Here is a 51,701-nt window from a genome sequence, read left to right on the forward strand (position 1 = left end):
TCATGGCGATGGGGAAACGCCCGGTTACATTCCGAACCCGGAAGCTAAGCCTTTCAGCGCCGATGGTACTGCAGGGGGGACCCTGTGGGAGAGTAGGACGCCGCCGAACATTTTTTGGGCCGTTGGCTCCAGCAGATTTGATCTGTTGGAGCCAACGGTCATTTTTGCGTTGACGATAAGATGGCCGAATGCGGTACGACTTGGTCATCTTCGACAACGACGGCGTGCTCGTGGACAGCGAGCCGATCTCGAACCGGATTCTCGCCGGCTACCTCACCGAACTCGGGCACCCGACGACGTACGAGGAATCCATCCGCGACTACATGGGCGCCGCCATGCACCGCGTCCACGACCTCGTACGCGAGCGGTGGGGCAAGGAACTGCCCGACGGGTTCGACGACGTCTTCCACGCCAGGGTCTTCGCCGCGTTCGAGGCGCGGTTGCGGCCGGTGGACGGTGTGGCGCAGGTGCTGGAGAAGCTGCGGGCGGACGCGGTGCCGTACTGCGTGGCGTCGTCGGGGTCGCACGAGCGGATCAGGACGGCCCTGCGCACCACGCGGCTGGCGCGGTGGATCGATCCGGCGCACGTCTTCAGCGCCGACGACGTGGGCCGGGGCAAGCCGGCGCCCGACCTGTTCCTGCACGCGGCCCGCACGATGGGGGTGCCGGCCGGCCGGTGCGCGGTGGTCGAGGACAGTCCGCTCGGCGTCGAGGCGGCGGTGGCGGCCGGGATGGACGTGTACGGGTTCGCCGCGATGACGCCGCGCGAGAAGCTGGGCGGGGCCACCGCGTTGTTCACCGACCCTGCCGAACTCCTCGACCTGCTGGGCTGATCGGCCTACGCTCCCCCGCATGAGCGGCGTTGACGTACGGCTGCGGCGCGGGCGGGGCTCGCTGGCGGTGGGGTTCTTCGTGCAGGGCGCGGTCTTCGCGTTGCTGGTGACCAGGATTCCGGGGTTGCAGGAGCGGTACGCGATCTCCGACGCGTGGCTGCCGGTGTTCCTGGCGGCGGTGCCGGTGCTGGCGGGCGTGGGGAGCGTGACGACGGAGCACGTCGTGCGCCGGGTGCGGCCGACGGTGGTGCTGCGCTGCGTGCAGCCGGTGGTGTGCCTGGCGCTGCTGGCGGCCGGTTCCGGCACGGCGGTGTGGCAGCTGGCCGCGGCGCTGGGGGTGTTCGGGCTGACGGTGGGCGCGTTGGACGCGTCGATGAACATGCTGGGGGTGAGCCTTCAGCGCACGTACGGGCGCAGCATCATGCTGGGGTTCCACGCGGCGTACAGCCTGGGCGGGATCGCGGGGGCGTCGCTGGCGTGGGTGGGGGCGCACTGGCGGCTGCCGTTGCCGGAGCTGTACGGGCCGGTGGTGGTCGTGCTGATCCCGCTGGCGGTCGTGGCCGGCCGGTGGTTCGTGGACGCGGCGCCCGGCGCGGTGCCGCAGGGGGCCGGGGAGCCGGCGGGCGGTGCGGGGCGCGGGTTCCGGCTGCTGGTGCCGTTGTGCGTGGTGATGGCGTGCGCGTACATCGGGGACTCGACGGTGTCCAACTGGAGTGCGAAGTATCTGCAGGACGTGCTGCACAGCTCGGATCAGCTGTCGACGGTGCCGTACAACGTGTACATGGTCACGACGCTGCTGGGGCGTGCGGTGGGGGACGCGGGGGTGCGGCGGTTCGGGGCGGTGGCGGTGATCCGGGTGGGGGCGGTGCTGGCGGCGCTGGGGTTCGCGGTGGTGGCCGGCGCGCCGGACGCGGGGGTGGGGATGCTGGGGTTCACGGTGCTGGGGTTCGGGCTGTGCGTGATCGTGCCGCAGACGTTCGCTGCGGCCGGCCGGCTGTTCCCCGGCGCGTCGGACGCGGCGATCGCCCGGCTGAACGTCTTCAACTACGTGGGGTTCCTGGTGGGATCGCCGCTGGTGGGGGCGCTGGGCGACGCATGGAGCTACCGCGGCGCGATGCTGGTGCCGATGGTGCTGGTCGCGGTGACGCTGGTGTACGCCGGGTCCTTCCGCGGCAAAACGGACGGGTACGGTGTCGGGCATGAGCGGCCGCGGACAGTTGATGTGGGATGAGGCGGTGACGGGCTACGACTTCGGGCCCGGGCATCCGATGGACCCGGTGCGCCTGGCGCTGACGATGGCGCTGGTGAGGTCGTTCGGCCTGGACCGGGCGCCGGGGCTGTCGGTGGTGGCGGCGCCGGCCGCCGGGGAGTCCACGCTGCGGCTGGTGCACCGGCCGGACTACGTGGACGTGGTGCGGCGGGTGTCGGCCGATCCGCTGAGCGCCGACGGCTCCTACGGGCTCGGCACCGAGGACGATCCGGCGTTCGCCGGGATGCACGAGGTCTCGGCGCTGATCGCCGGGCAGTCGGTGGGGGCCGCCGAGGCGGTGTGGCAGGGCGTGGCCGACCACGCGGTGAACTTCGCCGGCGGCCTGCACCACGCGATGCCGGGTTCGGCGTCCGGGTTCTGCGTCTACAACGACCCGGCGCTGGCGATCGCGCGGCTGCTGGAGCTGGGCGCGGAGCGGGTGGTGTACGTGGATGTGGACGTGCATCACGGCGACGGGGTGCAGACGGCGTTCTGGGACGACCCGCGGGTGCTGACGATCTCGCTGCACGAGCATCCGCGCACGCTGTTCCCGCAGACCGGCTGGCCGGCCGAGTGCGGTGGCGACGGCGCGCAGGGCACGGCGGTCAACATCGCGGTGCCGGCCGGGACCGGGGACGCCGGGTGGCTGCGGGCGTTCCACGCGGTGGTGCCGGAGCTGGTGGCGGCGTTCCGGCCGCAGGTGCTGGTCAGCCAGCACGGCGCCGACTCGCACCTGGCCGACCCGCTGGCCCACCTGGCGGTGACGGTGGACGCGCAGCGGGCGGTGGCCGAGGCGTGCCACGAGCTCGCGCACGCGTACGCCGGCGGCCGGTGGGTGGCGCTGGGCGGCGGCGGGTACGCGGTGGTCGACGTGGTGCCGCGGACCTGGACGCACCTGGTGGCGCTGGTCGCGGGCGCGCCGGTGCCGCCGGAGGCGGAGACGCCGGCCGAGTGGCGTGCGGAGGTGTCGCGGCGCACCGGGGAGCGCGCGCCGGAGCGCATGACGGACGGGACCACGCCGAGCTGGCGGCCGTTCGACGACGGGTACGACCCGGCGGACCGGCTGGACCAGGCGGTGCTCGCCACCCGCAAGGCGGTCTTCCCGTCGCACGGGCTGCTGCCGTAGCCGGGCCCGCGGGTCGCCTGCGGAGTCCGGCCGGCGCCGGTGGCGGGACCGGTCGGACGAACGCGGGGCATATCAGCACGGGGTCGTATCAACGACTGCCACCTGACGGTTCGTTAGTGGGTACGGTTTGTCGCTGGTGTGGGCGGACTTCGCGAAGACCAGGACATTTCGTGGCCGACCTGGGTCATCATCCGTACATGGTGAGTGTCGGTGCGCTGCGTGCCCATCTGCTGGCGGCGCGGCTGGCTGGGCCGGTGGGAACGCCGCGGGAGGAGAGTCTGCGCAGCTACCGGCTGTTCGCGGAGGGGGATCAGCGGTTCCTGATCGGGCTCGACCCGAAGGGCAGCTGGACGCCGGGCGAGTTGCTGGGGCTGATGGCGGACCGCTGCGGGGTGTCGCCGGACCCGGGGTACCGGTCGGGGCCGGACGAGATCGATCCGGATCTGACGCTGGCCGGGCTGGACGCGTTCGCGGACCGGATCGCCACCGCCGCGCGCGACCGGGCGCCGGTGCTGCTGGGGACCGGGCATCCGGAGCGGCTCCTGGGGTTCTACGCCGTTTTGGCCGGGGCGCTGTCGGCGGCGGGCTGTCGGGTTCTCACCCCCGCGTATGGTCGATCTATCGACATCTCGACCCGGTTCGGACTACGCACCCACCTGCTGGACTACGTGCACGGCGTCGCCGTACTGCGGCCCCAGGGAGCCGAAGCGGGCGGCGGCGAGGCCGGTGTGCACAGCCATTCCCCGCTGCCGGTGCGGATGGCGCTGGCGGCGGCCGCGGCCGGTGGCGGTCCGCTGCCGGGGCTGGTGGTGGGCGACCACGGCTGGGTCTGCGGCGCAGGTCAGCTCGGGTACGAGGCGATCGGCCTGGGGGACGTCAACGACCCGGCGCCGTTCGTCGGGGAGGCCGAGGGACGGGTGGCGGTCACGGTGCCCGTCGATGACGCGGCGCGGTCCGACTACTACGGTCCGTTGACCCGTTACGTCCTCGACCGGGCCCACCTGTCGCGGTGAGCGGCGCCGTGGTGCGGTCCGGTCGCCGGTGGGGGCTCCTCTTCCCCACTCGCCTCATCCGCACCTAACCTGGACGTAGCGCGTGGCCGCTGGAGCGCCGCCGGAGGGGAAGCCGGTGGCCGCCACGGGCGGAAGGATCAGGGTGTTGTCATGTCAACAGACGAGAACGCGCTCGGCCAGATCCAGTTCCTGACCGTCGCCGAGGTGGCGACGGTGATGAGAGTGTCCAAGATGACCGTGTACCGCCTGGTGCACAGTGGTCATCTGCCGGCGATCCGGGTGGGACGGTCCTTCCGGGTTCCTCAGCAGGCGGTCCAGGACTACCTGCGGGATTCCTATGTCAGCATGGGCGAATCGGCCTGACCTGCCGGTTCGGTCCACAGGCCGCAACGGTCGGCCTCGTCGGGTACCGCTGCCGCACCCCGGATTACGCCTGCCGGGAGCGGACGGGTAGTCTTGCCCGACGTAGGTCGTGTGGGCTCGGACGCCCCGCACCGAGTGATCCCAATCGTGAGCGAGGGTAGTCGTGGGCTCTGTCATCAAGAAGCGCCGCAAGCGCATGGCCAAGAAGAAGCACCGCAAGCTCCTCAAGCGCACGCGCGTGCAGCGTCGTAACAAGAAGTAGGCGAGTTCGTTCGCTTCGCTGCCCCCGGGCTCCGCGGTACGTCGCGGTCCGGGGGCAGTGGCATGTCCGGACCCGCCGTTTGCCGCGCTGCGCTGGCGCGGTGCCGGACCGCCGAACCGATACGGTGGCCGCAAAGCCGTCGCGAGGGAAGGCCTCGAACGTGGGCAACGTCGTGCTCGTCACGGGAGTGGCCAGGCCGCTCGCCGGCCGGTTCGTCCGGAGGCTGTTGCGGGACCCGGGCGTCGACCGGGTCATCGGGGTCGACGCGGTACCGCCTCAACAGGCCCTGGACGACGCGGAGTTCGTGCGCGCCGACATCCGGCACCCGGTGATCGCCAAGGTGCTGGCCCAGCACCACGTCGACACCGTGGTCCACATGGACGTCAACCCCACGCCGCCCGGCCGCACGCGGGGTGGACGCTCGGCGGTCAAGGAGACCAACGTCATCGGCACCATGCAGCTGCTGGGCGCCTGCCAGAAGGCGCCCTCGGTGCGGCGGCTGGTGGTGAAGTCCACGACCAACGTCTACGGTTCGGCGCCGCGCGACCCGGCCGTGCTGCGGGAGAACTCCCAGCCGAAGTCGCTGCCGGGCGGCGGCTTCGCCAAGGACGCCGCCGAGGTCGAGGGATACGTGCGCGGGTTCGCCCGGCGCCGCCCGGACGTCGCGGTGGCGGTGCTGCGGTTCGCCAACATCCTCGGCCCCAACGTCGAGTCGCCGCTGTCGGCGTACTTCGACATGCCGGTGCTGCCCACCGTCCTCGGCTACGACCCGCGGTTGCAGTTCGTGCACGAGGACGACGTGGTCGAGGTGCTGCGGATCGCCGCGCGCGAGCCGGCCCGCGGCACGCTGAACGCCGGGACGTTCAACGTGGCCGGCGACGGCGTGCTGCTGCTGTCCCAGGCGGCCCGGCGGCTGGGCCGGCCGATGATCCCGGTCCTGCTGCCCACCGTGACCTGGATGGGGTCGGCGCTGCGCCGGGTGGGCCTGTCGGACTTCTCGCCGGAGCAGATCCGGCTGCTGACGCACGGCAGGGTGGTGGACACCGGGCAGATGCGCGAGACACTGGGATTCAGCCCGTCGTACACGACCGCCGAGACCTTCCAGGCGTTCGCCGCCGGGCGGGGCCCCGGTGTGCTGGCGCCGGAGCGGCTGTCCCGGGCGGTCGACCGGGTCGCGGCGGCGCTGCCGGTGCCGAAGGACGCGTGACGCCGTGCCCCCGGGGCCGTCACAACCCGCAACCAGTTCCACGGGAAGGAACCGCACCATGGCGGACGCCAAGGTCATCCCGCTGCGCAAGCCGTCCGCCGCCGGGGCATCCGGCGGCGAGGGCTCCGGTGAACCCGGCGGCCCGGCCGACCGCGGCGCGCTCGCCGCGGTCCGCGCCGCCGGCCTGCCCGGCGGCCACCCCGGCGCCCCCGGTCCGGCAGGCGCCGCCCAGGACACCGCGGACGGCCCGCCGGACGCCGAGGGCGACAGCGTCGGCGCCGACCGGCCCGGCCCCGACCTCGGCGAGGACGGCGTCGACGCCGGCAGCGACACCGACGGAGACCACGACGGCGACGGCGGGGACCCGGCGCACCCGGGCGGTGCCGGGCGGAGCGCGGCGCGGGCCGGTGGCTGGGAGCGGCGGGTGGCCGGCGGGCTGGCCTTCCTGCGGCGGCGGCTCACCGGCGAGTACGAGGTCGACGACTTCGGCTACGACGAGGACCTCACCGAGCACCTGCTGATGTCGCTGGTGCGGCCGCTGTACGACAAGTACTTCCGGGTCGAGGTCAAGGGCATCGAGAACATCCCGTCCGACGGCGGCGCGCTGGTGGTCGTCAACCACTCGGGCACCCTGCCGCTGGACGCGCTGATGACCCAGGTGGCGATCCACGACCACCACCCGGCCGGCCGGCACCTGCGGCTGCTCGCCGCCGACCTGGTGTTCATGCTCCCGGTGATCAACGAGCTGGCCCGCAAGGCCGGCCACACCCTGGCCTGCTCCGAGGACGCCCAGCTGCTGCTGGAGCGCGGCGAGATCGTCGGGGTGATGCCGGAGGGCTTCAAGGGGCTCGGCAAGCCGTTCTCCGACCGGTACAAGCTCCAGCGGTTCGGCCGCGGCGGCTTCGTGGCGACCGCGCTGCGCACCGGGGCGCCGATCGTGCCGTGCTCGATCGTCGGTGCCGAGGAGATCTACCCGATGGTCGGCAACGCGAAGACGGTGGCCCGGCTGCTGGGCTTCCCGTACTTCCCGGTGACCCCGACGTTCCCGTGGCTGGGGCCGCTGGGCATGGTGCCGCTGCCCACCAAGTGGACCATCCAGTTCGGCGAGCCCATCCCCACCGACGGCTACCCGCCGGAGGCGGCGGACGACCCGATGCTGGTGTTCAACCTGACCGACCAGGTGCGCGAGACGATCCAGCACACGCTCTACAAACTGCTGGTCCAGCGCCGTTCGGTCTTCTTCTGACCCCCGCGTCCGCCGCGCGACGCCGTCGGCGCCCGGCCCCCGCGCGGGGACCGGGCGCCGACGGGTGCGGGCGGGCGGCTACTTGGTGTCGTCGCCGCTGAGCCCCAGCCCCGGCAGCAGACCGGGCAGCAACGGGGGCAGGGTGACCCCGGACTGGCCCTTGCCGTCGCCCGCGGTGCCGCCGGTGCCCGGCGTACCGCTCTGCTCCGCGCCGGCCGACGGGGTGCCGCCGACCGGTTGCGGGTCCAGCAGACCCGAGCCGCCGATCAGGCCCTGCCCGGAGCTGGTGGGCGCCGAAGGACCCGAACTGTGCGACGCTGTCGGCCCGTTGGACTCGGGGGCCGCCGTGCCGGACGGGGACTGCGACCCGTGCGTCGCGTCGGCGCCCGGCAGACCGGACGGCGACCCGGTGCGGCCGTGCTGCGCGGGGGGGACCGGCAGTACGCCCTTCAGCGGAGCGACGTCACGCTCTATGGCGTCGAAGACCGAGCTGACCTGGTTGCCCACCCCGCGCAGCTGGTGCGGCAGCTGGGCGCGCAACTGCGCCCATTGCAGCCGCTGTTGCTGCGAGAACGAGTTGAGCGCCTCGATCGGGGCGAGCGAACCGTCCTGCCGGTAGACCGCGCTGAGCAGCTGATGGCCCTCGGCCACCTCGTTGTGCATGCCGAGCAGCGCGCCGCGCACCTCGTCGAGCGAGTCGGCGTCCAGCGGGCCGGACCTGCGGCGGTCCATCAGCCGGCGTGCCTCCTGCATGCGGATCGTCGCCATGTCCAGCAGCAGCTTGCCGCGGTCGGCGTTGTCCCCGGCCATGCCCAGCCGCACGTCCTCCATCCCGCGCTTCAGCCCGTACAGCGTGTCGCCGGGCAGCGCGTTGGTGCTGGCCGCCGCGACACCGCTGAACGCCCCGGCCGCCACGCCGACCGTCAGGCCGCCCGCCGCGAGCCGCCGCGACCAGCCGCCGCGGGGGCGCAGCCGCCGCAGGCCGCCGCCCACCCGGTGCGTCCCGGCGGCCGACCGCTGCTCCGGAACCCGGGTCGCCGGTTCCATCGTGCCGTCGGCCAGCGCGGCTTCCATCGCCGCGATCAACCGTGCCCGGTGGACCGTCCTCACCTCGGGGTCCAGGACGGGCTTCGGCAGCCCGCCGAGCGTGTCCGCCAGCGCCAGCAGCCGCCCCTGGCCGGGGTCGGCGTGCCGGTCCGCGGGTTCCTCGACCTGCTCCAGCGCGCCCTCCGGCCGGGCGTCCGCCGACCGCGTGCCCGCTGATTCCAGGGCCTGGGCGAAGGCGTTCGCCCGCCGGTGCGCCGTTGCGTGTCCGATCACGGGCGGCACCTCCTCTCGTCATCACCATCGACTCCCCCGGGTTTCCGAAGGGTTGCGCAGTGCGGGCCACGCCACTCGATCGGGTGGTTGCCGAGCGAGCGGAGCGGCCGCCTGCGACCAAACGTGCGACCGTGGGGGGTCCGCACCCCATGCAACGAGCGGTGCGGCGCCCGGGTTACGCGACCGGGAGGAGGTGACCGGACGGCCCGGTGCGACGGGGTGCGGTGCGGGTGGGACGACGGGCCGGCGCGGGGGCCGCGACAGCCGTCAGCGGGCGTCTTCCGGCAGCAGCCGCGCGAGGGTGCGCACCGCGCGGTACTGGAGCGTTTTGATCGCGCCCTCGTTCTTGCTCATGATCCGCGCGGTCTCGGCGACCGACAGCCCCTGGAGGAACCGCAGCCGCACGCACTCCTGCTGCTGCGGGTTGAGCCGGCCGACGGCGTGGAGCAGCGCGTCGTTGGACAGCTGTTCCAGGACCGAGTCCTCCGGGCTGCGCGCCACCTCGTTGGCGTCGAGCATCTCGCCGGTGGTGACCTCCAGCCGGAAGCGGCTGGACTTGAAGTGGTCGGCCACCAGGTTGCGGGCGATGGTCACCAGCCAGGCGCCGAAGTCGCGCCCCTGATAGGTGAACGTGCCGATCCGGCGCAGCGCCCGCAGGAAGGTCTCGCTGGTGAGGTCCTCCGCGGTCGCCTTGCTGCTCACCCGGTAGTAGATGTACCGGTACACGGTGTCCGCGTAGTGGTCGTAGAGCCTGCCGAAGGCGTCGGCCTCACCGGCCTGGGCGCGTTCGACCAGCTCCATCATCCGCAGGCTGTCCTGGTCGGAGGGGGAGCGGCGGGCGGCCGGGCCGGCGGACCGGGCGGCCGGCGGGGCCGGCGGTGGCGCCTGCGCCGCGGCCGGTGGACCGGTGCCGCCACCGGTGCGCGGGGCGGGCGCGGACGCCGCCGCCGGGGTGGCGGCGGTGCCGCCGGCCGGTCCGGGGGCGCCGGCGCGCCGCGAGAGGCGGATCGGTCTGCCGGCCGCGGGGTTGACCGCGCCGGAGGCGAGCGGGGTGCCGCCGGCCTGCGGGGAGCGGGCGGATGCGGATGCCGCGTACGCGGGGACGGCGTACACGGGGAGGGCCAGGCGCAGGCAGCGAGCGGCATGCTCGCGCAGCGTCGTGAGGCCTGAGGCGTCAACCCCGACGAGTGGGTACACGGGACTCCCAGAGGCAGGACTTCCATCACGAGCAGTACGGGACCGTTCACCCGTCGTAGCGACGTGTGGGTACCGGTGTGCGTCTGAGGAGAATAACGCTTCGTACAGACGGTGTTACACCGAGTTGCCGAATTCGTCGTTTGCGCCCACTCCGTACCGGAATGGTGACCGTTCAAGTTCGCTTTCGGCGGCGCAAGTTGACCACTTGGCAGCACTCGGCGACCGCCCGCGGGGCGTGTTGTGGCGTTCCGGGGTCAACGCGACTGCCGTGCGCCCGACCGGGGTAGAAAGTCCGGATCGCCCCTTCGCGGGGGCCGGGAACGACGGCGCCCGGTGCCGAAGGCGATCGGCACCGGGCGTGCGGTGAGGGGCTCAGGGGGACGGCGCGGGCGGCGCCGTCGGGCGGAACGGTTCAGCGGCGGCGGCGCTGGAGAGCGACCGCGGCCACCGCGCCGCCGGCCACCGCGCCGACGCCGGCCGCGGCGGGCAGGCCGATGCGGGCCGCCTTCCGGCCGGTGCGGTAGTCCCGCAGCCGCCAGTCGTGCTCGCGGGCGTGCTTGCGCAGCGCGGTGTCGGGGTTGATGGCGTAGGGGTGGCCGACCAGCGACAGCATGGGGATGTCGTTGGCCGAGTCGCTGTAGGCGGCGCACCGGGACAGGTCCAGGCCGCGGGCGGTGGCGAGCGCCTTGACGGCCTCCGCCTTGGCCGGGCCGTGCAGCGGTTCGCCGACCAGGCGGCCGGTGTAGACGCCGTCGACCGACTCGGCGACCGTGCCCAGCGCGCCGGTCAGGCCGAGGCGGCGGGCGATGATGCTGGCGGTCTCCACCGGTGCCGCGGTCACCAGCCACACCGGCTGGCCGGCGTCGAGGTGGGCCTGGGCGAGCGCCCGGGTGCCGGGCCAGATCTTGCCCGCCATGTACTCGTCGTAGATCTCCTCGCCGATGGACATCAGTTCCTCGACGCGGTGGCCCTTGACGATCGACAGCGCGCTGTCGCGGGCCTCCTGCATGTGGGCCGGGTCCTCCGAGCCCGCCAGCCGGAACCAGGCCTGCTGCCAGGCGAACCGCACCAGGTCGCGCTTGTGGAAGAACTTCCGCTTGTACAGGCCGCGGCCGAAGTGGAATATCGCGGCGCCCTGCATGACGGTGTTGTCAAGGTCGAAGAAGGCGGCGGCGCGCGGGTCGCCGGCCACCGGGAACTGCGGTTCGCGCCGGGGCGGCGCGGCGGATCGGTGCGGCGTGGCCAGTGCCGCCTCGGCGGAGGCGGCTCCGGCCAGGACGCTGCGTGGAGTTGAGGGGCGATGACGCGTGGGGAGCCATCCCCACCGGAGGGTCGTCCCGAAGGGCCCGCTACCGGAGAGGTGGCCGCGCGACGGATGGGCCATACGCCGAGCATAGCCACTCGGCCTGACAGTCCCTCCGCTGTCCGGGGGCCGCGCCGTGAAGACGTGGCGTCCGGGAGGTGTCCGGCGGGCGCCGCGCCCGGGCCTGCGGCCGGCCCGCCGACGCCGTCCGGGGGCGGTCCGGCGGCCGGGGCACAATGGCCCGATGAGCCCCCTGCTGCGCCGGGCGACCAGGCCCGATCCCGCGTCCCGCACGATCACGCTGATCACCCGACCCGGCTGCCACCTGTGCGACGCGGCCCGCGCGACGGTGGAGAAGGTCGCCGCCGAGGTCGGCTGCGCGGTCGAGGAGCGGGACATCACCACCGACCAGGAGTTGTACGACCGTTACTGGGAGCAGATCCCCGTCGTACTGATCGACGGCGCCCAGCACGACTTCTGGCAGGTGAAGGAGGAACGGCTCCGCAAGGCACTCGGCGCCTGACCCGGGCCGGGGGCGGCTTGCGCCGGGCCCGGACGGCCGCCCGGTGCGGGAGCGGTGACGGACTTCGGCGCCGGGCCTGTGGGGTACGCCGGGCCGACCTGCGGAGGGCTTCGGCGTGGGAGCAGTCGCGGGCTTCGGTGTGGGACCGGTGAGGTGCGCCGGGTCGGACCGGTGACGGGCTTCGGTGTGGGACCGGTGAGGTGCGCCGGGTCGGACCGGTGACGGACTTCGGCGTTGGGCCGGGGCAGGCCCCGGCGTCCGAACCGTAGGCCGCGTCGGCGCCCCTGACCTGCGGCCCGCCTCCGCGGAGCGCCGGCGGACGCCGGCGTCGGAGCCAGGAGGCCCGCGGCCGGCGACCTGCGACGGTCGCGGCGCCCGATCCATGAGGTACCCGGGGCCCGACCTGCGACGGACCCCGGTGCAGGCCCCGCGACGGGCCCGCGCTCCGACCCGTGAGCCACCCGGCGCCACCGCCGCGACGGCTCCCGCCCCGACCTGCGGCGCACCCCCTCCGTCGCGGCAGCGGATTTCTTCGGGGCTCGGGAGTTCGATTACCATCGAGTGGTTTTGTTCGGTCCGGGGGGATACGTAGGGAAGGTGGCCACGTGCTCTCCGCGGAGGCGTCCCGGCCGGGTGCCGGGTTCGCCGTGGTCGACGTCGAGACCACGGGGTCGAGTTCGCGGCGGCACCGTGTCGTGGAGCTGGCCGTCGTCCTGCTGGACGGCGAGCACCGGGTGGAGGGCGAGTTCGCCACCCTGGTCGACCCCGAGGGCCCGGTCGGGCCGACCCACATCCACGGCATAGCACCGGAGGACCTGCGGCGCGCGGGGGAGCCGGCGCCGCGTTTCGGCCAGATCGCCGGGCGGTTGCTGACGTTGCTGCGCGGCCGGGTGCTGGTGGGCCACAACGTGGGGTGCGACCACGCCTTCCTCGCCGCGGAGTACGGCCGGCTCGGCGTGCGGCTCCCCGTGCTGCCGCAGCTGTGCACGATGCGCCTGGCGGAACGTTTCCTCGGTCCGTTGGATGGGCTGTCGCTGCGGGCCTGCGCCGCCGCGGCCGGGGTGCCGCGCTGGGTGGAGCACACCGCGCTGGGCGACGCGCGGGCGGCCGGCGCCCTGTTCACGCGCTGTGTCCGGACCGCCGGCGCGGACCTGGTGGCCCCGGCCGGGGTGAGCGCGCGGGCCGCCGCGCTGGAGTGGCCCGGGCTGCCGCGCACCGGCTGTGACGGGGCCTGGAAGATCAACGAAGTGCGCCGGTCAATGGTTTCCGGGCATGGCCGGGGAGGCGCGTGATGCCGGTCACTTCGCACCGACAAATCGGACACCATCTTTGTGCACACGTTCACAAAGACATAGCCTGGCCGCTACAGGGCCACACCAGTGACGGTGTCCGCCCGCAGCCCAGCTCTACCCGCAGGAGCATCGTGGCAACTGGCCGAACGCACCGACCGGCGACCCGGAGCCGAGGGATTCCCGAGGCCACCGTCGCCAGGCTCCCGCTGTACCTGCGGGCGCTGACCGCCCTGTCCGAGCGGTCCGTCCCCACCGTCTCGTCGGAGGAACTGGCCGCCGCGGCCGGCGTGAACTCCGCGAAGCTGCGCAAGGACTTCAGCTACCTGGGCTCGTACGGCACCCGCGGGGTCGGGTACGACGTCGAGTACCTCGTCTACCAGATCTCCCGCGAACTGGGCCTGACCCAGGACTGGCCGGTCGTCATCGTCGGCATCGGCAACCTGGGCGCGGCGCTCGCCAACTACGGCGGGTTCGCCTCCCGCGGCTTCCGGATCGCGGCGCTGATAGACGCCGACCCGGCCCAGACCGGCAAGCAGGTCGCCGGGCTGCCGCTGCGGCACAGCGACGAGCTGGAGGCCATCGTGGCCGCCAACCAGGTCTCGATCGGCGTGATCGCCACCCCGGCCGGCGCCGCCCAGGAGGTCTGCGACCGGCTGGTGGCCGCCGGGGTCACCTCCATCCTGAACTTCGCGCCGACCGTGCTGTCGGTGCCGGACGGCGTCGACGTGCGCAAGGTGGACCTCTCCATCGAGCTGCAGATCCTCGCCTTCCACGAGCAGCGCAAGGCCGGTGAGGAGCAGCCCGCGTCGGCCGCCCGGCCGGCCCGCGGCCAGCGTCCGGGGACCGACGGGGACGTACCCGCCGTGATGCCCGCATGAGTCTGCTCGTCGTAGGGCTCAGCCACCGCAGCGCACCGGTCAGCGTGCTGGAACGGGCCGCGCTCACCGAGGACGCCAAGGCCAAGCTGCTCCAGGACACCCTGGCCGCCGAACCGGCCGCCGAGGCCGTCGTGCTGGGCACCTGCAACCGCATCGAGCTGTACGCGGACGTCGACAAGTTCCACGCCGGCGTCGCCGAGCTGTCCACCCTGCTGTCGGTGCACAGCGGTGTCGGCCTGGACGAGCTGACCCCGTACCTCTACGTCCACTACGAGGACCGCGCGGTACACCACCTGTTCTCGGCGGCCTGCGGGCTGGACTCCATGGTGGTGGGCGAGGGACAGATCCTCGGCCAGATCAAGGACGCCCTCGGCTTCGCCCAGGAACTGCACACCACCGGCCGTTCGCTGAACGACCTGTTCCAGCAGACGCTGCGGGTCGGCAAGCGCGCGCACAGCGAGACCGGCATCGACAAGGCAGGCCAGTCGCTGGTCACCTTCGGGCTGGACCGGCTCACCGGCGGCGCCGGGGAACTGGCCGGCAAGCGGGCCCTGGTGGTCGGCGCCGGTTCGATGTCCTCGCTGGCCGCCGCCACCCTGGTACGCGCCGGGGTCGCCGAACTCGTCGTCGCCAACCGCACGCTGGAACGCGCCGCGCACCTCGCCGCCTCGCTGGGCGGCCGGGCGGTGCCGTTCGCCGAGGTGACCGCCGAACTGCCCGCCGCCGACGTGGTGGTGTCGTGTACCGGGGCGACCGGCCTGGTCCTGGACCGGGACGCGGTCGCCGCAGCCCTGCGGGACCGGCCGGCCGGCGCGCCGGTGCTGGGCATGCTGGACCTGGCGATGCCCCGCGACATCGACGGCGCGGTGCACGACCTGGCCGGCGTACGGCTGGTCGACATCGAGGACCTGGCCGCCGCCGCGGCCGACGCGCCGATGGCCGCCGACGTGGACGCGGTGCGGCGCATCGTGGCCGACGAGGTCGCCGCCTTCGGCGCCGCCCAGCGGGCCCAGCGGATCACGCCGACCGTGGTGGCGTTGCGCACCATGGCCGCCGACGTGGTCTCCTCCGAACTCGCCCGGCTCGACGGGCGCCTTCCCGGCTTGGACGGCAAGCAGCGCGCGGAGATCTCGCAGACCGTGCGCCGGGTCGTCGACAAACTCCTGCACGCACCCACCGTGCGGGTCAAACAACTGGCGGGTGAGCCCGGCGGCGCCGGGTACGCCGACGCGCTGCGCGAGCTGTTCGACCTCGACCCGCAAGCGGTCGCCGCCGTCAGCCACGTCGGCCGGCCGGACGCCGGGGTCGGACACGACCTGGGCATGAACGACGCGAATCGAGGCCGGGGATGACAGGCCCCACGAACCCCACGCCCGAGCGGGACCGCCCGCTGCGGCTCGGCACCCGGCGCAGCAAGCTGGCCATGGCCCAGTCCGGCCTGGTGGCCGACGCGGTCCGCCGGCTGACCGGGCGCCCGGTGGAACTGGTGGAGATCACCACGTACGGCGACACCTCCCGGGAGGCGCTCGCGCAGATCGGCGGCACCGGAGTCTTCGTCTCGGCACTGCGCGAGGCGCTGCTGGCCGGCCGGATCGACTTCGCGGTGCACTCGCTGAAGGACCTGCCCACCGCGGACCCCGAGGGGCTGACGCTGGCGGCGGTACCGGTGCGCGAGGACGCCCGGGACGTGCTGGTGGCCCGCGACGGGCTCACCTTCGAACGGCTGCCGTCCGGCGCCCGGGTCGGCACCGGCTCACCGCGCCGCGCGGCCCAGCTCAACGCCTGGGCCCGCGGCCTGGGCCGGCGGGTCGAGCTGGTGCCCATCCGCGGCAACATCGACACCCGCATGGGATACGTCACCTCCGGTGAGCTGGACGCCGTGGTGCTGGCCGCCGCCGGGCTCAACCGGCTGGGCCGCTCCGACGCGGTCACCGAGCTGATCGACACCGACGCGGTACTTCCCGCCCCCGGCCAGGGGGCGTTGGCCATCGAGTGCGCGGCGTCCGACACCGCGCTGGCCGCCCGGCTCGCCGGACTCGACGACCCGGTCACCCGGGCCGCCGTGACCGCCGAGCGTGCCCTGCTCGCCGCCCTGGAGGCCGGCTGCTCCGCCCCGGTGGGGGCGCTGGCCGAGCCGATCGCGGCACCGCGGGGCGAGCGACTGACCGAACTGCGGCTGCGCGGGGTCGTCGGCACGACCGACGGCGTCACGCTGATGCAGTTGTCCGCCACCGGCACGCTGCCGGCGTCCCACGACGAAGCGGCCGCCCTCGGCCGCGAACTCGCCGAGGAGATGCTGGTCAAGGGCGCGGCCGGTCTGATGGGGGAGCGTGTGCGGTGAGCCCCACCACCTACAGGCCCGTACACGGGCACGTCACCTTCCTGGGCGCCGGACCGGGTGACCCCGGGCTGCTGACCTTGCGCGCCGTCGCGGCGCTCGCCGAGGCCGATGTCCTCGTCGCCGACCCGACGGTGCTCGACGTCGTCCGCGGGCATGCCCGCAGCGCCGTTGAGACGCCCGAACTTGTCTCGTTGGACGGGGCGTTGGGCGGCACCACCGGGTATGCGTCCAAGCTTGTCATGGCGTCCGCCGGCACCGGCAAGCGGGTGGTGCGTGCGGTGACCGGCGACCCCGGTCTGGACGGCGACACCGCCGAGGAGATGCTCGCCTGCGCGCAGGCCGGCATCCCCTTCGAGGTGGTCCCGGGCGTGGCGAGCGCGGTGGGCGTGCCGGCGTACGCCGGTGTGCCGATCGGCCGCCACGTGCGGTTCGTCGACGCGCCGACCGCCTCCGCCCGCTGCTGGGCCGAGGCCGGCACGAGCGACGCCATGCTGGTGGTCAGCACCACGCTGGAGGCGGTGGCCGCCGCCGCCGCCGAGCTGGTCGCGGCCGGCCGCAAGCCGGACACCCCGCTGACCGTCACGGTGGCCGGCACCACGACCCGGCAGCGCAGCTGGACGGCCACGCTGGCCGGTATCGCCGCCGAGCTGAAGGCGACCAAGGCGCTGCCGTCGGCCGAGCCGGGCCAGGCGGCGATAGCCGTTGTCGGTGAGCCGGTGACCGGTGCGCCCGGTCAGCTGTCGTGGTTCGAGACGAAGCCGCTGTTCGGCTGGCGGGTCCTGGTGCCGCGCACCAAGGAGCAGGCCGAGTCGCTGTCGGAGCAGCTGCGGTCCTACGGCGCGGTGCCGCACGAGGTGCCCACCATCGCCGTGGAGCCGCCGCGCACCCCGCAGCAGATGGAACGCGCGGTCAAGGGCCTGGTCACCGGCCGGTACGAGTGGATCGCCTTCACCTCGGTGAACGCGGTCCGCGCGGTGCGCGAGAAGTTCGAGGAGTACGGCCTGGACGCCCGGGCCTTCGCCGGGATCAAGGTGGCCGCGGTCGGCGAGCAGACGGCGAAGTCGCTGGTGGAGTTCGGCGTCAAGCCCGACCTGGTGCCGTCCGGCGAGCAGTCGGCCGCCGGGCTGCTGGAGGACTGGCCGCCCTACGACCCGGTCTTCGACCCGATCGACCGGGTCTTCCTGCCGCGCGCCGACATCGCCACCGAGACCCTGGTGGCCGGGCTGATCGAGCTGGGCTGGGAGGTCGACGACGTCACCGCGTACCGCACGGTGCGCGCCTCGCCGCCGCCGGCCGACACCCGCGAGGCGATCAAGGGCGGCGGGTTCGACGCCGTGCTGTTCACCTCGTCCAGTACGGTACGCAACCTGGTCGGCATCGCCGGCAAGCCGCACAACGTCACCGTCATCGCGTGCATCGGCCCCGCCACGGCGAAGACCGCCGAGGAGCACGGTCTGCGTGTCGACGTGATGGCGCCGGAGCCGTCGGTGCACGCGCTGGCCGAGGCGCTGGCCGACTTCGGCCGGGCGCGGCGGGCGGCGGCGCTGGAGGCGGGTGACCCGGTCACCCGGCCCAGCGAGCGGCGGCCGGGCTCGCGGCGCAGAGCGCGCGGCTGACCGTGTCGTAGACGCGCGGCCGGGCGTTCCCGGCGGCGCGGGGCGTTTCCCACAGCGACGAGGCAACGAGTGGCACGGCAGGAGTGGCGGACGGCATGACCAACGGTGTGAACAGCAGCGGAAACGGTTCGGTGGAGGTGCCCCGGGTGCGGCCGCGCCGGCTGCGCACGACGCCGGCGATGCGGCGGCTGGTGGCCGAGACCCGGCTGCACCCCGCGGAGCTGATCCTGCCCGCGTTCGTGCGCGAGGGCATCGCCGAACCGGTGCCGGTCACCTCGATGCCGGGCGTCGTGCAGCACACCCGCGACACCCTGCGGAAGGCGGCGGCCGAGGCGGTCGCGGCCGGGGTCGGCGGCATCATGCTGTACGGCGTGCCGCTGGTCAAGGACGCCGTCGGCTCGGCCGGCACCGACCCGGACGGCATCCTCCAGGTCGCCATCCGCGACGTGAAGTCCGAGGTGGGCGACGAGCTGGTCGTCATGTCGGACCTGTGCCTTGACGAGTCCACCGACCACGGCCACTGCGGGGTGCTCGACACCCGCGGCCGGGTCGACAACGACGCCACGCTGGAGCGGTACGCCGAGATGGCCCGCGTCCAGGCGGACGCCGGCGTCGACATGGTGGGCCCCAGCGGCATGATGGACGGCCAGGTCGCCGTGGTGCGCGACGCGCTCGACGCGGCCGGCCACCAGGACGTCGCGGTGCTGGCGTACACCGCCAAGTACGCCTCGGCGTTCTTCGGGCCGTTCCGCGAGGCGGTGGCCTCCTCGCTGCGCGGCGACCGCAAGACCTACCAGCAGGACCCGGCCAACGCCCGCGAGTCGATGCGGGAGCTGGCGCTCGACCTGGCCGAGGGCGCCGACGTGGTGATGGTCAAGCCCGCCATGCCCTACCTCGACATCCTGCGCCAGGTCGCCGACGCGGTCGACGTGCCGGTGGCCGCCTACCAGGTCTCCGGCGAGTACGCGATGATCGAGGCCGCCGCGGCCAACGGCTGGATCGACCGGGACCGCACCATCATGGAGACGCTGCTCGGCATCCGCCGGGCCGGCGCCGGCCAGGTGCTCACCTACTGGGCGACCGAGGTGGCCGGCCGTCTCCGCGAGGAGTTCTGACCCTGGCACCCCCGCATACCGCGCACCTGACGCGCCGTCAACGTGCCGTGCCCCGCATGGGGGTCGGCGGTGGGCGGCGCGTTCGTGCGTGCCGGTGGAACCCGCAGAGCTGACGCTCCGTCAACTCGCCGTGTGCGCGACGGGGTCGGCGGCGTGCGCTGCGGCCGTACCCGCCGACGGAAAGCCTGACGCTCCGTCAACTCCGCGTGCGCGCGCAGGATTCGGCGGTGGGCGCTGTGTTCGTCACCGTCAGCAGGCCGGTGCGGCGGTGGAAGGCGCGCGACGTGCCCACCGCCTGAAGGGCGTTGGCGGCCACCAGTGCCGCCCACAGCCACGGCAGCCCGCCGGCCCGTGCCACCGGCACCGCCGCCAGCCCCAGGGGACCGAACCACACGCACGTCGACACCAGGGACGGCACGGTGCGCTTCAGGCCCACCAGCCCGAAGCCGGCGACCGCCTGTGCCGCGTCGGTCACCCGGGCGGCGCCCGGGGCGTTCCGCAGTCGTGCTCCGCCGCGTCGCCGCCCACCGACCCATCCCGCGCCCGCGCCTTCCGTACCGCTGGGGCAAGTGCCGTCGGACGACGAACCTGACCCCGCGCGTCCGGCGCCGGCGGGCGGTCGCCCGGGATGGCGTGAACCGGTGGTCGACGGCGACGCTGCGTACCGGTCCCCGGGCACCGCGTGTCCGGCCGCCGGCCGGGTGGCGCGGTCCGGTGCGGCGAGCCCGGCCGACGACGCGCGGCCCGGTCCCGGGGTGGGGCGGAGCCACCCGATGCGCCTGGTGATCGGTGGTTTTCGGTCAGTGATCACGAAGCCCTTCCCGCCCGTTGTCGGGTGCGGTATGGGATACGGGCCTTGATCATGTGTCGCGCGTAGATCCGCTCCCGGGAAAGGTGGTGCCCGGCGCGCGCCGCGACGGGGCGGGCGCGCGGCGTCGCCGCGGGGCGCCCGGCGTGCGCCGGGCGGCGCTCAGGACCGGCCATATTCAGTCACCACGTTTACGCGAAACGTCAACTCACCCTTAAGGTACGGAAGTTGTAAGGACGTTCGACGCTTAAGCGCGTAACGCGCACAAGGAGCGCACTCCGATGACGACGACGGCTAAATCGCCCACGGGGACGAGCCTGAGCGCCGGTCGCCGGTGTGATCGGTGCGGCTGCGTGCTGAGTTCGTACAACACCGACGCGCTGTGCGGCGCCTGCACCCGAGCCGGACTTCCCCCCGCCGACGACACCCCCCGGGTCCCGGTGCGGGTGTGGGCCGACCCCGAGGTCCGCGAGGCGCTCGCCGCCTGGAACTTCGGACAGGTCAGCCGGCTGGTGCGGCAGCGCGGCTCCATCCGCCAGGAGGACGTCGCCCAGCTGACCGGCCTCAGCCAGGGGTTCTTGTCCATGCTGGAGTCCGGCGCCCGCCGCCTGACCAGCATCGACCGCATCGTCGACTTCCTCGACGGCCTGTCCGTCCCCGCCGACCTGGTCCGCGTCCCGCGCCGCCGCCCGGTGCCGCGCACCGCGCCCGCCCCGCGCGCCGCCGGACCGGTCACCGCGGTCTCCCCGGCCGCCTCCACCCCGGCCGGCCCCACCGGCGTCCCGTCGGTCTCCCCGATCGGCCTGGCCGCCGGACCCGTCACCTTCGGCACCGGCACCGGCAGCGTGCGCCGCCCGGACCTGGCCGAACTGCCCTGGACCGCCGAGGCCGCCGTTGTCGCGCTGGCCGACGCCACCGCCGGCCTGACCGCGCCGCTGCCCGGCTCCGCCGCCCGGCTGCCCGACCTCACCGGCTACGTCCGCCGCTGGGCCGCCGCCGAGGACTGCGCCCCGGCCCGCCCGCAGCGCCCCGGCGCCGAGATCCCCGGCGACCTGCTCCGCCAGCTCCAGGCCACCACCGACCTGCTGCGCCGGATGGACTCCGAGCACGGCGGCGGCTCCCTCGCCCAGGCCGGCAGCGCCCATCTCGCCGTCGCCGTCGGCCTGTTGCGCGGCGGCCGCTACGACGAGCCGACCGGCCGCAGCCTCGCCGCCATCGCCGCCGACGCCGCCGGCCAGGCCGCCTGGTACCAGATAGAGGCCGGCCGCCCGGCCGGCGCGCCGCACCGGCTGCTGTTCGCCGCGCTGCGCGCCGCCCACGCCTCCGGCGACCCGCGGGCCGGTGCCGGCATCCTGCTGCACCTGGCCGTCGCCGCGTTCCGGGCCGGCCGCCCGTCCGCCACCGTCGACGTGGTGCGCGCCGCCCTCGACCGCACCCGCACCTTCGACGCGCCCGCCCTCCAGGCCATGCTGCTGGCCTGGGAGGCCCGCGGCCACGCCAAGATGGGCCGCCGCCACGAGTCCCTGCGCGCCCTGGGTGCCGCCGCCGAGCTGTGCGGCCGTGCCCCCGGCGCCGGGGAACCCGCCTGGCTCCCGCCGCTCGGCGAGGGTGACGTGCACGCCCAGGCCGGCGGCTGCCACCTCGACCTCGGCGACCACCGCCAGGCCGTCCAGCTGCTGGACCGCGCCACCGAGACACTGCGCTCCGAACAGGTGCGCACCCGCGGCGAGGTGCTGGCCCGGGCCGCCGCCGCCCGGCTGCGGCTCGGCGACGTGGCCGGCGCCACGCGGTCGGCCGAGCAGGCGGTCGAGATCGCCTCCCACGTGCGGTCGGCCTGCCTGGACGAGACGATCCGCCCGCTGCTGGAGTCGTTGCCGGCCCTGACCCGCTCCCGGGCCTGACCCCCTCCCGGGGCTGAGGACCGCCGCCGTTCCACCGGCCGCGTCCGGCACCGGCCCCCGCCGCCGGCGTCCTTGGCTTGTCGGCTCCGGCCTCACCCAGTGGCGCCCTCACCCGCCGGCGCCGGCCTCACCCGCCGGCGCCGTAGCTGAGGTCGGCGCACGGGTCCTCGTCGGCGGTACGGGCGTTGGCGGCGTCCGTCGACGGCAGCGCGGTGGCCGTCGGCACCGGCGAGGTGAAGTCGGTGCCGAGCACCAGGTCGACGCCGGCCACCGCGGGCGTCGGCACCAGGCGGGCGCCGGGGAAGAGCCGGACGACGTTCTCGGCGGTCGAACGGTGGGCCCTGCCGTACTCCACGAGCGTGGTGGTGTGCGCCTGCGACAGGGCGGTCCCGGTGCCGGTCACCGTGAAGGCGTCCGACTGGAGCAGCGCCGCGGCGCGGGCGGCCAGGCCCGGCACGGTCGTTCCGTTGTAGACCGCCACCGGCATCCCGCCGCCGTCGACCGGCGTTGCCGAGGACGGCACGGGCGAGGCCGCGGACGACGGGGAGGCCCCGCGGCCGGAGGCGTTCTCGCCCGACAGCGTGCGGTCCGCCTTCAGCGCCGCCCACAGCGCGTCGACGTCCGGGTGGACCAGGTCGATCTTCTCACCGGCGTACCGCCAGGGCGCGGTGACGAACTGGATGTCGCTCAGGCTGATGCCCTTGAGCGACTGCGCGAACGACAACAGCTTGCCCGCCGAGTCGAGACCCGGGTCCACGGTCAGCGACTTCGCGGCGGCGTCGGCCAGCGGCAGCAGCGTGGAGACGTCGAACCCGTCGCCGCGCACCTTCTTGATCATCCCGCCGATGAACGCCTGCTGCCGCTGCGTGCGCCCGATGTCGGAGCCGTCGCCGATGCCGTGCCGCAGCCGCACGTAGTCCAGCGCCTTGGCGCCGGAGACCGTCTGGAGGCCCTTGGGGAAGACCAGCGGGCCGGGGAAGCCGAGGTTGGGGTCGATGTCGCCCTGGTGGATCGCGCTCGGCACGCAGACCTGCACGCCGTGCACCGCGTCGGTCATCGCGGCGAACCCGGCGAAGTCCACCACGATGGTGTGGTCCACCCGCAGGCCGGTCAGCTGCTCGACGGTGTTCTGCGTGCAGGCCGGGTTGCCCTTGACGGTGTCGCCCATCGAGAACGCCGCGTTGAACGGCGTGTCGTACTGCGTCGGCGACCAACTGCCGTTCGGCAGCAGGCAGGGCGGGATGGTGACCAGCGAGTCACGCGGTACGGAGACGCCCAGCGCGTGCCGGTGGTCGGCGAAGACGTGCAGCAGGATCGCGGTGTCGGAACGCCCGATGTCGCCGGTGCCGCCGGCGAAGTCCCGGTTGCTGCCGGCCCGCGAGTCCGACCCCAGTAACAGCACGTTCTCGCCCGCCTGGTTGGCCGGCGGCCGGTTCTTGCTCTCGCCGCCGGCGCTGAACGCGGTGATGTCGCCGTCGAGCCGGAACCAGACCGCGCCGACCGCCGCGACCAGCAGGACGGCCAGCGAGGCCGCGAGCGCCAGCACGAACCCGCGCCGCCGGGCGCCTTCCCGGGGGCGCCGGCGGGACCCGGCCCGCCCCCGGGCCGGATCGCCGGCGGTGCGGTCGCCGGTGTCCGCGGTGGTCAGCTCGGCGACCACCCGGCGCACCGCCTGGCGGCCGACGAGCCGTGCGGCGGACCGCTGTCGCGTCCCGGCGTCCCGCACCGGGGGACGGCGGCCCCCGGAGTTCCCTGCTGTCATCTGCGACCCGTCCTGTGAGCGGCTACCAGAGGTCAGACGAACGAGCCGCTGGTTTGGTTGCCCGAATAACACGAAGTGCGGTAATTCGAATCTGTTTGCCCATGATGTTCGACGGGTCGGCGCGGGCTCCGCGGGCGGGGGACGTCGGCTCCGCGGGCGGGGGACGCGGGGTCGGCGGGCGGAGGGATGCGGGCTCCGCGGGCGTGGCCCGTAAGGCGGTTGACCGTGACGTCGTACGGGACGTTGCCCGTGACGTCGGCCGTGACGTCGGCTGTGACGTCGACCTCGCGGCGGCGCCGGGCCCGCGCCCCGGTCCGACCAACGCGCGTAATGGCATGCGGCCGGCGGGGGCTCGGGGCTAGCGTCTGGGGTATGGACGTCAGGTTCGGCCCACGTGGGAGAGGACGGCGTATGCCGGGGACGCGGTGAGCGCCGCGATGCCGCGGCGCCGGGCGGCGCTGCTCGCGGTGGTGGCGGTGCTGCTGGTGCTGGCCGGGATTCCGCTGACCACGACCGCGGCCGGCCGCGCGCTGTCGGCGGTGGGGATCACCGGCCTGTCCGGCAGCATGCGGATCACCTCCTGCGTGCGGTCCCCGGCCGGCGGCCACCAACTCAGGTACTGCGCCGGTGAGTTCTCCTCCGACGACGGCACGGTCCGCGACCCCGACGCCACCATCGACGCCGACCGCGACCCCGGCACGAGGGTCACCGTGCGCCGGACCGCCTCCGGCACCTACGAACTCGGCGGCGCGGCGGCGGCGTTGGGCTGGACGGCGGTCACCTTCATCGGCCTCGGCGCGGTGGTCGCCGGCCTGCTGTGCGCTGCGGTCTGGCGCCGCCGCCCGGCACTCGGCGCCCCGCTCGCCCGCCTGCTGGGGCTGCTGGCCGCGGCGGTGCTGGCGTGCGCGCTGGCCTCGGTGCTGGGGGAGTTGGCGAGCGTGGTCTGAGGGGACGAGCGCGGTCCTAGGTGACGAGCGTGGTCCGAGGTGACGGGCGAGGAGGGCCTGGCCGGTGGGGTGGCGGGGTGGCGGGGGCTGCGGGGCGGCGGGCCGGCCGTGCGGCGGCTAGGGCTTCGGAGCGGGACATAGGCGGGGCCGGCGCTGGGTCCGGTCCGGTGCTGACGTACTGAACTGCCTTGCCAACGACGGCAGTTGATGGATCGTCGATGCGATGTTCACCGAATCCCCGCCTGCTGAAGGGGAGTTCGGGAAGCCGTGGACCGGTAGCGTCCGGCGCCATGAGAAAACTGATCCGCGCGGGCATCGCCTGCGTGTCCCTGGCGGCCGTCTTCACGGTCATGGGCCCGGCCTCCGCACAGGCGGACGTCGTACCCACGCACGCGGTCAACATCTGCCAGAGCGCCACGTTCTACCAGAACTTCGACCACGCCACGAACGCCCCGGTGGACCCGCTCTACGTCCTCGACTACGGCCGCAAGGTCGGTCACACCATCGGCGCGCACCCGGTCTACGAGGGCTGGGCGGCGACGTTCGACTTCGGCGACCAGACGTGGGGCTACATGGAGTACAGCTGCATCGGCGACTACGGCTCCTGGTAGCCGCCGACCGCCCCGGCCGTTCCTCCCCGCACCGCACCCCTCACCCCTCACCCCTCACCCCTCAGGAGTCCCCGTGTTCACACTGCGCCAGGCCAAACGCGCCGGCCTCACCGCCGCCGTCGCGGGCACGGCCCTGATCGCCGCGGCGGTCCCCGCGTTCGCCCAGAACGCCGTCGTCGGCGACCGCATGACGATCTGCACGACCGACCTGGCGGTCCGCACCCAGCCACTCGGCGCCTGGATGGGCGAGCTGTCCAACCCCCAGACCTTCCAGGTCGAGCGCACCGACCCCAGCGGCGACTGGGTCTACGGCTTCGCCTACGGCGACATCAACGCGCACGGCTGGGTCCAGAACGGCTTCTTCTGCTGACTTCCTCCCCCGGCGGACGTCGGCTCCCGACCGCTGACGTCCGCCGCTCGCGGTTCGCGGATCGTCGTCCGTCGTTCGCGGTTCGCGGTTCGCTGTGCTGCCGGTTGTTCTGCCGCCGGGTCCGCCGTGCTGCCGCGCCCTCGCCCGGTCCTCCCGCCGCCGGGTGTCGGCCGTCGCGCCGGTGACCGCCGAGCGGCGGACCGGCGGATGTGCGTCGGAAAGCGTGCGAAATCCGTGAACGCCCCCGTGCCCGGCCTTAGCCCCACAGGTCGCCCCAGTATCCTGCCGCGTCGGCCAGGACGCGTACGGGCGCGGAGGCCGGAGCAACCACGTACCGGCCGATGCCGCGCACGACGGCGCCCCGGCCGCCGAGTTGAGGGGGGGAACGGGATGGCGGACCTCAAGGTCTCGTACGACCGGCTCGAGGAGTCCAACCGGAATCTCAAGGCGATCAACACCGAACTCGACACCATGTGCGCCCACCAGAGCGACATCAGCGGCTCGCTGGGGTCCGGTGACATGGCGCACGCGATGCACGACTTCGGCAACAACTGGGATTACCACCGGCACAAGCTCCAGGGCAACATCAAGGCTCTCGGCGAGATGACCGAGCAGGTCATGCAGCAGTTCCGGGAGGTCGACCACAAGCTCGCGGCCGGCTTCAAGGACGAGAAGAAGAAGTAGGCAGACGGCAAGGAACAGGTGGGGGACCGCGCCATGAGCAGGCCACCGGACTACGAGTGGGAAGTACTGGGCGAGGGGCAGGACCCCATACCCGGTGACCCGTCCGAGATACGCAACGAATCGGGCCGCCTGGGCAAGATGGCCCAGACGATCCTCGACCAGATCCAGCTCCTGAAGGACATCGCCAGCGACGAGAACGCCGGCAAGTTCCACGAGAAGCTCGCCGAATCGGCGAACGAGCTGAAGGGCGACCTGACCAAGGTCGCCGACCGCTACGAGGCGGTATCCCATTACCTCGACAGCTGGGCCGACGACCTCGAACACGCCCAGTCCGAGTCCCTGCGCGCACTGCACCGCGCCCAGCAGATCGCCCCGGCCGCCAACGCTCCGCAGATGACCCAGGCGCCGGACCCGAAACACCCGCTCACCGACCAGCAGAAGCACCAGGAAGCGGCCGCCAACAAGGCCCACCAGCACCTCCAGCACGAACTCGACGCCTGCAAGAAGCAGTTGACCAGTGCCAAGGAGTACCGCGACCATCGCGGCCACCACTGGATGCAGAAGATCGAGGACAGCGAACACGACGGCCTCAAGGACAGCCGCTGGGACGGGATCAAGAACTGGATCCACGAACACGCCGGGTGGATCAAGATCCTCGCCGACGCCTGCACCTGGGTGGTGACGATCCTGGTCATCGTCTCCCTCTTCGTCCCCGGTCTCGACCTCGCCACCGGCCCGCTGGCCGCCCTGATGCTCGCCGCCCTCCTCGGCCACACGGCCCTGGCCCTGTCCGGCGACGGCTCCTGGATGGACGTCGGCATGGACGTCTTCGCCCTGTGCACGCTCGGCTCCGGCTCGCTGCTCAAGGTCGCCCTCAAGGGCACGGTCGACGCCGTCGAGGGCACCGCTGACGCCACGGAGGTCGCCGCCGACGCCACGGAGGTCACCGGCGACAGCGCCGAGGCGGTCGACACGGGGGCGAACGCGGTGGATGCCGCGGACGCCGCTGACGCCACGGAGGACGGCGCGAAGGCGACGGAGGACGCGTCGAAGGTGGCGGAGGACACGGAGGAAGACTCGGCTGACGAGGTGGAGAACGCCACCAAGGATGCCGATAAGGCGGACCAGGCGAATGAGAGCGTCGGTAAGGACGCGGACAGCAAGTTCTCTCAGTGGAAGGAAGCCGTCCACGCAAAGTTCGCGGCCGGGGGTGAGAACGACTTCGTCGAGCAGATGGAGAAACTGCACGGCCTGGCGGAGCAGTTCCCCGACTCCCCGCAGGTGGCCGACGCCCTCAGCCACGGCACGCATCTCCTGTACGGGATGCGGGTTTCCTTCGGCGCGGCCAACGTCGCGGACCAGTTCACCCACTGGGCGGGCGGCAGCGACGACATCAACCTCTTCCGCAACGCCTTCGGCGGTGACCTGTTCGCCGAGGGGCACAGCATCTGGAATCCCAACGTCGAGAACTCGCCGCTGCTGGACTTCAAGTCCGTGGACGACTTCAAGGAACTGACGACCACCGGGGCCTGGGAATGACCGAGACGCAGGAGCAGGCCGCCGCCGGGAGTGCGCCCGGCACGGTCAACGGCTACCGGATCGTTGTTCCCAACGAATGGCAGAAGATCCCGGTCCGCCGTGGCACCGACAAGGCGATCAAGAACATCCTCGACCGTGCCTTCGCGCATTTCGGGCGGGACGAAGTCGCCCAGTGGCGTCGTGAGTTGGAAGCGCGGCTCAAAAAGGTGGTGAAGGAGGCCAGAAGCAACGCGGGGGTGGACATGTACATCCCGCTCGGACAGCGCGAGCGCAATCTCCCGGCGTCCTTCATGATCTCGTTCGTCGAGTTCGGCAGCGGAAACGCTCCCCGCAAGGAGGACGTCCTCTCCGAGGTCGGCACGTCCACGTCCGGCGCGGTTCCGGTGACGATTGACGGGACCACCGGCCTGCGGACCATGCGGGACCACCCGGCGGACCCCAAGCGCGGTACGGACTACGCGTCGCGGCGCATCGAGTACGTCCTGCCGGTGCCCGGCAGCGTCGACAGCTGGCTCGTCGCGTCCTTCTCCACCTTCGGCGGGAGCAGACCCGACGACCATCTCGCCCGGCTGCTGAGCGGCCTGTTCGACGCGATCATGGGCACTTTCCGTTGGCAGTACCAGGAGGAGACGGCATGAGTGACGACGTATCCGAAGTGGATTTCGAACACCGGGACATGACGCCGAACTGGGCGAAGGTCAGTTACGACACCGATGTGTGGTTTCCCATGCCGTTCTTCTTCAAGGGGACGATGTGGGCGGATGCTGCTGAGTGGGCGTTCTATTACGTGACTGATCGCTTTCGGCGTGGTGGTGGGTCGTTGACCAAGCGGGAGGTGAAGAAGGAGGTTGTGCCGCGGGCCGAGATCCTCGTCGAGGTGCAGAACAGCATTCTGCACCAGGGGGGAGCGCACAAGTTCTACATTCATTGCCCTGACTATCGCGTGAAACCCGTCATGATCTCCATCGGGCTCTGGAAGAGCAAGGGAACCCGGGACCAGGCGCTTGACTTCTACAGCCGCTGGGGGACGAGGTCGGCTACTTCGGAGCCGGTCTCCACGGCCATCACCACGGAACATCTGGGTGAAGGCATACGGTCCCAGTGGGTCGGCGAGTCCGAGGGCGGTAGGTACGACCGCGTCAACTACGTTTGGCGGAACGAGGAGTTCGAGACGGACGTCCTGGTCTGGATGATTTTGTGGGACCGCCCCCGGTTCGAGGAAGTCCTGCCCGACCTCGACGCGTTCGTCCAGGGCATCCGTTGCACCCCCCGTAAGCACAAGTCCGCCTGACTCCCCCACGGACGCCCCCGCACGCCGACGGCCCGCCCCACCCGGGGCGGGCCGTCGGCGTGCGGCGGGGAGTCGTCAGAGGCGTTCGGGGGCCTCGATGCCCAGCAGGCTCATGCCCTGGTGGAGGGTGCGGCCGGTGAGGTCGCTGAGGAAGAGGCGGTTCTCGACGGTGGCCGGGTCCTCCGCCTTCAGGACCGGGCACTGGTCGTAGAAGGTGGTGAAGGCGGACGCCAGCCCGTACAGGTAGGACGCCAGCTTGTGCGGTTCGTAGCCCTCGGCGACGGCCGCGACGGTGTCGCCGAAGTCGTCGAGCTGGAGGCCCAGCGCGCGTTCGGCCGGGGCCAGCGGCAGCTCCGGGTGCGCCTTGGGCGCCGCCTCGCCGGCCCGGCGCAGGATGGACCTGATCCGGGCGTGGGCGTACTGGAGGTAGACGCTGGTGTCGCCGGTGAGCGAGACCATCCGGTCCAGGTCGAAGGCGTAGTCGCGGCCCATCGAGGTGGACAGGTCGGCGTACTTGATCGCGCCGATGCCCACCTGCTGGGCGCGTTCGGCGACCTCGGCGGCGGACAGGTCCGGCGCCTTCTCGGTGACGACCGCGGCCGCCCGCTCCACCGCCTCGTCGAGCAGGTCCTCCAGCCGGAACGACTCGCCGGCCCGGGTCTTCAGCGGCTTGCCGTCCTTGCCCAGCACGGTGCCGAACGGCAGGTGGAGCGCCCGCACCTTCTCGGTGAGCCAGCCGGCCCGCCGCGCGGTCTCGAAGACCATCTTGAAGTGCAGCGCCTGCCGCGCGTCGACCACGTAGAGGATGGTGTCCGCGTCCAGCACGCCGACCCGGTCGCGGATCGCCGACAGGTCGCTGGCCGCGTAGCCGAAGCCGCCGTCCGCCTTGCGCACGATCAGCGGGACCGGCTCGCCGTCCTTGCCCTTGATGTCGTCGAAGAACACGCACAGCGCGCCGTTGGACCGCACGGCCACGCCGCTCGACTCCAGCAGGTCGCAGGTCTCGACCAGCAGGTCGTTGTACGCGCTCTCGCCGACGATGTCCTCGTCGTGGATGTCGATGTCGAGCTTGGCGTAGACCGAGTTGAAGTAGATCTTCGACTCGTCGACGATCCGGTGCCACAGCGCCATGGTCTCCGGCTCGCCCGCCTGGAGGTCCACCACCCGGCGCCGGGCGCGCTCCTTGAAGGCCTCGTCGCTGTCGAAGACCGCCCGGGACGCCTTGTAGAGCCGGTTGAGCCGGGACATCGCCGCGTCGCCGCCGCCGGCGTCCTGCGGGTGGTCCAGCTCGTGCGGGTGCTCGATCAGGTGCTGGATGAGCATGCCGAACTGGGTGCCCCAGTCGCCGATGTGGTGCCGCCGGATCACCCGCTCGCCGCGGAACTCCAGGATGCGCACCAGCGCGTCGCCGATGACGGAGGAGCGCAGGTGGCCGACGTGCATCTCCTTGGCCACGTTCGGCTGCGCGTAGTCGATCACGGTGGTGCCGGGCGCGTCGGTCGACGGCACGCCGAGCCGGTCGTCGGCGGCGCGGGCCGCGAGGTTGCCGGTGATGGCCGCGTCGGAGACGGTGAGGTTGAGGAAGCCGGGGCCGGACAGCTCGACCTGGGCCAGCAGTTCGTCGGCCGGCAGCCGTTCCGCGACGGCGGCGCCCAGCTCACGCGGGTTGGCCTTCGCCTTCTTCGCCAGGCCCAGCACGCCGTTCGCCTGGAAGTCGGCCCGGTCGCTGCGTCGCAGCAGCGGGTCGGCACCGTCGGCCGACGGAACGGCCGCCGTGAGGGCTGCCGAAACGCGCTGCTGGATCGAGGCGAAGAGCGAGGGGACCGAGGCCATGGGTTCCGTGCCGTTCCTGTCGGGGTCGGGTCGTGCTTGACGGTGCGACTGCCCCGCAGTATCCCACGCCGGGCCCGCCGTCCCCGGAGGGTTTTCCACAGGCCGGCGGCTACGGGGAACCGGGTCCGTGCGGGGGCCCTCTCCCAGGTGGGAGGATGAACCCCGTTACGCAAGCCCAGGAAGGAAGTACGGACAGTGGCGCAGAGCACCGAGGCCGACTGGGTCGCCCGCTTCGCGGACGACGTCATCACGGAAGCCGGGCGGCGGGCCGCGGGTGCGAAAATCATCGTGGCCTCCGGCATCAGCCCCTCCGGCCCGATCCACCTGGGCAACCTGCGCGAGATCATGGTCCCGCACCTGGTCGCCGACGAGATCAGGCGCCGCGGCCTGGAGTGCGAGCACATCCTGTCCTGGGACGACTTCGACCGGTACCGCAAGGTGCCGGCCGGCTACGACCCGTCGTTCGCGCAGCACATCGGCAAGCCGCTGACCTCGGTCCCGGCGCCGGAGGGCAGTGAGCACGCCACCTGGTCCGACCACTTCAAGGCGCCGTTCCGCGTCGCGCTGGCCCAGCTCGGCGTCGAGGTCACCGAGATCAGCCAGACCCACGAGTACACCTCCGGCGCCTACCGCGACCAGATCCTGCTCGCCATGCGCGAGCGGGCCCGCATCGACGGCGTGCTCGGCCGCTACCGCACGCGCAAGAAGACCGCCGAGGTCCAGGACGACGAGGACGCCGACGCCGGCACCGCGGCCGCGTACTACCCGTACAAGCCGTACTGCGGGGTGTGCGAGCGCGACCTGACCACGGTCACCGCGTACGACGACGAGACCACCGAGCTGGCGTACACCTGCGTCTGCGGGCACCAGGACACCGTGCGGCTGAACGCGTACGACCACGGCAAGCTGGTGTGGAAGGTCGACTGGCCGATGCGCTGGGCGTTCAAGGGTGTGATGTTCGAACCGTCGGGCGTCGACCACCAGTCGCCGGGTTCGTCGTTCATGGTCGGCCAGCAGCTGGTGCGCGAGATCTTCGGCGCCGAGCCGCCGGTGGGCCCGATGTACGCCTTCGTCGGCATCAGCGGCATGGCCAAGATGTCCAGCTCCAAGGGCGGCGTGCCGACCGCCGAGGACGCGCTGCGCATCATGGAGCCGCAGCTGCTGCGCTGGCTGTACGCGCGGCGCCAGCCCAAGCAGGCGTTCAACATCTCCTTCGACCAGGAGATCCAGCGCACCTACGACGAGTGGGACGCGCTGGAGCGCCGGGTGGCGGCCGGTGAGGCGGGCGCGGTCGACACGGCCGTGCACGCGCGGGCGGCCGGCCCCGCGGCCGGACCGCTGCCCACCACGCCGCGCCCGCTGCCGTTCCGCACCCTGGCCTCGGTGGTGGACATCACCACCGGCGACGAGGAGCAGACGCTGCGCATCCTGCGCGACTTCACCACCGACTCGCCGGTCGCCTCGCTGGACGAGACCCGGCCGCGGCTGGACAAGGCGGAGGCGTGGGTGACCACGCACGTCGAGGAGGACCAGCGCACCCGGGTGCGGACCGCGCCGGACACCGAGGCGCTCGACGCGCTGGACGCCACCGACCGGGCGGCGCTGAAGCTGCTCGCCGACGGGCTGGCCGGCAACTGGTCGCTCGACGGGCTGACCTCGCTGGTCTACGCGGTACCGAAGATCCAGGCCGGTCTGGAGCCGGACGCCAAGCCGACCCCGGAACTCAAGGTCGCCCAGCGGTCGTTCTTCGCCCTGCTCTACCAGCTGCTGGTCGGCCGCGACACCGGCCCGCGGCTGCCCACCCTGCTGCTCGCGGTCGGCGCGCAGCGGGTCAGGGAGCTGCTGGGCGAGGCGTGACCGGGCCGACCGGGCTGAACGGGTCGGCCGGCCCGACAGGGCTGAACGGGCCGACCCGGCAGGTCAGTTGACCTCTTCGAGCCGCCGCTGCTCGATCAGGTCGTGAAGGCGCGGACGGAGGTACTGCTCACTGAGCGTGCCTCCGTTTCCGTTGCTGATGCCGAACGAGTCCACCAGGAACGCGCCGAACTGCCGCACGGTGGGCGGCTCGCCGTGCATCTGGGTGAACGTGTTGAAGGCGCCGACCAGCGCCTCCTCCAGGTCGATGCCGTCCGGTACGTACGGCGTCTCCGGCTCGGCGGGCGGCTCCGGGGGCACGGCGATCGGCCGGCGCCGGTTGCGCGGCTTGGGGATCGGCGCGGGCGCCGGCGCGGCGGGCGGCTCGGGCCACGCCGACGCGGTACCGGGGGCGCCGTCCTCGACCGGCTCGGTGTACCACGGCGGCAACTGGACGCCCTTGGTCCGGCCCGGCGCGGGCTGCGGCGCCGGCTGCGCGGCCCGGGGCGCGGCGGCCTGTGGCTGCTGAACGGGGTACCCGGCAGGCGTCTGCGGCCCGGCGGGGGGCTGCGTCAGGGGCTGACTCTGCGACAGGGGCTGCGCCTGGGCCTGCGGCAGGGCCTGGGCCTGCGGCGGCGCGGTCTGCGGCTGACCCTGCGGTACGAAGCCCTGCTGGGGTTGGCCTTGCGGTGCCTGACCCTGCGGTGCGAAGCCCTGCGCCGCGAGGTCCTGCGGAGCTTGGCCCTGCGGAGCTTGACCCTGCGGTGCGAAGCCCTGCGGTGTCTGGCCCTGCGCGGGCGGGGCCTGCGTGGGTGCCGCCGCCGTGCCGTCGTCCGGTGTCCTGGTGACCGGTGTTCCGGGGGCCGGTGCGGCGGACTCCGGCTGCGGGGCGCCGTCCTGCGGGACGGACTCGGCGGCGGTGAGGGCCTTGCGGGGGGCGTCCTGCGCGGCGGCGTCGGTGGGCGGGGCGACCGGTGTGGGGGTGTCGGGCGTGATGCCGGCCGCCAGCAGCCCGGCGGGCCCGGTCTCGGCGAGCGGCACGCCGTACTTCGCGAGCCGCAGCGGCATCAGGGATTCCACCGGGGCCCGGCGGCGCCAGGCGCGGCCGTACCGGGCCCGCAGCCGGGCCTGGTAGACGAGGCGGTCCTGCTCCAGGCGGATCACCTGATCGTAGGAGCGCAGTTCCCACAGCTTCATCCGCCGCCACAGCCGGAACGTCGAGGGGAACGCCAGCAGCCAGCGGGCGATCCGGACCGATTCCATGTGCCGGTCGGCCGTGATGTCCGCGATCCGCCCGACGGCGTGCCGGGCGGCCTCCACCGACACCACGAACAGCACCGGGATGACCGCGTGCATACCCACGCCCAGCGGGTCCGGCCAGGCGGCGGCGCCGTTGAACGCGATGGTGGCGGCGGTCAGCAGCCACGCGGTCTGGCGCAGCAGCGGGAACGGGATGCGCAGCCAGGTCAGCAGCAGGTCCAGCGAGAGCAGCACCACGATGCCCGCGTCGACGCCGATCGGGAAGACGTTGGAGAACCAGCCGAAGCCCTTGTGCAGCGCCAGCGTCCGCACCGCCGCGTAGGAGCCGGCGAAGCCGATCCCCGCGATGACCACGGCCCCGGCCACCACCAGGCCGACCAGGATCCGCTGCGTGCGGCCCATGCGTATCGCGGACATATCCGCGGACCCTCCCGCGCTTGATGTCAAGGACGGGTCAGCTTGTCACATAAGTCAGTGTGATCGGTAAGGCAGCCGGGCCCGGGGCGGCCGGGGAGGCGGGTGGCGCGCCGCCGGCCGCCGTTCCGTCAGCCGAGCGCCGCGAGCGCCTGCTTGGCCGCCTTCTCCACCCCGGAGGACAGGTCGGACGCGCTCGGTTTGTGGTCGCCCTGCAAGCCCGCGCCCACGTAGTCGACGGTCAGCACGGCGTTGGCGCTGCGGGTGACCACGGTCGCGTTGTAGTACAGGTCGTGGTCCTTGGTGACGGTCCAGGTGACCAGGGACGCCTCGTCGCCGACGCCGCTGAGCACGGCGGTCTTCGGCTGGCCGGCGGCCGACGTGGCGCCGGCCTCGGTGGTCCGCACGGCGGTGGTGTACGCGGAGGTCGCCTGGTCGTCACCGCCCGCGCCGCCGGTCACGTTGTCGTACCGCTGGAAGGCGGTGTCGAGGAAGCGGTACTGGTAGCCGCTCAGGCCGTTCCACGAGCAGCCGCCGCGCTCCTTCTGCTCGCCGGCCGCCGCCTCGGTGCCCTTGGTGCTCTTCACCCCCGGGACCAGCGACTTCACGGTGCCGGCGGACAGCGCCCGGCACGGGTCGGGCAGCGTCGCGTAACGCACCTTCGGGACGGCCGACGCCTTGGGCGTGGCCGACGGCGCGGCGGCCGGCTTGGCGGCGCCCGACGAGCAACCGGTGAGCACCGCCGCCGGCAGGACCGCGGCGCAGGCGATCAGCAGCGGCAGACGGGGTCTGCCGGCCCGCCGGGTGCTGCGTGCTGCGGGTATCGGCTCATGAGCGGCGGCTGAGCTGGACATGGTGTGCTCGGTCCTCCGGGGTCGCTTGTCGTACTGCCTCGCTTGTCGTACTGCTCGGCCACGATACGTCGGTCGCCCGGCGGCTCCGGTACCTCTCGCCCGCCGCGAACCCCTGAACGGCTCCGGGACGGCACGCGCGCCGGCTACTGGTTGATGGACTTCGCCAGCTCCTGGGCGACCTGGTCGGCGCCGAGTTGGAGGTCGGCGTCGGCCGCGCCGGACGCCGGCTGGGAGAGGTCCACGGTGACCAGGACGTTGGCGGTACGGAAGACGAACGTCACATCGATCCCGGAGCCGCCGGGATTGCGCTTGACGCTGTCGTTGAGGAACGCCTCGTCGCCCAGACCGCTGATCCGCCGCTTCGATGCGCCGCCGGCGGTATGGGCGGCCGACGGGCTGGAGGTGCCCGGCTGCGGGGTGCCCAGCACCACGTTCGGCACCGGTTCGCCGGCCGGCACGTGGGCGGCGGTGGCCTGCTGGGCGAAGTCCTGGTGCGCCTTGTCGTCGTCGCTGACGGCCGGGTTGTAGGAGACGACCCGCTCGATGTCGATCACCAGGGCCCGCGCGGCGCCGTTCGCCGTGCCGTCCCACTTGCAGCCGACCCGGCGGTCGGTGTCGTACGTCAGCGCCGGGGTGCCCGCGTAGCCCGACGCCTTCGGGAGTATCGAGGTCAGCGTGGTGCGGCTCACGCTGCCGCACGGCTCGGGCAGCGTCTGGTACTTGCCGGGCGGCGCGGCGGTGACCGTGCCGCTCTGGTCCGTGACCCCCGGATCGCCGGCGCCGTCGTCGCCGGACGACGAGGCGCTGCATCCGGCGACGCCGGTGAGAACGGCGGCCGACAGCAGCGCCGCGAGCGCGCGGCCGGTCGTGGTGCGCGCCGTCGTCCTTGCCAACGCCGTCACAGGGCCGGCCCCCTTCCGGGAAAACGTGTTGCCGCCGCTGGGCGGCCGATGGACACAATGTCTACCGCAGTCCGCTGTGTCACCGCCGGTCCGGTGCGGAGAATGGATGCTTTTATCCCACATTCTCTTTGTGACGTTTTCTGATCGCTTGACGGCGTAATCTGGCGTTTTGTTGCACCGAATAGCGATGGTCGGTGGCGCAGGGCGAGGGGTGGCGCCGACCCGCCGACCGCCGTGCGCCGATGGTCAGGGTGAGCGGCGTGCGGTGTGCGCTGTACGCCGTGCTGCGGTGTACCGACCCGACGTAGATCATCATGTCAGCAGTTCAGGGGGAAAGACGATGACGTACACCGAGGTGCCCGGGGTCCGGGTGCCGATCCGCATGTGGGCCGACCCGGCCGGCGTCGAGGACGTCGCCATGCGCCAGCTGCGGAACGTCTCCTCACTGCCGTGGATCAAGGGTCTCGCGGTCATGCCGGACGTCCACTTCGGCAAGGGGGCGACCGTCGGCTCGGTCATCGCCATGCACGGCGCGGTCTGCCCGGCCGCCGTCGGCGTCGACATCGGCTGCGGCATGAGCGCGGTGCGGACCTCCCTCACCGCGAACGACCTGCCGCACGACCTGGCCAAACTGCGCTCCCGCATCGAGGCCGCCATCCCGGTCGGCCGCGGCCTGCACGCCGATCCGGTCGATCCCGAACGCCTCGGGGTCGGCGCGGGGGCCTCCGGCGGCGGAAGTGGGGTCGGCGGGGGCGGGGTCGGCGGAAGTGGGATCGGCGGAAGTGGGATCGGCGGCGGCGCGGGTGGCGCGGCCGGCGGCGGCGCGGGTGGCGGGGCCGGGGGCTGGGACGCGTTCTGGAACCGGTTCGGCGACCTCGCGGAGGCGGTGCACCCGAGGGCGGAACGCGCCGCGCAGCAGCTCGGCACCCTCGGTGGCGGCAACCACTTCATCGAGGTCTGCCTCGACACCGACGACGCCGTGTGGCTGATGCTGCACTCCGGTTCGCGCAACATCGGCAAGGAACTCGCCGATCACCACATCGGCCAGGCCCGCGACCTGCCGCACAACCAGGACCTGGTCGACCGCGACCTCGCCGTCTTCGTCTCCGGCACCCCGCAGATGGCGGCCTACCGGCGCGACCTGTTCTGGGCGCAGGAGTACGCCAAGCACAACCGCGCGATCATGATGGCGCTCTTCCAGGACGTCGTGAGCAAGGAGTTCAAGAAGGCGGGCGTCACCTACGGCGAGGTGATCTCCTGCCACCACAACTACGTCAGCGAGGAGCGCTACGACGGGATGGACCTGCTGGTCACCCGCAAGGGCGCGATCCGGGCCGGCGCCGGCGACCTGGGCATCATCCCCGGCTCCATGGGCACCGGTTCGTACATCGTGCGCGGCCGCGGCAACGCCGACGCCTTCAACTCCGCCTCGCACGGCGCCGGCCGCCGGATGAGCCGCAACGCCGCCCGCAAGCGCTTCTCCACCCGCGACCTGGAGGACCAGACCCGCGGCGTCGAGTGCCGCAAGGACTCGGGTGTGGTGGACGAGATCCCCGGCGCGTACAAGCCGATCGAACAGGTCATCCGCCGACAGGACGACCTGGTCGAGGTCGTCGCCAAGCTCAAGCAGATCGTCTGCGTGAAGGGTTGATGGGTGCTGATGCGTTAGGGGGTTGATTTGCGCTGGCTGCTGGCTGCTGGCTGATGTCGGGGGCGTGAGGCGGCGGGGTGGCTGGCTGCTGTCGGGGGTGAGGCGGTCAGGGCCGAACGCGGTCGCCAGCCGGGGGAGTTGAGGCGCCTGCGGCTGCGCGGAGTTGCGGACGGGGGAGCTGGCGGGGGCGCCGGGGGACGGCCCTGCTGGGGGTGCGGCGGGCCGGCGCGTCTGCGGCGGTGGTGCTGAAGTCGCCGCGTGTACGGGGGAGTTGTCGACGGCTGGCCGGCGGGGGCGCCGGAGGGGGCGGCCGTGCCCTGGAAGTTACGGACGGTCCCGTCTGCGGGAGTTCCGAAGTCGACGCGCCCTGCGGGGAGTTGATGACGGCTGGCCGGCGGGGGCGTCGGAGACGACGGCGTTGCCGGGGGAGTTGCGCCGCGCGGTAGGGCCGCCGGGGGCGGGAAGCGCTCCGGCGTGGGGCGGGACGTGGGGGGCGCGTGCGGCGTGCGGGGCGTTGTTCGGATGAACGACGCGCGCCGGTCGCGCTACCTCATCCGCTTCCCCGGATGGGCGATTGAGAAGGCGGCCGCAGTGCGGAAGCGTGGTGTGCAGCGGAACTTCCGGAACCGCCGGAAGCCGCAGGAAGAGTGTGCTTCGTCATGCTTCGAGGCGCATCGTCGCACACAGGAGGAGCCATGACCTACAGGAAGCTCCGGCGCGCCGCAGTCCTCGGTGGCGCCACCGGCGTCCGGATCGCCGAGGCGGCCGGCCCGCTGACCCGCCCGCGCACCGAACCGCCGCCGTGCGCCACGCCCACGAACCGCCGGCGAGCGGCGGGGATCTCCGCGGTCGTCTTCATCCCCGCCCAGCGCCGGCGTCCGCCGTGGCGGTACGAGCCGCACGAGTCGGGACACGGCACCGCATGCCATCGGCGGATCCGCCGCAGACCTCCGCCACCGCACCGCGGGCGACCGCCGGACCAGGACCAGGACCCGGACCCCGACGCCTGAAGTCCCCACCGCCCGCGATCCTCATGGCCCGGCCCCCGCACGGTTCGGCGTCCGCACCGGCTGAACACCCGCAAGCCCCGCACCCGCGCGGGTCCCGGCCACCCGTACCGTCCGCACGCCTCGCACCCGCTGGCCGCTGTCACCGGTACCGCCGCTGCCTGCGTACGCACCCGCACGCCCACCGTCCCGGACCCGCACACCCTGCCCCCTTATCGCCCCGCACCCCGTACCCGTCGGCCGACGCCTTCACCGCTGCACCTGAAAGCGGACCGTCTTCACCCGAAAGAGGACCACCCCGAAAGAGGACCACCCGAGAGGAGATCACCCGAAAGAAACCACGAGGGCCGTCGGGGCCTTGAGGGACACGCGGACGACCCGGGCGCCCGCGCGAGCCCGTCCGGTCGGCAGCGAGCCGCCACGGCACGACATCGGTGCACCCGGCCCCGCGAACGCGTCCCCGCCGCCGACCGCGCCCGGCGGACGGCACGCCGCCGCGGCACGACACCGCGCCATGGCAACGCCGTACTCGGGCCTCCGCGAACGCGTCTCAGCGCGTATCAGCGCATGCCGGCGTACCTGTGCGCACCGCAGTACCCCGTGCCGTGCCATCACCTGGACCAACGCCGAGTGCCGTCAACCAACCACGCGCGTCAACGCGTGCCATTGACGTGCCTCCGGCCCAGCGCCGGACCCGGACTCCCCGCCGGGCCCGACGCCGTCGGAGGCACGGCCCGGGCGGTCGGCTCAGGGGGCCCCGCCCGGGCCTCCCACGTCGGCCACGCCGCACGAGGCAGTACCACCCGGCAGCCGCCCGCGGTGGTCCGCCACGACGCGGTAGGCCGCGTGGGCCACCAGACGCACCCCGGGCAGCGTCAGCACCGCCCCCAGCGGTGCCCAGACGCCGCCCGCGCGCAGCAGCACCTTGGCGACGGCCCGCGCCCCGCCGGACACCGCGCCGGGCGGAGTCACCCACAGCACCTCGTGGGCGGCGCGCTCGGCGGTGACGCCCAGTCCGGCCAGGTCGGCGCGCTGCCACGCCACGATGTCCGCGTCCGGCCGGACCCAGCGCCGGGTGAACTCCACGCACCGCGTACAGAATCCGCAGTCACCGTCGAACACCAGCACCGGCCGCCGCGCCCCCGAAGGCGCCGCACCCGCACCGGCTCGCACCGCACCCTCCGCCGCACCCGCATCCCCCGGCGCCGCACCCGCACCCGTGTCCACCACCGTCAGCCTTCCCGGTGGACCTTGTGCTGTGCGGCCTGGGCGCGGGGGCGGACCACGAGGAGGTCGATGTTGACGTGGGAGGGGCGGGTGACGGCCCAGGCGATGGTGTCGGCGACGTCGTCGGCGGTCAGGGGTTCGGCCACGCCCTGGTAGACGGCGGCGGCCCGGGACTCGTCGCCGCCGAAGCGGTTGAGGGCGAACTCGTCGGTGCGCACCATGCCCGGGGCGATCTCGATCACCCGGATGGGGTCGCCGCACAGTTCGAGGCGCAGGGTGGCCGCGATGGCGTGGGCGCCGTGCTTGGCGGCGACGTAGCCGCCGCCACCCTCGTACGCGCCGTGGCCGGCGGTGGAGGAGACGACGACCACCGTGCCGTCGCCGCTGGTGCGCAGGGCGGGCAGCAGGGTCTGGGTGACGTTGAGGACGCCGAGGACGTTGACGTCGTACATCGCCCGCCAGTCGTCGGGGCCGGCCTGCTCGACGTAGTCGGCGCCGATCGCGCCGCCGGCGTTGTTGACCAGCACGTCGACCCGGTCGAGGGAGGCGGCGAACGCCTCGACGGCGGCGCGGTCGGTGACGTCGAGCGGCTGGACGACCACGTCCGCGCCCCGGCCGCGCAGTTCGGCGGCCAGGGACTCGATGCGGTCGGCGCGGCGGGCGGCCAGCACGACGCGGTACCCCGCCTCGGCCAGTCGCCGCGCGGTGGCGGCGCCGATGCCGCTGCTGGCTCCGGTGACCACTGCTGTACGGGACATGTGGGGCGTCTCCTCTGCGGTGCGGTGCGGTGCGGTACGACGACGTGCGGTGCGGAAGCGTGCGGGTGCGCTGCCAAGAGTGTGCGGTGCGGTGCGAACGTGCGGTACGCGAAACGTGCCGGCGCGGGCGGCGGCTCCACCCTACGGCGGCCTCCGTACCGGCCGGAACGCCGGGAACCCGGCCGGAGACGAAGGGTCTCCGGCCGGGCTCCGGGGTGAAGCGGTCCAGCGGTGAAGCGGTCAAGCGGTCGGGCTGCGGCGTCGGCGGGGCCGGTCCGCGGGGTGACTACTTGAAGGAACGCAGGTAGTTCAGGGTCGGCGAGCCGACGCCGGTGGCGTCGTCGTAACCCTTGACGGCGTTCAGGCTGGTGTCGGTGCCGAAGGACACCAGACGGACCGCCAGGGCGCCGTTGACCTCGCCGAAGTCGGCGACGTTGCTCAGCGGGGCCTGGTGGTGCGCGGCGGCCTGGTCCACGACGTCCTTGAACAGGCCGAGGGTGGAGCGGACGTAGATCTCCGGGTTGGCGAAGCCGATCGCGTGGTGCTGGCCCTGGATCGCGTCGGCCTGGACCGCCGCGAACTCCGGGGAGGCGACGGAGGTGCCGCCGTAGCCGCCCTCGCTGTAGGCGCCCCCGTCGGTCATGCCGACCAGGACGGAGGTGTACAGGTCACCGTTCATGGCGACGTCGGGGGTGACGCGCATGGCCGAGGCGCTGTGCGCACCGGTCATCAGGGTGTGCGACGTGGCGCTCGGCACGCCCCAGCTCTGGTACCACGGCTGCTTGAAGTCCTCCGAGGTACCGCCGCCGCCGCCGAAGTAGAACGGCGCGGGGAGCGGGGTCCAGCTCTTGCCGTCGGTGGACAGCGCCGAGCGGGCGTTGCCCATGTCGGTCTCGAAGCCGTACGAGCCGCTCTTGCTGGCCAGGCCCAGCGCGGTGCCGCCGACCGAGGTCACCCACGGGGAGGAGTCCGGCCAGTTGGCCTGCGCGCGCGAGGTGTCGGTCTGGCAGTTGGCACCGGTCGCCGCGGCGAGCGGGCTGCTGTCGCCGCAGTCGCCGGCCGAGAAGTTGATCGTGATGCCCTCGGCCGCGGCCTGCTCGAACACCTGGGTGTAGGCGGCGATCTCCGTGGCGGTGATGTCCTCGTTGTCCGAGGTGTGCATGATCTCACCCCAGGAGTTGGTGATGACATCCGCACTGTGCTTGTCGACGACCGAGGAGATCGCGGCGAGCAGGTCGTCGTCGGTGCAGGAGTTCGCGCCGACGTAGTGGACGTCGGCGTCCGGGGCGAGCCCGTGCACCATCTCGACGTCCAGCGACTCCTCGCCGAGCCAGCCCTCGGGGCCGCCGCACTCGTCCTGGTCCTCCCACTGCGCGGGAGTGACGTCCTCGGTGTACTGGCCGGCCTTGAACGGCTTGTCACCGTGGTTGGCGGCGTAGGTGTTGGCGTCCGACTCCATGGTCGACGACCCGTAGGCGTCGATGATGGCGACGGTCGCGCCCTTGCCGGTCAGACCGGAGGAGGTGATGCCGTAGGCCTTGCGCAGCTGCGAGGGCTGGAACGAGCACTGGTCGAAGGGGACCGCGCCGTTGACGTAGCCGGCCGGGGCACCGGTGGCCAACTTCTGGCCCCAGTAGTCCGAGCAGGTCGCGGTGGTGGGCAGGCCGTCGGAGGGCTTGGCGCCCTTGACCGCGGCGGTGCTGACCTTGACCGAGTCCGGCTTGGCGTGGTTCGAGCCGGCCGAGGACAGGCCGGTGACGCCGAGGACCGAGGCCGAGACCGACGCCGGGACGCTGACGTTGCGGGCCGGCGCGTGGCGCAGCGTGCCCGCGACCTTGTACTGGTGGATCGAGGTGCCGAACGCCTTGCTGACCGCGGCGTTGGTGCCCTTGATGGTGATGGCGTGCTCGGAGCTGCTGACCACGGTCAGGCCGGCCCCGGTCAGCCAGCCGCGCACGGCGGCGACCTGGGCCGTGGTGGTGCCGAAGCGGGCCTTGGCCTGCGCGGCGGTCAGGAACTTGTCGTACTGGGCGCTGTGCGGGTCGGAGACCGCCTGCGCGTACGCGGAGAGCTCGGCGGAGTTCTGGCCGGCCAGGTAGACGGTGCCGGTGAACTCGGTGGACGCCGAGGCGGTGCCCGCGTCCTTGGCGGCGGTGGCCCACGCCGGGTGGCTGCCGGAGATGGTCTTCGGGCCGGCGGTGGGGGCGGACGCCTGCGACGGCACGGCCAGCGCCACCGAGCCGGACGCCAGAGCCAGCGAGGCGGCCGCGGCGACCGCTATGCGGCGGCCGCGCAGGCCGCGGGAGTTGAGTTTGTCGGTAATGACGACTCCAACGTGAATGTCTGTAGGGACGCGCAAGAGACGCTGCAACCCTGTCCGGGAACGCTCATGGCGAGTGTTGGCCTGTAGTGTGCACGCCGCGTGACGATTGTGGGAATAGCCGCCAGTGCCTGGAATGGTGCCTGTTCTTCAGCGTTTGGCGACTTCACCGGTCGCATCCCACCCCAGACCTGGGCGAAAACCCTTCGGGTCGGGAGTCGGTGACACCTTCCGGCCATCGACCGCAAGCGGCCGTCACGGACTCCGGTGGTGGGGGAAGGTGTTTCTTCCGCTGTTCGCGGGCCACTTGGGAATGATCGCCGGCGCGAAATCCGGCGGGCCGGTGAATAGGGCCGCGCGGAATCTCCTCTACCGCATCCCACCCGTCCGGCGGAAGTACCCCGGGGGATTCGATGATCCGATGGACCGTCATCACGTTCACGGTCGCGGGCGGGCGGCGCGGACTGTATCAGGGCCGCGCCGCGCGGCGGTGGGTCAGGGCCAGACCAGGCAGTAGAGCTGGTGGCCGTTCTCGTGCAGCCGGTGCGCGAAGTGCTGCCACTCGTGGAGCATCTGGTAGATCACGAACGCGTCGCGCGGACCGCGGCGGTCCGGGACCGTCGACCAGATGAAGGCGGCGGCGCCGAGTTCCTCCTCGCCGGCCTTGCGGAGCGGTTCGACGACGTTGATCGGGAGTTTGACCACGGCGTAGTCCGGGTGCAGGACGACGAGTTCGAGCGGCGGCACCTTGGCGAGCGGAATGCCCTCGATACCGGTGAGCACCATGGCGGACATGGTCTCCGGCTTGACCTTGGTGAACATGCCCTGGCCGAGTTCGTCGCCGCCGAGTTCCTCCGGGCGCATGGAGATCGGCACACGGGCCGCGGTCGCGCCGTCGGGTGCGCCGAAATACTTGTAGGTCACCCCCACTCGGCCACCCCTGCTTCCACCCTCCGCGGTCTCGGAACGCCTTGTGCCGGACGGTCGGCGCCTCTTGCCGGTGGGCCGGGCGTGCCCGGGATCGCGGTCGTCCGCTTCGTCGCCCAGTCCGCCACCTGGCTGCATTTCACTACCCGACCATTCACAGGCCCAACCACGCAACCCGATCATCGTGTCAGATACACGGTCGAGACCAAATCACACGCCGATTCGGACCTCTGAGAACATGGACCCGTGAACATTCCCTACGACTTCCAGGCCCCAGTCTCGCAGACCCTTTTCGACCGGGCTGCCGTTGTCACGCCAGGTGGCGTGAACTCTCCGGTGCGCGCCTTCCGTGCGGTGGGTGGAACGCCCCGGTTCATGGTGTCCGGCTCGGGCCCCTACCTGACCGACGCGGACGGCCGGGAGTACGTGGACCTGGTGTGCTCCTGGGGTCCGATGATCCTCGGCCACGCCCACCCGGCGGTGGTCGACGCGGCGCGGGACGCGGTCTCGCGCGGCACGTCGTTCGGCACGCCGGGCCTGGGGGAGGTGGAGTTGGCGGAGGAGATCGTCGCCCGGGTCGGGCCCGTTGAGCAGGTGAGACTGGTCTCCTCCGGCACCGAGGCGACGATGTCGGCCATCCGGCTCGCCCGCGGATTCACCGGCCGCGCCAAGGTGGTCAAGTTCGCCGGCTGTTACCACGGCCACGTCGACGCGCTGCTGGCGGCGGCCGGCTCCGGGGTCGCCACCTTCGGTCTGCCCGACACGCCGGGCGTCACCGGCGCGCAGGCCGGCGACACGATCGTGCTGCCGTACAACGACCTCGACGCGGTCCGTACCGCCTTCGCCGCCCACCCGGGCGAGATCGCCTGCGTGATCACCGAGGCGTCGCCGGGCAACATGGGCGTGGTTCCACCACTTCCCGGCTTCAACCAGGGTTTGGCCGATTTGTGCCGTGCCGGTGGCGCGCTCTACATCTCCGACGAGGTGATGACCGGCTTCCGCGTCTCGCGGGCCGGCTGGTACGGCCTGGACGGCGTCACGCCCGACCTGATGACGTTCGGCAAGGTCATGGGCGGTGGCTTCCCGGCGGCGGCGTTCGGCGGCCGGGCCGACGTCATGGCACAGCTGGCCCCGGCCGGCCCGGTCTACCAGGCCGGCACGCTGTCGGGGAACCCGGTGGCCACCGCGGCCGGCCTGGCTCAGCTGCGGCTGCTGGACGACGCGGTCTACGCCACCGTCGATCAGGTGTCCGCGCAGGTCGGCGACCTGGTCGACGAGGCGTTGACCAAGGAGGGCGTCCCGCACCGGGTGCAGCGGGCCGGCAACATGTTCTCCGTCTTCTTCACCGAGGACGCCGTCACCGACTACGACGGCGCCCGCGCGCAGGCCGCCCACCGCTTCACCCCGTTCTTCCACTCCATGCTGGCCAACGGCGTCTACCTGCCGCCGTCCGCGTTCGAGTCGTGGTTCGTCTCCGCGACGCACGACAGCTCCGCTGTCGAACGCATCGCCGCCGCCCTGCCCGCGGCGGCCCGTGCCGCCGCGCAGGCGGCCGACGCCGAGGAAGGTGCCCGGTGACCACCCCCGCCAAGCCCGCCACTCCCACCGACGACCAGGCGATCACCGTCGTCCACCTGATGCGCCACGGCCAGGTGGAGAACCCCGGCGGTGTGCTCTACGGCCGACTGCCCGGGTACCACCTGTCCGACCTGGGCCGGAAGATGGCCGACCGGATCGCCTCCAGCCTGGCCGAGCGCGACATCACCCACGTCGTCTCCTCCCCGCTGGAACGCGCCCAGGAGACCGCCGCGCCGATCGCCGATGCCCACGACCTGGAGATCGTCACCGACGGCCGGCTCATCGAGGCGCAGAACGTCTTCCAGGGCAAGACGTTCGGCGTCGGGGACGGCGCGCTGCGCCGGCCCGGGAACTGGAAGCACCTCACCAACCCGTTCCAGCCCAGCTGGGGCGAGCCGTACGTGGACCAGGTCGTCCGCATGATGGGCGCGCTCACCGCCGCCCGGGACGCCGCCCGCGGCCACGAAGCGGTCTGCGTCAGCCACCAGCTGCCGATCTGGGTGCTGCGCAGCTTCATCGAGCGCCGCAGGCTCTGGCACGACCCGCGCAAGCGGCAGTGCACCCTGGCGAGCCTGACCAGCGTCACCTTCAAGGGCAACGGGATCGTCTCGCTCGGTTACAGCGAACCGGCCCGCGACCTGGTCCCCGCCCACCTGCTGGCCGGCGCCAAGAAGCAGGCCGGGGCGTCGAAGGGCTTCGGGGCGTAGTCCCGGCCGGTACGCCGCGGGGCCGCCGTCCTCGGACGGCGGCCCCGCACCCGCGTTCGGGCGTACGGGTCGCGCCGACCGCGTCCCGGCGCCGCCAGCGTGCGGTACCCGGTACCGCCTGCGCGCCGCCCGCGTATCGGCTGCGCCGGCCTCCGCGGCCCCCGCGCGCGGGCCCGGTCCCCGCCGCGCTGGTCCGACGGCCGTCCGTCGCCGCTTCCGCGCCGCGCCGCCGACCGCGTACCGGCTCCGCCGGCCGCCGCAGCCCCCGCTGCCTCCGCGCCGGTCCGACAATCACCCCGCGACCGCCCCCGCGCCGCCCCCGTTGCGCCGCCGACCACCCGACCGGCCGCGCGCCGGCCCGTCGGCCATCGCAGCCTGCCGTCCGCCGACCCGGGCCCGTCCGTCGCGGCCCCCGCCGCAGACCCCGGCCCGTCGCGCCGACCGCCTCCGCGCCGCACCCGTCGCGCCGCCAGCCACTGCACCGGCCACCGCAGCCCGCCGCGCCGTCGCCCCCGGACCCGCCCGCCGCCGACTGCCCGGTCCGGCCGCCCCGGCCCGCCACGCCGCCGGCCGCCCACCACCCGCACCCCCGTATCCCGTCCGGGCTCGCCCCGCCCCGTCACCCGTCCGCGCCGGTTCGGCCGGTGGTCGGCGGCGTGCGGGGGCGCTGTCGGGTGGGGAAGCCGGGGGGCCTCGTGACCTGAGAGTTCGTCAGTGAAAGATCACCTTTGTGGGCGTATGTCCGGAGTGATCGTCATACAAATTCCCTCGTTTGCCAAGGAACTGACTTTCCGATCATCGCGTCTAATGGAAAGTACGCCCCTCACAGGGCGCTCACAGAAGTCAAGGTGACACGGCCTCTGTGGACAACGAAACCGACCGCGGATGGTGGGACTGCGATGCGCTCGATGACTCGAAGGAGCCTGCTCACCCTCACAGCGGGAGCGGCGGTGGGCGCGGCGGCGGGCTGCTCGGCGGACGGCGCCCCCGGCCGGGCGAAACCGAACGCGGCCGCCCCGGCCCAGGGTGCGCACCACGCGGCCCGGCCGGCGATGGTCAACCTGATCGGCGACGGCTCGACCGCCTACACCGGGGCGCAGCCGTTCCAGCCGGTGGCGCGGCGGCTGGAGCCGGGGCAGGAGCCGCCGCAGTTCGTGATCTTCTCCTGGGACGGCGCGGGGGAGCTGGACAACGGGCTGTTCCAGCGGTTCCGCAAGCTCGCCCAGGACCACGACGCGAAGATGACGTTCTTCCTGTCCGGCCTGTACACGCTGCCGGAGGACAAGAAGCGCCTGTACCGGCCGCCGAACAACCCGGTCGGCGCGTCGGCGATCGGGTACTTCAAGGACGAGCACATCCGGATGACCCTGGAGCAGGTGCGGCTGGCGTGGCTGGAGGGCCACGAGATCGGCACCCACTTCAACGGCCACTTCTGCGACGGGTCCGGCAGCGTCGGGAACTGGACGCCGGCCCAGTGGGAGTCGGAGATCGAGCAGGCCGTCGGGTTCGTCACGCAGTGGAAGACCAACACCGGCTTCCACGACGTCGACTTCCTGCCGTTCGACTACCGCAAGGAGATGATCGGCGCCCGCACGCCCTGCCTGCTGGGGCAGGACAACTGGCTGCCGACCGCCCGCAAGCTCGGCTTCCGCTACGACGCCAGCTCGCCGGGCGGCAGCCAGGTCTGGCCGGCCCAGCGGCTCGGTATCTGGGACCTGCCGCTCCAGCTGATCCCGTTCCCCGGGCACCGCTTCGAGGTGCTGTCGATGGACTACAACATGCTGGCCAACCAGTCCCAGGCGGCCACCAGCTCCGACCCGCGCAACTACCCGGGCTGGCGCCGGCAGGCCACCGCGTCCTACGTCGCCGGCTTCGAGCGGGCGTACCGCACCAACCGGGCGCCCTTCTACATCGGCAACCACTTCGAGCAGTGGAACGGCGGCCTGTACATGGACGCCGTCGAGGAGGCGTTCAAGCACGTCGCGGCGGAGCGGGACAAGGGCGCCGACGTGCGGCTGGTGTCGTTCAGGCAGTACGTGAACTGGCTGGACGCGCAGGACCCCCGGCTGCTGGCGAAGCTGCGCACCCTCGACGTCGGACAGGCCCCCAGCGAGGGCTGGGGAGAGTTCACCAAGTCCGTCTGATCCCGGCCCGCCCGGTCGGCCCGCCGCGTTCTGGCAGGTCGGCGCGGGTGCCGGGGGAACGGCGGGGGGTGCCAAAAAGCGCCGGACGCCCCATGCGAAACTTTTCACATGAGTCTGACGTCCACCCCCCGTCCGAGCCGTCCGTCGCGCCGCCCCCGCCGAGCCGTCGCCGCACTGGCCGCCGCGGGCGCGCTGGCGCTGACCCTGGCCGGATGCGGTTCGATGTCGGGGCAGAGCTCGTCGGGGGCCGGCAGCGGCGGGGAGAACACCCGGTTCGTCCAGGGCACCGGCGAGATCACCACCGTCGAGCAGGGCCACCGGGTGGCCGCGCCGGACATCTCGGGGAAGACGGTGGACGGCGGGAAGCTCGCGCTGTCCGACTACCCCGGCAAGATCATCGTGCTGAACGTGTGGGGCTCGTGGTGCGACCCGTGCCGCGCCGAGGCGCCCAACCTCGCGCAGGTCGCCAAGGACACCGCCGGCAAGGACGTGCAGTTCGTCGGCATCGACACCCGTGACATCAAGCCCGCGCAGGCCCAGAGCTTCGAGCGGAAGTTCGGCATCACCTACCCGAGCCTGTTCGACGCCGACGGCTCGCTGCTGCTGAAGTTCCCGCGCGGCAACCTCAGCCCGAGCGGCATCCCCAACACCCTCATCCTCGACCGGCAGCACAAGATCGCGGTGCGGCTGCTGAAGCCGCTGACCGCCGACGAGCTGCGCAAGGCGCTCGACCCGATCATCGCGGAGAAGTGACGTGACGGCCCTCGCCGCGCTGGGCGACTCCAACCAGACCGTGCTGTCCGGCGCGCTGCTGCTCGCGGTGCCGGTCGCGCTCATCGGCGGCCTGGTGTCGTTCTTCTCCCCGTGCGTGCTGCCGCTGGTGCCCGGCTACCTCAGCTACGTCACCGGGGTCTCCGGCGCCGACCTCGGCGACGCGCGGCGCGGCCGGATGGCGGCCGGCTCCTCGCTGTTCGTGCTGGGCTTCACCGCGGTGTTCGTCTCCGGCGGCGCGTTGTTCGGCGGCTTCGGCTACACGTTGCAGGCGTACAAGGACCCGATCACCAAGGTGCTCGGCGCGCTGACGATCCTGCTGGGCATCGCCTTCATGGGCGTGGTCCCGGGACTGTTCCAGCGCGAGTTCCGGCTGCACAAGCGGCCCACGATCGGGCTGGTCGGCGCGCCGCTGCTCGGCGTGCTGTTCGGCGTCGGCTGGACCCCGTGCCTGGGCCCGACCCTCGCCGCGGTCAACGCGCTGTCGATGAACCAGGCCAGCGCCGGGCGCGGCGCGCTGCTGACCGCGGTGTACTGCGCGGGGCTGGGCGTGCCGTTCATCGTGGCCGCGATAGCGTTCCGCAAGGCGCTCGGTGCCTTCTCCTTCGTCAAGCGGCACTACGCCTGGGTGATGCGCATCGGCGGCGGCATGCTGGTGGCGGTCGGCGTCCTGCTCGTCACGGGGGCCTGGGACTGGATCATCTACCAGATGCAGGGCTGGTCCGGTGGCTTCAATGTGGGGATCTGAAAGATGAGCGGTACGGACCGGGCCGGCGCGACACGCGCGGCGGACACCGAGGCGGCGGCCGCGGCGCTGAGCACCGCGCCGCGCGAGGAGACCGGCGGTGACGACGGCTCCGGCGGGCCGAACCTGCCACGGCTCGGGGTGATCGGCTGGACGCGGTGGTTCTGGCGGCAGCTGACCTCGATGCGGGTGGCGCTGATCCTGCTGTTCCTGCTGTCGCTGGCGGCCATACCCGGCTCGATCATCCCGCAGCAGAACACCGAGCCGGTCAAGGTCACCGACTTCCTGACCAAGCACACCCTGGTCGGCCCGCTCTACACCCGGCTCGGACTGTTCCACGTCTACAGCTCGGTGTGGTTCTCGGCGATCTACATCCTGCTGTTCGTCTCGCTGGCCGGCTGCATCGTGCCGCGCGCCTGGCAGTTCGTCGGCCAGCTCAACGGCCGCCCGCCGCGCGCCCCGCGCAAGCTGGACCGGATGCCGGCCTACGCGACCTGGACCACCGAGGCCGAGCCGGACGTGGTGCTGAAGGCGGCCACCGCCCGGCTGCGCTCGCGCCGCTACCGGATCGCGCCGGACGACGGATCGGTGGCCGCCGAGAAGGGCTACCTGCGCGAGGCCGGCAACCTGCTGTTCCACATCGCGCTGTTCGGCCTGCTGATCGCCTTCGCCATCGGCACCCTGTTCAAGTCCGACGGCACCACGCTGGTCACCACCGGCGGCGGCTTCAGCAACAACCAGACGCAGTACGACGACCTGAGCCACGGCGCGCTGTTCGACCCGGACGACATGGCGCCCTTCGGGTTCACGCTGAACACCTTCAAGGCCACCTACCAGACCTCCGGTCCCACCAAGGGCACCCCGGTCACCTTCTCGGCCGGCCTGACGTACGCGGCGGCCGACGGCAAGGAACACCGCACCACCATCCACGTCAACGAGCCGCTGAAGATCGAGGGCAACAAGGTCTACCTGACCTCGCACGGCTACTCGATGAACGTCACCGTGCACGACGCGAAGGGCAACGTGGCCTTCACCGGCCCGGTGCCGTTCCTGCCGCTGGACGGCAACCTCGCCTCGCAGGGCGTCATCAAGGTCCCGGACGCGGTCGGCAAGGACGGCAAGCCGGAGCAGTTGGGCTTCGCCGGCCTGTTCACCCCGACCACGGTCAAGGACCCGGTGATGGGCCCCCAGTCGACCTTCCCGGCGCTGGGCCGCCCCGACATGTTCCTGACCGCGTACTACGGCGACCTCGGCATGGACGCCGGGCTGCCGCAGAACGTCTACCAGCTCGACACCGCCAACAAGAACCTCCACCAGTTCAAGTTTCCCAACGGTTCGCCGCTGAGCGTGCAGATGGCGCCCGGCGACTCCCTGAAGCTGCCGAACGGCGCCGGAACGCTCACGTTCAACGGCGTCGACAGCTGGGCCGACTTCGAGATCGTCCACCAGCCCGGCATCCCGCTGGCCCTCGGCAGCGCGCTGAGCATGCTGCTGGGACTGGCCGGCTCGCTGTTCATCCAGCGCCGCCGGGTGTGGGTGCGCGCGGTCGCCGGACCCGGCGGGCGCACCGTGGTGGAGATGGCCGGACTCGGCCGCAGCGAATCGCCCAAGGTTGCCGACGAGCTGACCCAGCTCGTGCGGATCGTGCACGAACAGGCCCCGACCGCCCCCGACCCGCAGACCGACCCGACCGACGACGCGCGGGAAGCGAAGGAGCACGCGTGAACATCGCCGACGCGGTGAACGAGACGTTCGCCAACTACAGCAACTACCTGATCTATTCGGCGATGGCCGTCTACACGCTGGCCTTCCTCGCACACATCGCGGAGTGGACCTTCGGCAGCCGCAGCAAGATCGCCCGCACCTCCGCGCTGGTGGCCACCCCGGCCGCGGCCGTCGCGGTGCCCGCCCCGGCGGCCCCCCCCCAGGTCGCCCCCCCCGCCCCCCCCCCC

Annotated in this window: 45 protein-coding genes, 1 rRNA gene and 1 pseudogene; 34 read left to right on the forward strand and 13 right to left on the reverse strand. The window is 72.8% G+C overall.

Annotation, left to right across the window (positions count from 1 at the left end; genetic code table 11):
• The 9 genes from rrf to POF43_RS28700 form a co-directional block, all read left to right on the forward strand.
• Positions 1-109: ribosomal RNA gene (rrf, locus tag POF43_RS28660) — 5S ribosomal RNA — on the forward strand; the annotation flags it as partial.
• 79 nt (positions 110-188) lie between these two features.
• Positions 189-833 (forward strand): HAD family hydrolase, encoded by a 645-nt coding sequence (locus POF43_RS28665; protein WP_271324051.1) that lies wholly within the window; start codon positions 189-191, stop codon positions 831-833.
• 19 nt (positions 834-852) lie between these two features.
• The gene (locus POF43_RS28670; RefSeq protein WP_282698944.1) at positions 853-2,064 is read left to right on the forward strand and encodes an MFS transporter; all 1,212 of its coding nucleotides are present in this window, start codon (positions 853-855) and stop codon (positions 2,062-2,064) included.
• Positions 2,033-3,208 (forward strand): acetoin utilization protein AcuC, encoded by a 1,176-nt coding sequence (locus POF43_RS28675; protein ID WP_271324049.1) that lies wholly within the window; start codon positions 2,033-2,035, stop codon positions 3,206-3,208. The genes POF43_RS28670 and POF43_RS28675 overlap by 32 nt, the downstream gene beginning before the upstream one ends.
• 197 nt (positions 3,209-3,405) lie before the next feature.
• On the forward strand, positions 3,406-4,221 hold the full coding sequence (locus POF43_RS28680; protein WP_271313293.1) for a phosphatase: 816 nt from the start codon (positions 3,406-3,408) through the stop codon (positions 4,219-4,221).
• A 150-nt stretch (positions 4,222-4,371) separates the two neighbouring features.
• The gene (locus POF43_RS28685; protein ID WP_271313292.1) at positions 4,372-4,584 is read left to right on the forward strand and encodes a helix-turn-helix domain-containing protein; all 213 of its coding nucleotides are present in this window, start codon (positions 4,372-4,374) and stop codon (positions 4,582-4,584) included.
• 163 nt (positions 4,585-4,747) lie between these two features.
• A complete protein-coding gene (locus tag POF43_RS28690) occupies positions 4,748-4,846 on the forward strand; it encodes a 30S ribosomal protein bS22 (RefSeq protein WP_003948845.1) in 99 nt (32 codons plus the stop codon).
• Between the two features lie 160 nt (positions 4,847-5,006).
• Positions 5,007-6,053, forward strand: coding sequence for an NAD-dependent epimerase/dehydratase family protein (locus POF43_RS28695; RefSeq protein WP_271313291.1), 1,047 nt, complete (start codon positions 5,007-5,009; stop codon positions 6,051-6,053).
• Positions 6,054-6,111: 58 nt separating this feature from the next.
• On the forward strand, positions 6,112-7,299 hold the full coding sequence (locus POF43_RS28700; RefSeq protein ID WP_271324048.1) for a lysophospholipid acyltransferase family protein: 1,188 nt from the start codon (positions 6,112-6,114) through the stop codon (positions 7,297-7,299).
• A gap of 78 nt (positions 7,300-7,377) precedes the next feature.
• Here POF43_RS28700 and POF43_RS28705 read toward each other — a convergent pair whose 3' ends face one another.
• The 3 genes from POF43_RS28705 to POF43_RS28715 all read right to left on the reverse strand — a co-directional run bounded on the left by POF43_RS28705 (position 7,378) and on the right by POF43_RS28715 (position 11,200).
• Positions 7,378-8,619 carry a DUF5667 domain-containing protein gene (locus tag POF43_RS28705; protein ID WP_271324047.1) on the reverse strand — a complete coding sequence of 414 codons (1,242 nt, stop codon included), beginning with the start codon at positions 8,617-8,619 and terminating at the stop codon, positions 7,378-7,380.
• A gap of 267 nt (positions 8,620-8,886) precedes the next feature.
• Positions 8,887-9,816, reverse strand: coding sequence for an ECF subfamily RNA polymerase sigma factor, BldN family (locus tag POF43_RS28710; RefSeq protein WP_282704834.1), 930 nt, complete (start codon positions 9,814-9,816; stop codon positions 8,887-8,889).
• Between the two features lie 412 nt (positions 9,817-10,228).
• A complete protein-coding gene (locus POF43_RS28715) occupies positions 10,229-11,200 on the reverse strand; it encodes an HAD family hydrolase (protein WP_271313287.1) in 972 nt (323 codons plus the stop codon).
• 163 nt (positions 11,201-11,363) lie between these two features.
• Here POF43_RS28715 and POF43_RS28720 point away from each other — a divergent pair, with 163 nt between their 5' ends.
• The 7 genes from POF43_RS28720 to hemB all read left to right on the forward strand — a co-directional run bounded on the left by POF43_RS28720 (position 11,364) and on the right by hemB (position 18,884).
• Positions 11,364-11,642, forward strand: a complete 279-nt coding sequence (locus POF43_RS28720) for a glutaredoxin family protein (RefSeq protein ID WP_271313286.1) — start codon at positions 11,364-11,366, stop codon at positions 11,640-11,642.
• Positions 11,643-12,247: 605 nt separating this feature from the next.
• Positions 12,248-12,934 (forward strand): 3'-5' exonuclease, encoded by a 687-nt coding sequence (locus tag POF43_RS28725; RefSeq protein ID WP_271323768.1) that lies wholly within the window; start codon positions 12,248-12,250, stop codon positions 12,932-12,934.
• Positions 12,935-13,065: 131 nt separating this feature from the next.
• A complete protein-coding gene (locus POF43_RS28730) occupies positions 13,066-13,812 on the forward strand; it encodes a redox-sensing transcriptional repressor Rex (protein ID WP_271313284.1) in 747 nt (248 codons plus the stop codon).
• The gene (locus POF43_RS28735) at positions 13,809-15,164 is read left to right on the forward strand and encodes a glutamyl-tRNA reductase (RefSeq protein WP_271323767.1); all 1,356 of its coding nucleotides are present in this window, start codon (positions 13,809-13,811) and stop codon (positions 15,162-15,164) included. The genes POF43_RS28730 and POF43_RS28735 overlap by 4 nt, the downstream gene beginning before the upstream one ends.
• Complete coding sequence (gene hemC / locus POF43_RS28740; RefSeq protein WP_271313282.1) at positions 15,161-16,153, forward strand: hydroxymethylbilane synthase; 993 nt, start codon at positions 15,161-15,163, stop codon at positions 16,151-16,153. The genes POF43_RS28735 and hemC overlap by 4 nt, the downstream gene beginning before the upstream one ends.
• Entirely contained in the window at positions 16,150-17,769 is a 1,620-nt protein-coding gene (locus POF43_RS28745; protein WP_271313281.1) for a bifunctional uroporphyrinogen-III C-methyltransferase/uroporphyrinogen-III synthase, read from the forward strand. Before hemC ends, POF43_RS28745 begins: the two co-directional genes overlap by 4 nt.
• 95 nt (positions 17,770-17,864) lie before the next feature.
• The gene (gene hemB / locus POF43_RS28750; protein WP_271313280.1) at positions 17,865-18,884 is read left to right on the forward strand and encodes a porphobilinogen synthase; all 1,020 of its coding nucleotides are present in this window, start codon (positions 17,865-17,867) and stop codon (positions 18,882-18,884) included.
• A 196-nt stretch (positions 18,885-19,080) separates the two neighbouring features.
• Here hemB and POF43_RS28755 read toward each other — a convergent pair whose 3' ends face one another.
• A complete protein-coding gene (locus tag POF43_RS28755; protein ID WP_271323766.1) occupies positions 19,081-19,359 on the reverse strand; it encodes a hypothetical protein in 279 nt (92 codons plus the stop codon).
• A gap of 686 nt (positions 19,360-20,045) precedes the next feature.
• On the opposite strand from POF43_RS28755, the gene POF43_RS28760 reads away from it, so the two are divergent.
• Positions 20,046-21,593 carry an NsdA family TPR-like regulatory protein gene (locus tag POF43_RS28760; protein ID WP_282704835.1) on the forward strand — a complete coding sequence of 516 codons (1,548 nt, stop codon included), beginning with the start codon at positions 20,046-20,048 and terminating at the stop codon, positions 21,591-21,593.
• Positions 21,594-21,720: 127 nt separating this feature from the next.
• On the opposite strand, the gene POF43_RS28765 is transcribed toward POF43_RS28760, so the two are convergent.
• Positions 21,721-23,355 carry an LCP family protein gene (locus POF43_RS28765; protein ID WP_271325580.1) on the reverse strand — a complete coding sequence of 545 codons (1,635 nt, stop codon included), beginning with the start codon at positions 23,353-23,355 and terminating at the stop codon, positions 21,721-21,723.
• A 425-nt stretch (positions 23,356-23,780) separates the two neighbouring features.
• Here POF43_RS28765 and POF43_RS28770 point away from each other — a divergent pair, with 425 nt between their 5' ends.
• From POF43_RS28770 to POF43_RS28800, 7 genes are all read left to right on the forward strand, one after another.
• Positions 23,781-24,302: a hypothetical protein gene (locus tag POF43_RS28770; protein ID WP_271318865.1), complete on the forward strand. Its 522-nt coding sequence runs from the start codon at positions 23,781-23,783 to the stop codon at positions 24,300-24,302.
• 290 nt (positions 24,303-24,592) lie between these two features.
• Complete coding sequence (locus POF43_RS28775; RefSeq protein WP_271314850.1) at positions 24,593-24,913, forward strand: hypothetical protein; 321 nt, start codon at positions 24,593-24,595, stop codon at positions 24,911-24,913.
• A 73-nt stretch (positions 24,914-24,986) separates the two neighbouring features.
• Positions 24,987-25,283 carry a hypothetical protein gene (locus tag POF43_RS28780; protein WP_271323695.1) on the forward strand — a complete coding sequence of 99 codons (297 nt, stop codon included), beginning with the start codon at positions 24,987-24,989 and terminating at the stop codon, positions 25,281-25,283.
• Positions 25,284-25,673: 390 nt separating this feature from the next.
• Positions 25,674-25,967 (forward strand): hypothetical protein, encoded by a 294-nt coding sequence (locus POF43_RS28785; protein ID WP_271314848.1) that lies wholly within the window; start codon positions 25,674-25,676, stop codon positions 25,965-25,967.
• Between the two features lie 33 nt (positions 25,968-26,000).
• Positions 26,001-27,506: a hypothetical protein gene (locus tag POF43_RS28790; protein ID WP_271323696.1), complete on the forward strand. Its 1,506-nt coding sequence runs from the start codon at positions 26,001-26,003 to the stop codon at positions 27,504-27,506.
• On the forward strand, positions 27,503-28,144 hold the full coding sequence (locus POF43_RS28795; protein WP_271323697.1) for a hypothetical protein: 642 nt from the start codon (positions 27,503-27,505) through the stop codon (positions 28,142-28,144). The genes POF43_RS28790 and POF43_RS28795 overlap by 4 nt, the downstream gene beginning before the upstream one ends.
• A complete protein-coding gene (locus tag POF43_RS28800; RefSeq protein WP_271323698.1) occupies positions 28,141-28,797 on the forward strand; it encodes a hypothetical protein in 657 nt (218 codons plus the stop codon). The genes POF43_RS28795 and POF43_RS28800 overlap by 4 nt, the downstream gene beginning before the upstream one ends.
• A 75-nt stretch (positions 28,798-28,872) precedes the next feature.
• Here POF43_RS28800 and argS read toward each other — a convergent pair whose 3' ends face one another.
• Positions 28,873-30,630 (reverse strand): arginine--tRNA ligase, encoded by a 1,758-nt coding sequence (gene argS, locus POF43_RS28805; RefSeq protein WP_271323699.1) that lies wholly within the window; start codon positions 30,628-30,630, stop codon positions 28,873-28,875.
• A 195-nt stretch (positions 30,631-30,825) separates the two neighbouring features.
• Here argS and lysS point away from each other — a divergent pair, with 195 nt between their 5' ends.
• Positions 30,826-32,487, forward strand: coding sequence for a lysine--tRNA ligase (lysS, locus tag POF43_RS28810; protein WP_271323700.1), 1,662 nt, complete (start codon positions 30,826-30,828; stop codon positions 32,485-32,487).
• Positions 32,488-32,550: 63 nt separating this feature from the next.
• On the opposite strand, the gene POF43_RS28815 is transcribed toward lysS, so the two are convergent.
• The 3 genes from POF43_RS28815 to POF43_RS28825 form a co-directional block, all read right to left on the reverse strand.
• Positions 32,551-34,161, reverse strand: coding sequence for a DUF2637 domain-containing protein (locus POF43_RS28815; RefSeq protein WP_271323701.1), 1,611 nt, complete (start codon positions 34,159-34,161; stop codon positions 32,551-32,553).
• Between the two features lie 128 nt (positions 34,162-34,289).
• A complete protein-coding gene (locus tag POF43_RS28820; protein ID WP_271314841.1) occupies positions 34,290-35,012 on the reverse strand; it encodes a DUF3558 family protein in 723 nt (240 codons plus the stop codon).
• Between the two features lie 143 nt (positions 35,013-35,155).
• A complete protein-coding gene (locus tag POF43_RS28825; RefSeq protein WP_271323702.1) occupies positions 35,156-35,914 on the reverse strand; it encodes a DUF3558 domain-containing protein in 759 nt (252 codons plus the stop codon).
• Between the two features lie 340 nt (positions 35,915-36,254).
• On the opposite strand from POF43_RS28825, the gene POF43_RS28830 reads away from it, so the two are divergent.
• Entirely contained in the window at positions 36,255-37,565 is a 1,311-nt protein-coding gene (locus tag POF43_RS28830; protein ID WP_282704836.1) for an RtcB family protein, read from the forward strand.
• A gap of 695 nt (positions 37,566-38,260) precedes the next feature.
• Positions 38,261-38,575 (forward strand): hypothetical protein, encoded by a 315-nt coding sequence (locus POF43_RS28835; RefSeq protein ID WP_271324302.1) that lies wholly within the window; start codon positions 38,261-38,263, stop codon positions 38,573-38,575.
• Between the two features lie 744 nt (positions 38,576-39,319).
• Here POF43_RS28835 and POF43_RS28840 read toward each other — a convergent pair.
• The 4 genes from POF43_RS28840 to POF43_RS28855 form a co-directional block, all read right to left on the reverse strand.
• Complete coding sequence (locus POF43_RS28840; protein WP_271324301.1) at positions 39,320-39,745, reverse strand: thiol-disulfide oxidoreductase DCC family protein; 426 nt, start codon at positions 39,743-39,745, stop codon at positions 39,320-39,322.
• Between the two features lie 59 nt (positions 39,746-39,804).
• Positions 39,805-40,557, reverse strand: a complete 753-nt coding sequence (locus POF43_RS28845; RefSeq protein ID WP_271324300.1) for an SDR family NAD(P)-dependent oxidoreductase — start codon at positions 40,555-40,557, stop codon at positions 39,805-39,807.
• 286 nt (positions 40,558-40,843) lie between these two features.
• Positions 40,844-42,916: a S53 family peptidase gene (locus tag POF43_RS28850; RefSeq protein ID WP_271312898.1), complete on the reverse strand. Its 2,073-nt coding sequence runs from the start codon at positions 42,914-42,916 to the stop codon at positions 40,844-40,846.
• A gap of 456 nt (positions 42,917-43,372) precedes the next feature.
• Positions 43,373-43,942 (reverse strand): hypothetical protein, encoded by a 570-nt coding sequence (locus POF43_RS28855; protein ID WP_271312899.1) that lies wholly within the window; start codon positions 43,940-43,942, stop codon positions 43,373-43,375.
• 108 nt (positions 43,943-44,050) lie between these two features.
• Between POF43_RS28855 and hemL the strand changes: the two genes are divergently transcribed.
• The 7 genes and pseudogenes from hemL to POF43_RS28890 form a co-directional block, all read left to right on the forward strand.
• Positions 44,051-45,382, forward strand: coding sequence for a glutamate-1-semialdehyde 2,1-aminomutase (gene hemL / locus POF43_RS28860; protein ID WP_372516145.1), 1,332 nt, complete (start codon positions 44,051-44,053; stop codon positions 45,380-45,382).
• A gap of 59 nt (positions 45,383-45,441) precedes the next feature.
• The gene (locus POF43_RS28865; RefSeq protein WP_271312912.1) at positions 45,442-46,089 is read left to right on the forward strand and encodes a histidine phosphatase family protein; all 648 of its coding nucleotides are present in this window, start codon (positions 45,442-45,444) and stop codon (positions 46,087-46,089) included.
• An 899-nt stretch (positions 46,090-46,988) separates the two neighbouring features.
• Positions 46,989-48,233, forward strand: coding sequence for a polysaccharide deacetylase family protein (locus POF43_RS28870; RefSeq protein ID WP_271324900.1), 1,245 nt, complete (start codon positions 46,989-46,991; stop codon positions 48,231-48,233).
• A gap of 108 nt (positions 48,234-48,341) precedes the next feature.
• Entirely contained in the window at positions 48,342-48,986 is a 645-nt protein-coding gene (locus POF43_RS28875) for a TlpA family protein disulfide reductase (protein ID WP_271316971.1), read from the forward strand.
• Between the two features lies 1 nt (position 48,987).
• The gene (locus POF43_RS28880; RefSeq protein WP_271316970.1) at positions 48,988-49,752 is read left to right on the forward strand and encodes a cytochrome c biogenesis CcdA family protein; all 765 of its coding nucleotides are present in this window, start codon (positions 48,988-48,990) and stop codon (positions 49,750-49,752) included.
• A gap of 3 nt (positions 49,753-49,755) precedes the next feature.
• Positions 49,756-51,474, forward strand: coding sequence for a cytochrome c biogenesis protein ResB (resB, locus tag POF43_RS28885; RefSeq protein WP_271316969.1), 1,719 nt, complete (start codon positions 49,756-49,758; stop codon positions 51,472-51,474).
• A pseudogene (locus POF43_RS28890) lies at positions 51,471-51,701 on the forward strand (c-type cytochrome biogenesis protein CcsB); the annotation flags it as partial. The gene resB and the pseudogene POF43_RS28890, both read left to right, overlap by 4 nt.

This window comes from Streptantibioticus silvisoli (genome assembly GCF_027947535.2).
GTDB lineage: Bacteria > Actinomycetota > Actinomycetes > Streptomycetales > Streptomycetaceae > Streptantibioticus_C > Streptantibioticus_C silvisoli.

Coding starts and splice junctions, on each gene's coding strand:
- POF43_RS28665 (WP_271324051.1), top strand. CDS start 189: ATGCGGTACGACTTGGTCATCTTCGACAACGACGGCGTGCTCGTGGAC.
- POF43_RS28670 (WP_282698944.1), top strand. CDS start 853: ATGAGCGGCGTTGACGTACGGCTGCGGCGCGGGCGGGGCTCGCTGGCG.
- POF43_RS28675 (WP_271324049.1), top strand. CDS start 2,033: ATGAGCGGCCGCGGACAGTTGATGTGGGATGAGGCGGTGACGGGCTAC.
- POF43_RS28680 (WP_271313293.1), top strand. CDS start 3,406: ATGGTGAGTGTCGGTGCGCTGCGTGCCCATCTGCTGGCGGCGCGGCTG.
- POF43_RS28685 (WP_271313292.1), top strand. CDS start 4,372: ATGTCAACAGACGAGAACGCGCTCGGCCAGATCCAGTTCCTGACCGTC.
- POF43_RS28700 (WP_271324048.1), top strand. CDS start 6,112: ATGGCGGACGCCAAGGTCATCCCGCTGCGCAAGCCGTCCGCCGCCGGG.
- POF43_RS28715 (WP_271313287.1), bottom strand. CDS start 11,200: ATGGCCCATCCGTCGCGCGGCCACCTCTCCGGTAGCGGGCCCTTCGGG.
- POF43_RS28720 (WP_271313286.1), top strand. CDS start 11,364: ATGAGCCCCCTGCTGCGCCGGGCGACCAGGCCCGATCCCGCGTCCCGC.
- POF43_RS28735 (WP_271323767.1), top strand. CDS start 13,809: ATGAGTCTGCTCGTCGTAGGGCTCAGCCACCGCAGCGCACCGGTCAGC.
- hemC (WP_271313282.1), top strand. CDS start 15,161: ATGACAGGCCCCACGAACCCCACGCCCGAGCGGGACCGCCCGCTGCGG.
- hemB (WP_271313280.1), top strand. CDS start 17,865: ATGACCAACGGTGTGAACAGCAGCGGAAACGGTTCGGTGGAGGTGCCC.
- POF43_RS28765 (WP_271325580.1), bottom strand. CDS start 23,355: ATGACAGCAGGGAACTCCGGGGGCCGCCGTCCCCCGGTGCGGGACGCC.
- POF43_RS28775 (WP_271314850.1), top strand. CDS start 24,593: ATGAGAAAACTGATCCGCGCGGGCATCGCCTGCGTGTCCCTGGCGGCC.
- POF43_RS28785 (WP_271314848.1), top strand. CDS start 25,674: ATGGCGGACCTCAAGGTCTCGTACGACCGGCTCGAGGAGTCCAACCGG.
- POF43_RS28790 (WP_271323696.1), top strand. CDS start 26,001: ATGAGCAGGCCACCGGACTACGAGTGGGAAGTACTGGGCGAGGGGCAG.
- POF43_RS28795 (WP_271323697.1), top strand. CDS start 27,503: ATGACCGAGACGCAGGAGCAGGCCGCCGCCGGGAGTGCGCCCGGCACG.
- POF43_RS28800 (WP_271323698.1), top strand. CDS start 28,141: ATGAGTGACGACGTATCCGAAGTGGATTTCGAACACCGGGACATGACG.
- argS (WP_271323699.1), bottom strand. CDS start 30,630: ATGGCCTCGGTCCCCTCGCTCTTCGCCTCGATCCAGCAGCGCGTTTCG.
- POF43_RS28815 (WP_271323701.1), bottom strand. CDS start 34,161: ATGTCCGCGATACGCATGGGCCGCACGCAGCGGATCCTGGTCGGCCTG.
- POF43_RS28820 (WP_271314841.1), bottom strand. CDS start 35,012: ATGTCCAGCTCAGCCGCCGCTCATGAGCCGATACCCGCAGCACGCAGC.
- POF43_RS28830 (WP_282704836.1), top strand. CDS start 36,255: ATGACGTACACCGAGGTGCCCGGGGTCCGGGTGCCGATCCGCATGTGG.
- POF43_RS28835 (WP_271324302.1), top strand. CDS start 38,261: ATGACCTACAGGAAGCTCCGGCGCGCCGCAGTCCTCGGTGGCGCCACC.
- POF43_RS28845 (WP_271324300.1), bottom strand. CDS start 40,557: ATGTCCCGTACAGCAGTGGTCACCGGAGCCAGCAGCGGCATCGGCGCC.
- POF43_RS28855 (WP_271312899.1), bottom strand. CDS start 43,942: ATGCAGCCAGGTGGCGGACTGGGCGACGAAGCGGACGACCGCGATCCC.
- POF43_RS28865 (WP_271312912.1), top strand. CDS start 45,442: ATGCGCCACGGCCAGGTGGAGAACCCCGGCGGTGTGCTCTACGGCCGA.
- POF43_RS28870 (WP_271324900.1), top strand. CDS start 46,989: ATGCGCTCGATGACTCGAAGGAGCCTGCTCACCCTCACAGCGGGAGCG.
- POF43_RS28875 (WP_271316971.1), top strand. CDS start 48,342: ATGAGTCTGACGTCCACCCCCCGTCCGAGCCGTCCGTCGCGCCGCCCC.
- resB (WP_271316969.1), top strand. CDS start 49,756: ATGAGCGGTACGGACCGGGCCGGCGCGACACGCGCGGCGGACACCGAG.